This window comes from Vibrio sp. 10N.222.49.C12 (assembly GCF_041475025.1).
Classification (GTDB): Bacteria; Pseudomonadota; Gammaproteobacteria; order Enterobacterales; family Vibrionaceae; genus Vibrio; species Vibrio crassostreae_C.
The window spans coordinates 1-57,671 of record NZ_JBFRVF010000020.1; the positions used below are offsets into that span (position 1 = coordinate 1).

A 57,671-nucleotide genomic window follows, 5' to 3' on the forward strand; every position below is an offset into this window, starting at 1 on the left:
CTTAAGGTTCTGTCTATGAACGTTTAATAGTCATTTTTTAACTCCACTTCTTTATAGATAATATTGGTTCTGTTCCAATATATTTAAATTAATTCGTCGTTTTCTTATTACTGTATATCTAATAAAATAATTAAATTCTAATTACGGTAAATAAAAACGCCTGAACGATTATTTTTCACTTTTCCTTTTTGGTAAGTTAACTCACCATTTACAAATACACTTTCGATTCCCTCAGCAACTGACATAGGATTTTCAAATGTTGCTGTGTCTTTAATATTCTTTGGGTCAAATAAAACTAAATCGGCAAATGCGTCTTGGCGAATCTCACCTCTTCCCGCGAGGTTATAGCGCTTCGCAGACATTCCGGTCATTTTGTGAATCGCTTCTGGCAGCGCAAACAGTTTTTCCTCTCGGCAGTAATGACCTAAGACTTTCGGGAAGGTGCCCCACAATCTTGGATGTGGATGCGGGTCATTTGGTAAACCATCAGAACCAACCATGGTCAGCTTGTATTTCAATACGCGCTTTACGTCGTTCTCATCCATGCAGTGGTAAACCGCACCGGCTGGTTGAAGCGCTTTTGCTGCGTCCATCAGTGGTAGGTTCATCTCATCAGCAATCTGCTTAAGCGTTTTGCCTGCATGTTCAGGCTTTGCTTTAGACCAAGTGATGAAGATGTCGAAATCGTCTGTCACCTGTTTCAGATCTAATGTCGAAGAGCTCGCTGAGTATGGATAGCAGTCGCAAGACACATCTTGGTGCTCTGAAACCTTGTCCATCAAATCAAGCACTTCAACGGTTCTGCCCCAGTTACCTGCACCTGCACATTTAAGGTGAGAGATAACAACCGGTACTTTCGCGTATTGCCCAGTCTCAAACGCTTCTTCCATCGCGCTTAAGATCTCTTCGAATTCGGTACGCATATGCGTGGTATAGATGCCGTCATGGCTAGAAAGCACTTTCGCTAACTGCATCACTTCGTTGGCATTAGCTTGTTTCGCGCTGGCGTAAGCCAAGCCTGAACTCAAACCCAGTGCACCCTGCTCCATCGCTAAATCAAGGTTGGTTTGCATTACCGCGATTTCTTCTTCGCTTGCGGTGCGTTGTAGGTCGTCCATCACTTGGTTACGCAGTGTGGTGTGGCCAACTAACGCTGCTACGTTCACCGCTGGTTGCGCTTGCTCTACGGCTTGTGCATACGCGGCAAAGGTTGGGTATTTGAAATCAGCCTGCGCGCCTAATAGGTTCATTGGGTCTGGTGGATCGCCCGCCAAAACCGTTGGCGATGCGCTGATGCCACAGTTGCCAACAATTACGGTTGTCACGCCTTGGCTGATCTTTGGTAGGCAGTCTGGGTAACGAATTACATTGGTATCGTCGTGTGTGTGTACATCGATGAATCCAGGAGCCAATGCTAAGCCTGCTCCCTCAACCAACTGGCTACAATCTTCATGATCGACTTTGCCAATTTCGGCGATTTTTCCATCTCGGATTGCTACATCGGCACAAAACGATTGTTCGCCGGTGCCATCAAACACCTCTACATTTTTAATTATCGTATCGAACAACATTTCTCACTCTCTCAATCCACTCTGTTGATGGAGCTATATTAGAAATCCAGCCGATTATTTTCAGTGACAAAACACACATAATATTTTAATTTGTGTGATAGTTTCTATCACAAAACACATTACAGATATATTTAAACATTAAATAACAACCACTTAAATCATGTTAGGAATCAGCAATGAAAAACCCTGCACAAAAAGATGTTATAAAGTATCAAAAAGATAGTTTCATCTTGACTGAAAAAGGCCAAAAAGGGAGAGCAGTATCACAATCTGAGAACGGTGTTTATCGACTGGTTGATGAAGACATTTCGCTTCCGGTAGCAATTATCAAACAATCAGCGTTGACCAATAACCTGAATTGGATGCAATCATTCGCCGATCATCATCAGGTTAAATTGTCGCCACATGGCAAAACATCGATGACGCCTGATTTCTTCCGTCAACAGCTAGAAAATGGCGCTTGGGGAATTACCGTTGCGACACCTGCACAAGCAGAAATTGCAGCAATGGCAGGCGCAAAAAGAATCATCATGGCTAACCAATTGGTAGGTAAAACCAACATGGCGATCATCGAACAGCTTATTAGTGAGTTCGACGTTGATTTCTATTGCTGTGTGGATTCATCGGTAAACGTGCAGCAACTCAACCAATACTTCGCCAACAAAAAGCAGACGCTAAAAGCTCTAATCGAGTTTGGTGTTCCGGGTGGCCGTTGTGGTTGTCGTTCACCTCAAGAAGTTTTAGAACTGGCTCAAACCATTCAAGATACGCCTGCACTTTCGCTAGCGGGTATTGAGGTGTATGAGGGCGTGATTCATGGCGACAATGCCGAGCAAGACATTCGTACCTTCTTAAACCAAGCGCTGACCTCGGTCGAAAGCCTCGCATCAGACGGTTTAATTACCGGTCAACCTATCATCACTGGTGCAGGTTCGGCTTGGTATGACGTGGTTGCAGAATGTTTAGCGAACCTAACCGATTACTTGGCGATCATCCGCCCGGGTTGTTATGCCATTCACGACACAGGCATCTACCTAGACGCTCAAAGCAAAGTGTTGCAGCGTGCCCAAGTAAACCAAGGTTACGCGTGTGAATTGGGTGGAGATCTGGAATCGGCACTTGAGGTATGGGCGTATGTAATCTCTCGCCCAGAACCGACTAAACTAGTGGTTGGGCTAGGCAAGCGTGATGTGGCCTTTGATGCGGGTTTACCTATTGCCGAACGCGGCTATCGCAATGGCAAAGCTATCTCTGTGAAAGGGCTGACTGCGACCGCCGTGATGGATCAGCATACCTTTGTTGAAACGGACGGCTCTTCTGAGATTGAAGTGGGAGACATGATTGCCTTCTCAACCTCACACCCGTGTTTAACCTTCGATAAGTGGCGCTACATTGCCATCAGCGATGACGACCATCAGGTAACAAACTGGGTGAAAACCTGCTTCTAGTTCGATTTTTCAATAAGCTAGAATCAGCGAAGCAATAAGATATACTAACGGGGCTAAGGCTTAGTTTTTAATGGATTAGTGCTCATAAAAAGCTAAAGAGCTTGCTTCTTACGAGCTAGATTCTTAATAACTAGGTAATAACGATTAGCCCCATCAACAAAGGATCAGGATTCTTGAGTTTAGAAGTAGATATCATTTCACAGATAACGGAGCGTTTTCCCGCTCTTCGTGATGCAGAGAAAAAAGTCGCTAAGCTGATCATGGACGACATTGATTTTGCTGCCAATGCCAGCATCACAGAGCTTGCTGAAAGCGCTCAAGTGAGTGAAGCCACCATTACACGTTTTGCTAAAGCGATCGGTTGCAGCAACGTACGTGATATGAAGATTAAGTTGGCTCAGACGCTAACCGTTGGCCAGCGCTTTATCCTCGAACCGGTTGACCAAACGGGTTATCAAGGTATCTACGAATCGATCAAGCAAAGCCTAGACATCAACCGCACCTTGTTCAAAGAGCAAGACGTTGAAACCGCAGTCAGCTGGCTGCATAACGCCAGACAAATCATTGCTATCGGCATGGGTGGTGGTTCGACTATCGCCTCTCAAGAACTGCAACACCGACTGTTCCGATTGGGCTATCCAGTGGTGTCGTACAACGATGGCTTGATGTCACGTATGGTTGCTGCCACGGCAGATGCCAATGACGTGATGGTGATGATTTCAGCGACAGGCTTTACGCCAGTGATCACCGAAACCGCCGAATTAGCCAAGCAGTACGGACTTAAGATTATTGCGATTACGCCACAAGATACACCGCTAGCAAAAATTGCCGATATCTTGTTACCCATCAAGCATATGGAAACCGATTTCATCTACAAACCATCGGCTTCTCGTTACGCAATGTTGGCACTAGTAGATGTGCTTTCGATGGGAATCGCAGTCAATCACAAGAACCGTTCGCGCGACAAACTGCGTCGCTTGAAAGTTGCGCTCGATTCTTACCGAGGCGGTGGCGATAGACAGCCTCTCGGTGATTAACGAATCAAGGATAGAATGGACTTAAATTCTGGTGCGCGGCAGTCCTTTACCAGTTCATATAAGCTCATTTCCAATCCTGTGATTTGGATACCAGCATCCATTAATCGGCGGATTGCCAGATCCTTGTTGAGCGCCGTTCTTGAACTAATACAGTCGCCAACTACCTGAACATTGTACCCAAGTTCCAACAACCCCATTGTGGTTTGATAAACACAAATGTGAGCCTCAATACCACACACTAACCAAGTATCCACGTCCTTGGCTTGCACCGCCTCAACAAACTTAGGCTCATCACACGCGTTGAAAGTGAATTTGGGTATCGGCTTAGCATCACTCAATAGGTCATTCAGTTCGTCGACCGTAGCACCTAACTTTTGTGGGTTCTGCTCCAAGCTAATAATTGGCAACCCCAAAATCTGCGCTCCTTGAGCTAACTTTCCGCAATTAGCAATCAGCGTATCGCTCTCATCAACAAGGCGTGCGAGCTTGCCTTGTACGTCCACAACCACCAAACCTGTGTTTTGTTTCGTTAGCATGTTTATTCCTTGTTTTAAACAGCCTGACTCACTAAGCAACCTGATGTGTATTTTTTCTACTATGTAACGATTCAGCTTACAAAGCCATACAGTAATACATACAAGACTACGGAATAATACTCACCAACGGTCGAAAGGGCGCAAAATAAAAATTATTGATACTGGCATGACATTTAAGAGTGAGTAACAAAGATGAACAAGATAACGAAATCAGCATTAGCACTGGGTTTAATCAGCACAGTTTCTCTTCCAGCTTTGGCTGCAGGTACTGACGGCGGTGCGTACATTGGTGGCGGACTTAGTGTCTACCAAGATTCTGATACAGATGGTCAAGGTAGCTTAGATTCAGATGGCATGGGCTACAACCTATACGGTGGCTACCAGTTCAACCGTATCGTTGGTGTTGAACTTGGCTACAACGATTACGCAGACTACAAAAAAGGTACAGAAAAAATGTCTCCAACGTCTGTTTCTGTATCAGCAAACCTAGGTTACACGTTCGACAACACGATTCGTCCGTTCGTATTGGCTGGTTTAAGCTCTGTTGACCTACACGCAAATAAGAGCGCTGGTTACGATGATGACAGCGGTACCGGTTTCCACTTTGGTGTTGGTGTTGAATACACGCCAATCGAACATCTAACACTACGCCTAATCTCACAAGCAGACGCAGTGAGTGTTGAGAACGACTACGGCTTTAAGAAAGAAGACAAAACACTTGCCTTCAACAGCATTAGCTTCGGTGGTTCTTACAACTTCTAATGTGATTGAACCACATAGAATAAGCTGAACATACTAATTCACTTTGCTGTTCCACCTTGTCATGAAGGTCACTCAGTAAAGTGAATTTTTTGTTTCTACACGCACTATCGCGTCATTTCACTTTAGCCGGTTTATCGCTCACCATTACTTACTGAGCTTTATGCGTTGATATTAGAGCTTTCTTGGTAGCGAGACTAAAATAAAGGGATAAGAGACGCAGGAAAACAAGACCTATGAATCTACCAAGCTTTAACATGTCGATAAACAAGCTGCCTTTTGTGTTGGCCGTGTATTATCTGCTTGTCGTTAACTTGCCTATCTCACGCGAACTGTTCAATATTCTTAGTGCCTCACAAGCCGAAAGCATTGGGTTTATCATCTCGATCCCATTTTTCTTTCTCGCCGCATTCAACTTTATCTTTCAAGTATTCAACTGGCCGATATTCGCCAAAGCTTTTTTTATCTTGTTACTACTTACTTCCTCTTTAGTCAGCTACAGCATGTTCAACTACGGCATTTTTGTAGACTATGGAATGATAGAAAACGTCTTCGAAACCAACAGCGGAGAGGCTGCTAGCTACCTAAGCAGCTATTCTATTTTATGGTTTGTTCTGATGGGAGGAGTCCCGTCACTGCTGCTTTTATTTACGGATCTTGAAAAAGAATCTTGGAAAGATTTTGCTATTTGGAAGGCGATTGGATTGCTCTCTTCGTTGATTGTCATAGCGATTATTGCTGGACTGTTTTACAAAGATTATGTGTCGATTGGTCGTAATAACTCTCATCTTAAAAAGATGATCATTCCGACCGAATACGTAGCATCAACAGTCAAATACATCAATAACACCTACATCAAACAGCCCATCCCCTATCAAGAATTGGGATTAGATGCTCAACTCAAGCCACAAGCAAAAGCGGCAACCAAACCGACCTTATTGGTGTTTGTGCTTGGCGAAACCGCTCGCGTGTATAACTACCAATATTATGGCTATGAGAGAGAAACCAACGCTCATACCAAGCCTTATAACCCGATATTTTTCTCTGATGTTCAGTCGTGCGGTACAGCCACCGCAGTTTCAGTACCCTGCATGTTCTCGAACATGAATCGCAGCAACTATGATCGCGACAAAGCCTACAACCAAGATAACGTGGTCGACATTATGAACCGCGCGGGCATTCACTCTATTTGGAGAGAACATGATGGTGGGGATAAGGCGGTCGCACATCGAATCAAAGAGATGACGCTCATCGCCAAAGACAGCGACCCATTGTGTAATAACGACGTATGCTACGACACAGCGATGCTAGAGAACTTCGAACAAGATACGCAAGATCTCAAGCAAGATAGCATCATTTTCTATCACATTGCGGGATCTCACGGCCCAACGTACTTTGAGCGTTATCCAGAAGAACATAAGAAATTTACGCCTGACTGCGCTCGTGCAGATATCGAAAACTGTACCAAAGAGGAAGTGGTTAACACCTACGACAACACCATCTTGTATACGGATTTCTTTCTCTCACAGGCTATGCAAAAACTAGAGAAACTCACCGATAAGTACAACGTGGCGCTGATGTACATTTCCGATCATGGTGAATCTTTAGGGGAAAACGGCGTCTACTTACACGGCATGCCTTATTCATTGGCACCGAAAGAGCAAACCCATGTGCCTATGATCATGTGGATGTCTGATGGTTTCGCCGAGCAGAAAGGGATAAACCAAACCTGCTTGAGGAAAGCGGGCAAAGAACAGAGCTTCTCCCAAGACAACCTGTTTGACTCTTTACTCGGCCTAATGGATGTACAAACTAAAGAATACCGAGAGAACCAAGATATCTTCGCTGCGTGTCGCTAGTGCTTTTGCTTATGTAAACCATCGGAAAACTCGAGTTGCCTGAGCAAGCTCTCCGCAACCTCCCCTAAAAAGAAAAGACCTCGGTCTTTTCTTTTTTTTGTCGCTAACATGGAGCCAGAGTGCTAATTTATAACGACGAAACAATGAGCTACATTTAATAGAGACAATAATGGAAGAGTCCGTCGTACTCCAAAGACCAACATGTCTTATTAGACTTCATCTCACTCACATCGCTCATTGAACTTACCACGATTAAGCTCAGTTCAATACCGCGCCTGAATGGCGCCTAATATCAATGTTTACGTCATATCATTAAGGACAAATGAATGGACGCTTTCATAATTTCAAGCTGGCAATTTTCTGAGGGGGTGGCACATGAACACACCACCAGCCCAGCCTCATTCGAGCAATCAACTTGGTATCACTGCCAAAGAGATGCTGACGGTTTGAGAGAATGGCTCCACAGTAATACGGTTCCAAATGCCATCATCGATTCATTACTCACCGATGACACCCGCCCTCGGTTCGAACAATTTGGCCACGACTGTTTTTTGATGATTCTGCGAGGCATTAATCTAAACGAAGGTGCTAACCCTGACGACATGCTTAGCCTACGCATCTTATGGTACAAAGGCACTTTAATATCGACACGTAAAGTTCCTTCAAAAGCGGTCAGTAATCTGATATCTGATCTCAAACAAAACCAAGGCCCTACATCATTACCTGATGTGTTGTTGGGCATGATCCGTGGAATCAACCACAGCATTTCAACCTTCCTAGCACCCGTCGAACTATTAATTGACGAGTTAGAATCTACATCCAATATCGACATAAGATCCATTAACGCTCTACATTCAAGGCTACTCAGACTAAGGCGTTATTTGAAGCCACAGAAATACGTTTTTGAAGATTTAATGAGTGACCTACCTGCGCCATTGAGTAAGCACAACAGTCATATAAAGAACAGCCTTGATACCATCCTGAGAATTAACGAGTCTGTTGAGTTTTACATCGAACAAATTAATGTATTTTTAGCGAGCCTAAGTCAGCAACAAGCTGAAAAAATGAATAGAAATACGTACCTATTTTCTATCATTGCAGGTATTTTCCTCCCTGCTGGGTTTTTCACCGGTTTACTGGGTGTCAATATCGCTGGGATACCCGGAACAGATAACCCGATAGCATTTCCACTATTTTGCGTTGGGCTGCTCGTGGTCATAGCGGCAGAGGTCGTTATTTTGAAAAAATTGAGGTTTATTTAATGGTTGAGTTTTTGCAATCCAATATGTGGCTTAGACAAGTAGTTTTAGGTTTACTTCTTATCACTGTGTATTGGGTGATCAAACGCTTAGGTAAGAACTGGATAGAAACATTAGCGGAAAATAAGCGTGTCGAATTGAAGCGAAAGCAGTTCGTGATTAAGTGTTTCAATATTGTTCTGTTTCTACTCTTCATCGCTGTGTTTACGATTGTTCTTAACTTGGGTTTTGGTGATATTTCTCTGTTCTTGTCTTCGATATTTGCGGTGCTGGGTGTCGCTTTATTCGCGCAATGGTCGATTCTAAGTAACCTCACAGCCAGCGTACTAATATTTTTCGTCTTCCCTTATCGCATTGGCGACAGAGTAAGAGTCGCGGAGAAAGACGAAGACATCAGCGGTGTGATCATCGATATCACCATGTTCCATGTTATTCTTCGACACAGTTCGGGCAACATTATCACCTACCCTAATAACCTGATCCTACAAAAAGGCGTAATCAAAGTTTTGGTTGAACCGGAAGCAAAAAGTGAAGCAGGTGATACTGAGCTAACCAAAACTGAAAATTCAGAATCATAAGATTTACTGGTGCCTTAGATATCGGCAAGTCAAACAGATAGACACAGCGAACTGATTCGTAAGATATTAAAAGAGCTTAGTTCGACATGGATTGCAAAACTTGGCGATAAAGGACATTAGAGAGAAGCTTCAATAAGGTAAAAAGTCTAACACCCAATACTTACGCCAAACAAGGCGGATTAACCATAGATGTGTATGGTGGAGTGAGATCGGACTAACCCAACCTTGCTCTATAACGAACGCTCTGTTTATAACTTACACCTCTGCCTTTTGCGTCTCATTCGTAGCAAGTTTTATTGAGTTTAGAATTGCGACTAAATATACTGGGGACATCATCAGTCGGAGGGCAATAATGAATAATAAAAACAAACACATAGTTTTAATTCATGGTCTGTATATGCCTGCGTTGATCATGCAATATCTAGATAGAAATTTTAAGAAACGCGGCTTCACCACCCATAAGTTCGCCTACAACTCACTGCGCTTTCCTTCCGCAGCAAAACGCCTAAATCGCTTCGTGAATGCGCGCTTTGATGAACACGATAAGGTCTATTTCTTTGGTCACTCACTCGGCGGCTTGCTGATACGTCACTACTTTAAATTCTACCAACCCGACTTTGCAGACACCTGCATCATTACCGCGGGGACTCCACACAACGGCGCAACTATCGCTAAAACGTTGTCGAATCATGGTCTTGGCTTTATCTTTGGCTCGAGCAAGATGATCTTAAGTGATGGCTTGGGTGATTATGATATTGATGTGCCGATTGGCGTGATTACAGGCACCTACGACGCCGGAGTTGGACGTATTGTACTGGGGAAAAACCCGGGCGATGGCACAGTCACACTCGAAGACGCCAACCTGAGAGGAGCAACGGATACTTACGCCCTCAAACTCAACCACACGGCGCTTGTCTACTCCAAAGAAGTCGTAACACTATCGGCTCAGTTCATCGAACACAGAGCTTTTAAGGACGCTTCATAGCTTATTTCCATTAGCTTTTGCGCGTTGACTACTGTATCGAGCTCTGTTCTCTTATATGTGAAAGACAAAAACAAAAATACCACTCTGCGATAAGAGTGGTATTCAAAGATTCATTACTGAAAGTGAGTGCTTGTTATACTTTCTATACTTGTTACAAGCGATTTACTCGTGTTGGTAGGAACACCTCACCCAACATACATCGCACCGAACCACCGCCAATGTCTTCAATCGTTTTCACGTTAAATGGCAGCAGTTTTCCATGCGTCGAAAGCTGAGCTAACTGGGCTGGAGAAAACGCATCGTAAGCCGATTGAGACATCGCGATCACCTTGTCGCCATTCACGGTTTCAAGCTGCAGGATGTTGCCACAGAAACGGTTCATCTGATCAATTGAGATAGAGATAACCTGCTTATCTTTAGCAAGCGACTTCACCACAAAGCGGCGTTCAAACTCTGGGATCACTTCATCACAGATCACGCAGAAATTATCACCAATCGCCATCATCACATTGGTGTGATAAATCGGCTGACCAGACGGCAGTGCTGTTTGGAATGACACCACGCGAGAATAACCAATGCGCTTCGCATAATCTTCTAACACTTCGCGGTCACAACGCTGAGAAAGCGCAGCGTAGATGGTCTTATTGATATGGTCGATCACCATCACGCCAGTACTCTCTAGGTAAGAACCTTGAGCAATGTAAGATTCTAGAGACTCACTGTGGTTAACAATGCGACCAGATGCTTCAAGCGCTTCAATAAGGGCACTTGGCTTCACCTCATTTTGACGGTTTTCACACGCCATAGGGAACGTGAATAAGCTTCCATCACTACAGGTACTAAACCAGTTGTTTGGGAAAACAGCATCCGGCGTTTCAACGCCCAATTCTGGGTAATCAAACTCTACAACTTGCACACCTTCTTTACGCAACGAAGCGACCATAGCCTTAAATTCGGCCATCGTTTCTACCTTCACCTCAGCTTCGGTCAGATTCACTCTGTGCTGAAATTCGTTATCACGTGCTGTTTCTTCGTTAAATTTAAACTCTTTTGGCGGCACCATAACAACGCAATTGGCGTTTTGAACATTAGTAATATGAAGTGATTTTTTGTGTAGGTTTAACATTTCAACCGTCCCTATCTTTTATTTACTTCAGAATTGTAAACAACTTGTTACGATAAGATTCACTGAAAAGAATATTGATTTGAATATTTATCCCAAACAATTACTGCAGATCTTAGATTAATCGGTAATTTTTACTGCAAGATAACAGCACATCAGAAAGAACCAACTGTATGCATATTCGTTAAGTCACTTTATGGATAAATATTCCGATTCCATTTTCTCGCCCATCACGAGTTTTGATTACAATTTAATCCATTTAGCGTTAGGATTATCACCGTTGCATAACAATCAATTACGTTTGAAATCAGCTTAACTTTTCCTGTCTAATTCAATCTAAAATAAGCGTCATGAAAGACACTCTTTGGACCTTTCCTGCATCGCTTAGACAAAGTTTTAGTGTTTTAAAGCCAAGTGCCTAAATAGGCGCTAGAACAAAATCCATCGAATGATTTAATACTGATAAGAACCCATGGGCGCTTATATAATTTCAAACTAAGACAGTTAAATTTCAAATCAAGACTATAAAAACAAAGCTGCACCAACGATGCAGTCGCTTATAGATGCACTAGTTTATAAAGGGAAATCTATGTACAAGAAATTTGAAGGCTTTACTGAAGCCTTTCCAAAGGGAGAGCCGATACAACCTCCTACTGGCATACTGGCATTCTGCCGCCATTACACTCGAGGTTTTGAAAAACCGTTAATCTTGCTCGGCCTAATGAGCATGACCATCGCGATCATCGAAGTCGCGTTGTTCGGTTACATGGGCCAACTAGTTGATTGGCTATCAACCAGCAACCCAGACACTTTCTTAGCAGACAACGAATCGACATTGATGGGGCTCGGTATTCTGCTGTTGGTTGTGATGCCAATCTTGATCAGTGTTTACTCGCTATTGCTTCACCAAACTTTGCTGGGCAACTACCCAATGTCGATTCGTTGGTTAGCACACCGCTACCTTTTGAAGCAAAGCCTGTCCTTCTATCAAGATGACTTCGCCGGACGTGTCGCGACCAAAGTGATGCAAACCTCGCTTGCAGTGCGCGAAACTGTGACCAAGATGGTCGATGTGTTTGTCTACGTGACGGTTTACTTCACGGCGATGCTGTTCATGCTTGCTGAATCAGATTGGCGCTTGATGGCTCCGATGCTGATTTGGCTATTCGTTTACATCGGTATTCAACTGCACTTCGTGCCAAAGCTAAAAGACGTGTCTTCAGAGCAAGCGGATGCTCGTTCACTGATGACAGGTCGTATTGTTGATAGCTACACCAACATCGCGACGGTGAAATTGTTCTCACACAGTAAAAGAGAAACCGAATACGCCGAAGAAGGCATGGAAGGCTTCCTAGATACTGTGCACCGCCAAATGCGCTTGGTAACCGGCTTCAACATCTGCGTGGAATTCGCTAACTATCTATTGGTGTTCAGCATTGCGGGTATCTCTATCTACCTATGGCTAGATAGCGCAATCACCGTGGGTGCAATCGCGATTGCGGTCAGCTTGGCTCTGCGTATTAACGGCATGTCGAAATGGATCATGTGGGAAATTGGTGGTCTGTTTGAGAACCTTGGTACCGTGATTGACGGCATTAAAACTCTGTCTAAGCCTATTGCTATTGAAGACAAGAAAGACGCGAAGCCTCTGGAGGTTCCACAAGGCGGTATCAACTTCGACAATGTAAGCTTTAACTACGGTGAGAATAAGGGGGTGATCAACAACCTAAACCTCAACATCAAACCGGGTGAAAAAGTGGGTTTGGTTGGCCGTTCAGGTGCAGGTAAATCGACCCTAGTTAACTTACTACTGCGTTTCCACGATGTAGAAAGTGGTCGCATCCTGATTGATGACCAAGAGATCTCGAGCGTTACTCAAGATTCTCTGCGTAGCAACATAGGTATGGTGACCCAAGATACCTCACTGCTGCACCGTTCGATCAAAGACAACATTCTTTACGGTCGACCAGAGGCATCAGACGAAGAAGTATACGCGGCAACTAAACAAGCACACGCGCATGAGTTTATCGAAACGCTAACCGACCCGTTTGGCAACATTGGTTACGATGCTCAAGTAGGTGAACGTGGCGTTAAGCTTTCTGGTGGTCAGCGTCAACGTGTGGCTATCTCACGTGTTCTTCTAAAGAATGCTCCATTACTTGTTCTCGATGAAGCAACTTCTGCGCTCGATTCTGAGGTAGAGGCAGCGATTCAAGAGAGCTTGATTGAGCTAATGGAAGGCAAAACGGTTATTGCGATTGCACACCGCCTGTCGACCATTGCAGCGATGGATCGCCTGATCGTACTCGACCAAGGCAATATCGTTGAAGAAGGCACTCACCAAGAGCTGATTACACAAAATGGCATCTATGCTCAATTGTGGAATCACCAGACCGGTGGCTTTATTGCCGATGATCTTGAGCAAGCTACGAACGCTTAATTTTTGTGCTATTTTAAAAGTGCGATGTGATTCACACCAATTTGTTTATTAGCGGTAAATTACACATGGCAGAATGTTATGTCGTAATTATATAATGACATTAACACCAAAGACGCCTCGCTTGCGCGTTCTGGAATAAGGCTAGACTTCGGGGGGAGGCTAGCCTTTTTTATGCCTGCTATTTGGCGCTCTTTGCTACCTGTCCAATAAACTTCATCGATCCTTTTGTTTTTTTCTTGGCGTTTTTTTCTTAAAATGCGCGCAATATTCTTTCTAGAGATCAACCATGAACAAAAGTGTCTTAACTAACGTTATTGCGTTAGCACTGCTTGCTGGCGGCTATGCGACAGCAAACCAATACTTGCTTTACGCAGGCCTATTCGCCTTTTCTGGTGCCATCACCAACTGGCTTGCGATTCACATGTTGTTCGAGAAAGTACCCGGCCTATACGGTTCAGGCGTTATTCCAGCACGCTTTGAAGAGTTCAAGGCAGCCATCAAGCAACTGATGATGGAGCAATTCTTTACAGAAAGTAACATCGACCGCTTCCTAAGCAGCGAGATGACAGGAAAGTCGCTCAATCTAGAGCCTGTGATTCAGAAGATCGACTTTAACCCTGCATTCGACTCACTGGTGCATGTTATCGAGAACTCTCAGTTTGGCGGTATGTTGGCAATGTTTGGTGGCACAGAAGCACTAGAGCCAATGAAAGCGCCGTTTGTTGAGAAGATGCAAGAATCTGTGATTGAAATCAGCAAGAGTGATTCTGTAAAAAATGCCATCAAAGACGAGCTAGAATCGCCTGCGATGATGGATGAAATCAAAGAAAACATTGAGGCGATCATCGATCAGCGCTTGAATGAACTAACACCTAAGCTGGTTAAAGAAATGGTTCAGACCATGATCAAGAAACACCTTGGCTGGCTTGTGGTTTGGGGCGGTGTATTCGGTGGTGTGATTGGCTTAATCTCTGCGGCCATTACGCTTTAAGGCGAACAAATTTATCGGATTGCTCTTTATCTGACGCTCAACAAAAAATGGAAGCTTATTGCTTCCATTTTTTATATCTAAATCACGTTGGTAAGCGAAATTAGGCCACTATTTTAGAGTTGCCAACAACTCAGGGTTCACGCCGAAGCCCTTTTTATGCTCTTCAATCACCACTTCACTACGTGTCTGAATCACACCAGGCAAGGTGCCCAGCTTGGTGGCCATAAACGCTTGGTACGCCTTCATGTCTTTCACTCGAACCTTGATCATGGTGTCAAAGTCACCCGACAGTGAGTAGCACTCTTCCACCTCAGGCATCATTTCCACGGCTTGGGCAAATTTGTCGAAGATCGAAAAGCTAGTCTGATCGAGACGGATATGGATAAAGACTTGAACATCGAGTCCCAGCTTTTCTGAACAAAGCTCAGCATGATAGCCCGTGATGTAGCCCTCTTTCTCCAATCGCTTGAGTCTATCAGAGCAAGGTGACGTCGTAAGGTTGACCTGTTTTGCCAGTTCAACAACAGGTAAACGCCCTTTCATATGCAGAATTCTTAGTATCTCTTTATCGATACGATCGAGCTGATGCTGAGACATAACATTCCTTAAACATTCTAAATTCCGCTCAGTATATTCCATACCAAGTGCAATCGAAGAAAACCTCGCTCACACATTTAAAAACTAAATGCACGGATGATATTCACGCCAGATATAAACACATACAAATAGATAAGAACCCTTATAAATCAAACTCTGGTTATTAACAAATTATTATAGAAATGACCCGATTAACAAATAAGTTGAGCCGGAAACGAAAGAAAGGATATAGGCCAAAGTGAATAATATAATTATCAAAGAGAAAGGATGACTCTATTATGAAAACGCAAGAACTCGCATATAAACCTTACGGTATTGGTTCATGGACACACGTAACGGTATCAAAAGATGTTGCTCAGGCACTAGCAAATGAATACTCAAACTATGGATGGGAAGTGAAGATTGATGGCAATGCCATTGAAGCTGAGCTTGCACTCAAGGCTGCTTAGAAACACAAAAACCTCCTAGCACGGAGGTTTTTTGAATCAAGTTAGTAAGCACTTACTATGAGTTAGGCTAGGCCAACTTGGGGAACAGCACTTCCAGTTTCGCAACGACAATTGCACGTGCGGCAGAAGTGCTGAGTTTCCATATCGTAGTACAGGTTTCCACTAAATAGTTTTGACGTCCATTGCATCATACGGCCAGAAGCTGTCTCGGGCTCTGATTCACAACGTTTCATTATAGACTTATGTAGTGTTGTTTTTTTACATCCTTTGCAATAGAGATCAGGCATACCTTTGTCCTATAGGTCTTTAGTGGTTACTGACAATTGACACATCATGTCCAATTCGGTTCCACAATTCACCGAGCTAATGAAAAAAGTGAGCGCCAAGTTCAAAAAATAGCCATTTTTCTGTTTTATTTTTTGACATCACTCGCCATTGAGTAAGTTGATCTTTCCCTTCTCACGCAAGATCCTACCGCTTCGATTTACATTGTAAACCCCCATTTCAATATCAGAAAACCTCGAATAAACTTAATTTGAAATAAGACAAAGGTCGTACTCACATAAAAAAATAGAGCCACCGAAGTGACTCTATTGTTTTTAGCTCATGTTCTTTGCTAATTCACATCTGTTTTACAATGTAAATTAGTCTAGCTCAACGAGATTCTTCTCGAACTCAGCGTGTTGCTTCTTAACTTCGTCTTCAGGCTCGCCAGTAATTAGGCTCACGATAACGATAGAAAGCGTCGATAGGATGATTCCCGGTACGATTTCGTACACATCGAACCAACCGCCCGTGAACTGCTTCCAAAGAACAATCGTAACACCACCAACCACGATACCCGCTAGAGCGCCGTTACGGTTCATACGAGACCAGTATAGGCTCAACACGATAGCTGGACCAAATGCAGCACCGAAACCAGCCCATGCATAAGATACAAGGCCAAGAACTGAACTGTCTGGCGTCATCGCTAGCACAAGTGCAATCAAAGAGATTAGGATAACCGCGAAGCGGCCTACACGAACAATCTCTTCAGACGTCGCATCTTTCTTAAGTACTTGCTTATACAGATCTTCTGCTAGTGCAGATGAAGATACAAGTAGCTGTGAATCCGCAGTACTCATGATTGCCGCTAGGATTGCAGCAAGTAAGATACCTGCGATTACTGGGTGGAACATCGCGTTCACAAGAAGCATGAAGATCTTCTCGCCATCGTCTAGCTTAGGCGCGCCAGAGTTAGTCACGTAGATTAGACCAACCAGACCTACTAGCATTGCACCAACCATAGACAGAGCAGACCATACCACCGCGATACGACGCGCTGTTGTTAGGTCTTTGTTGCTACGTGTTGCTTTGAAACGAGCAAGGATGTGTGGCTGACCGAAGTAACCTAGACCCCATGCCGCTAGCGAGATGATCGCGATAGCAGAAAGTGGCTCACCTTTCACATCATTCCATAGCGTGAGAAGCTCTGGGTTGATGTTGTGAAGATCAGTCGATAGCTGACCAAGACCACCGTTCATCGCTGCGATTGGTACAATCAATAGCGCAGCAGACATCAGCAGACCTTGAACCAAATCCGTCCAAGATACCGCAAGGAAACCACCAAATAGCGTGTAAGAAACCACACATACTGTACCGATGATTACCGCTGTTGTGTAATCTAGGCCGAATACTGTTTCAAACAATTTACCACCTGCTACCAAGCCAGAACTTGTGTAGAAAAGGAAGAATAAAAGGATAAAGAAAGCAGAAATTGTTTGGATCAGCTTAGAATTATCATTGAAACGACGAGATAGGAACTCAGGTAGCGTCAGTGACTCTGTTGTAATGCTGTAAGTACGCAGACGCTTAGCACTGATTAACCAGTTCGCCCAAGTACCAACTAGCAGGCCACCAGCAAGCCAGAATGCTTCAAAACCAGCAGCATAAGCGTAACCCGGTAGACCAAGTAGTAGCCAACCACTCATGTCTGATGCACCAGCAGAAAGTGCAGCAGGCCATGGGCCTAGCGAACGACCACCTAGGAAGTAGTCTGTCGAGCTAGAAGTACGTTTGTAAGCGATAACACCGATTGCCAGCATCATAATTAGATACGCAATGAACGTCGTCGTTATTGCAAAACTGTTTTCTATCATTTGATAGTCCTCATTTGTAAAAAGCCTTCCATGCCTAATTCAATGCAAGACACTCACCGTAAAGGCAAGCGAGTGCATTGAGTTAGGTATTGAGGCTCCAAGGCACTATGAGTTAAATCCAAAAATGGAGAAACCAAAAAATGGAAACAACCAAAGGAGCTTAGAGCCAATTTTACTGAAGGTTAGTGAGCTTCGCTTCCAAGTTCGAGCAAGGTCGCGTTACCGCCCACGGCTGTTATATTTATAGTTCGCGTACGCTCGGTAATGAAACGCAGCGATAGGTGTGGATCGTGAGCAACATGCATTGCTGTCAGATCCGTTTCAGCTACTAAACTGACGATGGCTCCGTCACGCTTAGCAAGTTGTAAATTGATAGCTTGAGCCGTTTGTGAGTTACCTACGTAACCTGCGCTACGTACATCGCAAGACAGCAGCTGTTGAGCCGCGTCGTACGAAGCAACCTGCACCAAGTTCGTCGGTAAATTCGCTTGTTTCGCTGCATCAGCGATCAAGGTGTTGAATTGCACGTCATCACTGCACAATTGCACGCTGTTACCCGCTAATAGTGCTGCGGTAATCATCGCGGTTGCTGTTTGCAGTGCTGGTTCTTTGTCTTGGCAATCATCAACAATCACCAAAGCCACACCACGTCCTGCAGCATACAGCTCGTTTGTTTCACCAGTCGGGCCAGCCATTAGGTGCTGCTCAGAAAGCAGCGCAGAGGCCTGCTCTAGGTGATAAGTTGCCACTGCCGCCAAAGACGTAGATTGGCTTTCGATCTCTGATTTGAATGCAAGTACCTGAGCACTCTTATGATCAAAATCGGTAAGATTCCATTGTTCCCACGCCAAGAAAGCATCAGAAAAACCTGTCACTTGATGAACCATGATACTGCTCCTTATGCCTTGTCTTGTGATTGAGAGAAATGAACATCAGTAAAGCGGTATAGGTAGTGAGGACCACCCGCTTTAGGGCCAGTACCAGACAAGCCTTGACCACCAAATGGTTGTACACCAACAACAGCGCCGACCTGGTCACGGTTGATGTAACAGTTACCCACACGAACGTGTTTTTCGATCCAACGGTAAGTTGTCTCGTTACGGCTGTGGATGCCCATGGTTAAGCCAAAACCGGTTTGGTTAATTTGGTCTACCACTTGCGCCAGTTCACTCGCTTTGAAGCGTACGATATGCAGCACAGGGCCAAACTGTTCTTCTTTCAAGCAGCTGATGTCATCGATTTCAAACGCACTTGGTGGAACAAAGTCACCATGTTCACAATCCGTACCTAGAGAAAGTTGAGCCACCTTCTTCTGGGTATTGGTCATGTTTTCTAAGTGTGCCAACAACTTCTGTTTCGCGTTTTGGTCGATAACAGGGCCGACATCGGTTTTATGAAGATGTGGAATGCCAACACTCAGCTCGTCCATTGCACCGTGAATCAATGCAATTACACGGTCTGCAATGTCTTCTTGGATGTAAAGCACACGCAGTGCAGAACAACGTTGACCTGCTGAAGCGAATGCCGAACGAATAACATCACGGACTACCTGTTCAGGCAGTGCGGTACTGTCGACGATCATCGCATTCTGACCACCGGTTTCCGCGATAAACGGAACAGGCTTAGCGTTACGACTCGCCAATGACACATTGATACGTTGTGCTGTTGGTGTTGACCCCGTAAAGGCAACGCCCGCAATTGCATCATGGCTTGTTAGTGCACTGCCGATCTCAGCGCCACGACCCGGTAGTAACTGAATGGTGCCAGCAGGGAAACCCGCTTCATTCATCAGTTCCACTGCGCGAGCTGCAATCAAGCTTGTTTGCTCGGCAGGCTTAGCCACAACCGTGTTACCCGCAACCAAAGCTGCTGTAATTTGGCCAAGGAAGATAGCTAGAGGGAAGTTCCAAGGGCTAATACAAACGAACACGCCACGACCTTGTCGAGAAGCAATTCGTGTTTGGCCATCAAAACCTTTTAGTTCGAAACCTTGTAGGTTATCCGCTTGTTTTGCGTAGTAACGACAGAAGTCGACCGCTTCACGCACTTCATCAATGCTGTCGTGAATTGTCTTACCCGCTTCTTGATGACAAATTGCCACCAGCTCAGCGAGGTTGTCTTCCATCAGGTCAGCCAACTTATCAAGCGCTGCCGCTTTGGTTTCAACTGAAGTTGCGTTCCAATCAGCAAATGCTGCATCAGCGCCAGTGATCGCTGCGGAAACATGATCAAGGTTTGCAAAAGCCACCTGACCCACATTAATTCGACGATCATAAGGTGCTGTTACTTGTTCAACATTCTGATCAGCCTTGATCATGCTTTCGGCAAGAGATTCGCCGTTGATCACAGGTCCAGCAGTCCATTGATTGTTTAAGAAGCCTTTTACTTGCTCTTCAAACTGATGCGCTTCACTTTCAATATCAATGTTCACACCGTATGAATTTTTACGCTCAGGGAATACCGCTGGCGGCAGAGGAATCTTAGTGTTGTGCAATGTATCGAATGCCAGAAGCATATCGACTGGGTGTTGAGTCAGCTCTGCCACAGGGCAACGAGCATCAACCAGACGGTGTACAAACGAGCTGTTTGCGCCGTTTTCTAGCAAGCGACGTACTAGGTATGGCAGCAGATCTTTATGGCTACCAACCGGTGCGTAAATACGTACCGACTGTTGGTAAGCTTCCATTGCATGGTTGTAAAGTGAATCACCCATGCCGTGTAAGCGTTGGAATTCAAAGTCTTTATGGTCGGTCATTACGGCAATAGCAGAAACCGTGTGAGCATTGTGGCTTGCAAACTGCGGGAAGATATTGCCACGAACGCTTGGGCTCAGTAGGTAACGCGCACACGCAAGGTAAGCTACGTCTGTCGCTTCTTTACGTGTGTAAACTGGGTAATCAGTAAAGCCCGCTTGTTGTGACCATTTGATTTCGCTGTCCCAGTACGCGCCTTTCACTAGGCGAAGCGGGATCAAATCACCCTGCTCTTTTGCTAGGCGGTTTAGCCAAACTAGAACCGGTAACGCACGCTTTGAATACGCTTGAATAACCAGACCAAACTTGCCCCAGCCTTTCACTAGCTCGCTGCGATACAGTTTTTCGAATAACTTAAGCGAAAGCTCTAGGCGATCCGCTTCTTCTGCATCAATCGTGATCGCAACATCAAGCTCAATCGCACGGCGCAGTAACTGCTCTAGCGTGTCGCATAGCTCAGTCAGTACGCGGTCTTCGTTCGCCACTTCGTAACGAGGATGAAGTGCAGAAAGCTTGATAGACACAGATGGCGCTGGGCTAGATTTTGAAGAGACCTTCGATTGTGGAGAAACATAGTTGTCTCGACCTACGGCTTCAATCGCCATTAGGTAATCTTTAAAGTACTTATTTGCGTCAGCTGTGGTCAGTGCTGCTTCACCTAGCATGTCGTATGAGTAGGTAAAGCCTTTGTCGCGCATCGACTTACCGTTCTTTTGCGCTTCAGCAATGCTGCGGCCAAGAACAAATTGGTGACCCATCACTTTCATCGCTTGGTGCATCGCTTTACGAATTACCGGCTCAGAAAGCTTGTTCACTAAACGGTTAACCGCTTGTCCAGCACTCTGCTCGTTCGATGAAAGTCCAACCACCTTGCCTGTTAGCATTAAGCCCCAAGTTGAAGCGTTAACAAAAACCGAATCAGAATTCTTTAGGTGAGACTTCCAATCCGCAACGCTTAGCTTGTCGCGAATCAGTGCATCAGCCGTTGCTGAATCAGGAATACGCATCAAGGCTTCCGCCAGACACATCAGCAAGATGCCCTCTTGAGTATCTAAGCTGTATTCAAGCAACAGTGCATCGATCATCTGGATAGAAGTCTTATCCGCACGGATAGCTTCGATCAAAGAAGTCGTTTTGTCTGTGATTTGCTGCTTTTCAGACTCAGAAGGGGTAGCTAGTGGCAGAAGTTGCTCTAGCCATTGGGTTTCATCCACCATATATAATGGTGAGATAAGCGACCATAGATCATCAAGCGACTGCTCGTTGAATTCTGGCTTTAACACATCAGTAGCTGTAAACATGCGTTTTCCTTAATCTCACACCCGGAATTAGCCCGGGATCTCTACAATGGCTGCAGTGTATTTAGAGTATATAAGGATTACTTGTCAAAAACTCCGAGTTTTTTGCTAAAAACTCGCTTTATTAACAAAACAAACACAAGGTCACATATGAAACTTTAAAATAATATGCCGTTTTGTTTCACTATTTAACAGAAATTTTCTTTTTGTATTGGGATGGAGACATGCCTTGAAGGCGTGAAAAGGTGTGAGTAAAAGAGGATTGACCGGAGAAACCAGCCAGTTCTGCGACCTGACCAAGGCTAAGGTTACCCTGTTCAATTAAACGGCGAGAACGATCGATACGCTTACCAAGAACATACTGGTGAGGGGTAATGCCCATTTGCTCTTTGAACAGCATATGGAACTGGCTTTCGCCCAAGAACACGCTGCCCGCAAGCTGAGCGACAGAGATCTTATTCGCGAGGTGTTGCTCGATGTAGCGATCCAGTGCTTCAAGATCAAAACGCGAGTCTTTAATTGAGGTTTCAAATGCCGATATGTGCCTTTGCATCAGAGCGATCACCGTGTCATTGCAGGCACGGCTTAACAATAGATCATCCGGGCTCGCCTGCATTTCTTGCACCAACATATGGATAAGCTTTTGAATTTGCGCGTCTAATTGGAAGTAGACGTTCGATGATTCTAACTGGTTAATCTTCTCTAACATTAGAGGGTCATCATCGGTTGGCACAGGCATATTGAGCACTAGGATATCCGACTGACCAACCACCCCACCGAAAGCATGATCAGAGCTCGCTGTTACCACACAACCTTGACCCGGCCCGATAAGATTACCTTTACCGCAAACTTCAAATTCCGCCTGACCATTTAAACCAATCACGACTTGCGAATAGTGGTGATCGTGACAATCCATATGCGAAGGCAAAGTAATGATCTCCGCAGGGCGAGGGCCAGTAAGGCCTAGCGGGGACAAGTCTAGGTTTGGAAAGGGTAAAGGTTTTGGCATGACAGCAAAGTACTCAGATCGACATAGTGAGAATAATACTCTGAAATCTGCACAAGATGAATTTGTAAATGATCATGAGAGTCATTTCCTCACCATAAACAGAAGATCATTACCGCGATCATTTTGATCATGCCTCCGGAAAGATGATCAAGAGCGTACAAACTACGGGCATTGTAAAACCAATCGTTCCGGCGAATTTAGGGGCTTCACAAGCAATCACACGAACACGAACACGAACACGAACACGAACACGAAAAACATTTTACAGGCTTCTACGACATGGTGGGTAATGTATGGGAATGGACAACCGTTCAGAAAGGCCTAGCAAAAGGTGGCGCGTGGAGCTTCTCTCCTGAAGAAGCAAAAGTGTTTAACGAACTGTACGTACCGCCTTCAACGGCAGCGAACTATCTAGGATTCCGAGTAGTACGAGAGCTGTAGGCTCCCAATCACAGGCTCAGAATCCCAAATATTTACTCTAGGTTCTCAATTATCACATTGAGCAGCATTTATAGGGGAATTCCCCCCTTATGCATAAGCACTCCTAGGAGTAGATTCGTCGATAGAGTAGTAAGTCACTCTGGGTATCAAATTGATGCCTCAGTTTAATTTACCTGACCCTCGTAAATTAGACTGAAAATCTTCTACATGTCGACAAGGCATATCTTGTCTTTAGCCAGCCCCTCTTCAGGCTGGCTTTTTTTTTTGCCTGATTATCACCCTTTATGCCCATCGATTCTCCGTGATTGACACAGTTAGTCAGCAGTCCGTTTAACTGTCAGTCCCCCCCTTATTTTTCGTACTCTAATTGCCATTGCAGCGCTATAAGAAACTGATATTATTGCAACATCGCAACACACGAGATAAAACCTTGCCAGATCCACTCAACTCCATACATCGTTCTTTATTCGAACAACTTCCAGGCTGCTGGGGCTGCAAAGATACTGACTCGGTCTTCGTGTACGCCAACCTTGCTTACAACCAATTGATTGGCTTAAAACCCAATGAGACTTGTACTGGCTTGACCGACTTCGACATGCCCAGTCAAACCACCGAGTGCGCACAAGATTTCAGAGCTCAAGACAAACATGTGATGGATACACGCAGTACCCTTAAGATTCTCGATATTCACCCCTATCCAGACGGACGCTGGCACGCCCATATCTTTACTAAAACACCATGGCTTGATGACGACGACAACGTCCAAGGCACCATCTTCTATGGCCAAGAGCTTACCGATACCGCGATCTTAGAGGTCGGTCATTGGGTTTGTCAGGCCACAGGAACAAAAGGCGATCAGGCATCGCTTGCGGGGTCAGAGCCGCGCGTGTCTAAGCTGCAAAAGCGGCTGACTTCGAGAGAATCAGAGGTGCTGTTCTTACTGCTTTTCGGCAAGAAACCACAGTACATCGCGTCGACGTTAAACATTTCAATCAAAACGGTCGAAGGTCATGTCGCTAGATTGAAACAGAAGTTTGATGCACGCAGTAAAAGCCAATTGATTGAGTATGCGTTGGATTCAGGATTGGGCTCAGTGATCCCAGAAACTCTGCTCAAAAAACAGATCTCTGTTGTTCTTCACAGTGACTGATTGACTGTTCAGCTGAAAATGCAGACAAAAAAATGCCGTTGATTTGATCAGTCTAATCAACGGCATTTTTGGATCTGTTAAGCAGCTAAGCGATCAAGCAGCCTAAGGCGCTAGGCGATCAATATCCCAACTGTTGTCTTGGCGTGAGAACAAGAAACGGTCGTGCAAGCGGTGTTCACCACCCTGCCAGAACTCAATACTATCCACACGAACTCGGAAGCCACCCCAGAAAGAAGGCACAGGAATCTCGCCTTTGGCAAACTTCTGTTTAAGCTCTAGATACTTACCTTCTAAAATTCCACGCGCTGAGATGCGGCTACTCTGCTTACTTGCAATCGCGGCCAATTGGCTCTCTTTTGGACGTGACGAGAAGTACTTCATATTTTCCATAGCCGTCAGCTTTTCAGCCGTGCCCGTAATATGAACTTGTCGCTCAAGTGGATGCCAAGGAAAGTGCAAACTGATTTTGCTGTTGTGCTCAAGCTGGTGCGCTTTACGGCTACCTAGGTTGGTGTAAAAAACGAAACCGCCTTTATCCACATTCTTCAGCAGAACAATGCGTTGGAATGGCTGACCATTTTCATCAACCGTAGCAACTGTCATGGCAGTAGGGTCCGTCAACTTCGCTTCAATGGCTTGCTCTAGCCATAAATTGAATTGCTCAATCGGGTCTGCGGCCAAGTCTTTACGTCTCAATCCACCCTTAGCGTATTCGCGACGAATATCTGTCAGTTCCATTTGCTTGCTCCTTTAAATTTTTTTGTGATTTTGCGCCGTAATCCTTTGAAACACAAGTCTAAGCCATGGTTTTGTCTCACAGAAGGTGCTCTGTGTTAACAAGATCTCGGTACTCTCTCCATCATATTGATAATCTTTATACAAACCGATGACAAGCTGAGATCCGAGTGACCAAAATACTGCCTAACCTAATGACACCCTTTGTTTTATTCTCATTGTTATTGGGAGCTGCAGGGCTGACCGCAACCCACTTTATGGCAGTGCAATTCCAAGAAAAAATCGTCACTCAGCAACTCGATGAAGCAGCGAATAAAGCCAATCTACAAATCGACTCTGAATTGGATAAATTCAAACAGATCCCGGATTTACTCAGCCATGACCCGCGCTTGCTCTCTTATTTTGACTCATCACCACGAGCAGACAAAATTTCCGCTGCGCAGCTCAATCAATTACTATTTGAATGGTCGAATCAAAGCCAAGCCGACACCATCTATATTCACGACCCGAGCGGTACTGTGGTCGCTTCCAGTAATTACCAAAAGCCTCGTACCTTTGTAGGTGAGAACTTCTCGTTTCGTCCCTACTTTGCTTCTGCCATTCAAGGTAACAACACACAATATGTCGCGCTAGGCGCTCGCTCGAACGTACGAGGTTATTTTCTGTCTTCACCTCTGTATATCGACAAGGAAGTTGTTGGCGTTATCACGGTAAAAGTGAGCTTAGAAAATCTCGAAAACATCCTGACCAGCGACGATTTTGAGATCGTAGTACTCGACTCTAACCAAGTGGTCTTTCTATCAAGCCAAGCTCCGTGGCTTTACCATTCATTGTTGCCATTAACGCAGCAACAACAAACGGATATCGCACTTCAACGCCAATACGGTCAAAGCGAAATTTCGATCATCGAAGCCTTTCGTTCTTCAAGCTCTCAGTCAGAAGCGAGCAATACCAATCAATCTAGCAACCTTCAATCCAATGAAATTCGAAAAGAGCTCACCGCCAACCAGTTATTCAAGCTTGGTGCTTTTAATCTTTACCCTGCAACGGTCAGCAACAACCAGTACCAAGTTGTCGCACTAAAAGAGACCAGAGCTGAACTTATTAAAATCTTTCAGATCGATGTCATCTTCGTGGTGATTTACAGCTTGGTGATGCTCATCGCTTGGTCGTGGCGCCAGACTTATCTCGCGAAAGTGGCGTTGACCCGACTCAACCAAAACCTAGAACAAACCGTAGATAAACGTACCCACTACTTGAAGCAATCCAATCAACAGCTGCAACAAACCCTTTTTCAATACCAAGAGTCGCAATCCAAGTTGAAACAGACAGAGCAAGAGCTGACACAAACCGCGAAATTAGCGGTACTCGGTGAGCTGTCAGCCAGCATTAACCACGAAATCAACCAACCGCTTGCAGCACTGCGAACCTACAGTGAAAACAGCTTAAAGCTACTGGAAATGGAACGAACCGATTTAGTGAAAAGCAATCTTGAGAAAATGATTGGCCTCAACAACACCATTACCGACATCATCGCGCGACTCAAAGTCTTTACTCGCAAGGTCACCAAACAAGAACATCATGTGGCGAACCTGCATCAAGCGGTCAATAACGCCACTAGCATTCTCAGTGCGCTGATGATCAAGCAAGGCATTACGCTAAGGCTAAGCACGGTGCCAGATGACATCAATATTGCGATTCATCCAACCGAACTCGAACAAGTACTAGTGAACCTGATTCACAACGCGATTCAAGCGCTGCAACAACAAGTTCTTGAACAGAAAATCTTGCAGGAGCAACAAAACCTGGAAAGCGTTGACCAACAGGCTAGCCCACAGATAGGCATCGAATGGCAACTTCATCACAACTCTTGTCAGCTGATCATTTGGGATAACGGAATTGGCATGCCAGATGACAAACTAGAACAGCTGTTCGACCCGTTTTTCACCACCAAACCGGAAGGTTTAGGGCTAGGGCTTTCAATATCGAAACGGATTATTGAAGCGTATCACGGCACGATCAGCGCGAACCGATTAGAGCCTTCAGGCATGGTATTCTCGCTAAGCATCCCGTTATATAACGATAAGGGCTAACACGCCGTTGTTATCGCTGATTAGAAAACGAATCTCACATACTGCTAAGGACTCGACTTTTGCACTCTATGCCTAAACTCTATTTTGTCGACGATGAACCCGCCATTCGAGACTCCGTAGAACAAGCCATGCTCATTGAAGGCATCGATATCGTCTGCTTTCCCAATGCTATTGAGGCATTAAAGAAAATAGATACCACGCAAGCCGGAATTGTCATCACCGATATTCACATGCCAGTGATGGATGGCATTCAATTAACGCAAAAATTACTGAGCCAAAACCCTCATTTTCAGGTCATCGTACTTACCGGACATGGTGACGTGCAAACCGCGGTATCCGCAATGAAAGCCGGCGCTTACGATTTTCTGGAAAAGCCATTTGTGGTCGATGCCCTACTCACTGCCGTTAAAAAAGCCGCAGATAAACTCGCACTGGTTGAAGAGAACAACCTATTGCGCAAAGAGTTGGCAATGCAAAATCAGGTTGGCCCAAAACTGATTGGTCAATCTCCATCAATGCAGGCATTGCGCCGAGAATTGATCACCCTAGATACCAAAACTAACCCACTTCTATTGTTTGTTGGTGATTTAGGGACGGGGAAAAGGGTCACTGCACAATACACCCATGATTTACACAGTCATCAAACCGCGGAGCTTTGCCCTGTCGCGGCGTTTAATTTGCCACGCAGTGACGAAGCGACATTCCATCAGTTTGTTTTGCAACTGTTCTTAAAGCATCAAGGTGGAACACTCTATATCCATGAAACAGAAGCGTTAACTTCGCAGCAATGGCTATGGTTAGCCGCTCTAAAACCCACTCTACTTCATGAAAACTCATGCAAGACCAATGCAACTTGTATCATTATCGCAACTACAGTAGTTCCTACTACAATTACAGGTGAACTACGCCGGTTTAATTTACTACCCTTGGCGCAAAGAACGGAAGATATTGGCTCTTTATTCAAACACTTTGCTCGTGGTGCGGCCAGTCGCTATCAGCTGCCGCCACCCGTGATTACAGAAAAAGAGATTCAGCGACTCATTGCAACGCATTGGACGGAGAACATTCGTCAGCTTCGCCAACATGCTGAACTCAGAGTGCTGACTCAAATTAAGCAGCCGTCGCTCGACAGCGATACTGATGAGCAAAATGAACTCGATATGAGCATTGAAGAGCAACAACAGTCGTTAAACCAACGCACCGATAGCTTTGAACAAATTATCTTGATTGAGGCGCTACATCGCCATCAAGGTCGTTTAAAAGAGGTACAACAAGAGCTGCAGGTGTCGCGAAAAACACTGTATGACAAACTAAGAAAGCACCAACTCGATAAAACAGATTTCAAGAACCGATAAGTCTTAAAAAATATATAAATTCAAAGATTTAAATGAGCAAAATCTTAACATTTATCAAAAGTAAGAATACACTCAATAGGCTTGCACTTTTATTTAGCGAACAAGGACTGTTATGAGTCAGAAAAATTTCAGCAAATTGAACGAGACCGAGCTTGAGTATGTCGATGATAAAACAGCGGCACTACTCCTCAATACGCCCACCAGTGCGCGAATTATGTTGTGGGTGATCGTTCTGTTTTTTATTGCTGCTATTGGGTGGTCTGCATGGGCAGAGATCGACAAAGTTACCGTTGGCCAAGGCAAAGTGATCCCCTCCTCTCAGATCCAAGTGGTACAAAACCTTGAAGGTGGCTTGGTTAAAGAAATCTTAGTTAAAGAAGGCCAACGCGTTCAAAAAGGTCAACAACTGCTGTTAATCGATGACACACGATTCCGTTCTGACTTCCGCGAGCGTGAACAACAAGTCGCGAACTTGACCGCCAACGTGTTAATGCTTTCCGCTTCCCTGACCAGTGTTGTCATCAATGAAGAATTCTCTGAAAAAGAATGGAAGAAAAGTGTCACTCTCGATTATGGCAAGCTTGCGTTCCCACCTAAATTCTATGAACTTCAACCTCAACTGGTTAATCGTCAAAAAGCAGAATACCGTCAAGATCTCAATAATCTGAGAAACCAGCTTTCCGTTTTTGATCAACAAGTTGAACAGAAACAGCAAGACCTAGTTGAGATTAAAGCGCGTGTTCGAAACCTAAAACAGAGCTACCAGTTTGCTCGCCAAGAACTGGATATCACCAAACCTCTCGCCGATGAAGGGGTGGTACCACGAATTGAATTACTTAAACTGCAAAGACAAGTGAACGACACTCGCCGAGAAATGACTTCGAGCGAGCTAAAAATTCCTCTTTTACGCTCAGCAATCAAAGAATCCATGCTCAGCCGTATTGACGCCGCACTGAACTTCCGCTCCGAGCAACAAGAAAAACTCAATCAAGCCCAAGACAAGCTCTCTGCAATGACCGAATCTGCCGTTGGCCTAGAAGACAGAGTAAACCGTACCGTGGTGGTTTCTCCTGTAACAGGCACCGTTAAAACATTGGGTATTAATACTGTCGGCGGGGTTATCCAACCGGGTATGGACATCGTTGAGATTGTACCAACAGAAGACTCTCTATTGGTTGAAGCGAAAATCGCCCCGCAAGATATCGCGTTCCTACGCCCAGAATTGACTGCCATCGTTAAATTCAGTGCTTATGACTTCACTAAGTACGGTGGTCTAGAAGGCGTGTTAGAGCACATCAGTGCCGATACCACTCAAGATGAAGAAGGCAATAGCTTCTATATCGTGCGCGTGCGCACCGAAAAACACAATTTTGGACAGAACGAAGAGTTGCCAATCATTCCAGGTATGACCGCCTCTGTCGATATCATCACGGGTAAAAGAACCGTGCTTGAGTACATGTTGAAGCCACTATTAAGCGCTCAAAACAATGCACTAAAAGAGTAAGGACGTTTGATGTTTGATAACGCCTTTCAATACACAGCAAATAGACAAGAGCAGAGGCTATGAAGTCTCGGATTTCGCTATTGCTGCTGGTCCTCACCTCTTTCACCTCTGTGGCGCTCAACAAGAGCGACCAACGGTGGATAGATGCAGTGACCAAAACCTACGGCGATAGAGCCGGAAAGCGAGTGGCGACATGGCGCTCAAATATGACGTCATACGACGGATTAAGTGAAAAAGAGAAGCTCAGGTCAGTAAACCAGTTCTTCAACCAGATGTACTTTGTCGATGACAACATACTGTGGGGAAAGAATGACTACTGGGCAACACCACTGGAATTTTTAGGCAGCAACGCCGGTGATTGTGAAGACTTCACAATCGCAAAATACTTCTCTTTGCTTGAACTGGGCGTCCCAGATAAGAAATTACGATTAGTGTACGTAAAAGCACTGGAACTAAACCAGTTCCACATGGTGTTAGCTTACTACTCAACACCGAGTGCAGAGCCATTAATTTTGGACAACTTAAACCCTGAAATTAAACGCGGTTCCAAACGCCCAGATCTACGACCAATTTACAGTTTTAACGGTAAAAACCTTTGGTTGATCAAGTCGGCAGCAGGCAGCGGCAAATTGGCAGGGAAATCTTCAAGATTGAGCTTATGGAACGACTTACGTTCACGTGAGCGCTCTCTAAAATTAAACAAACCCATTATCAATTACGATGAGTAGGTACAATGACTTTATATAAACAGCTTGTGGTCGGGATGGTTGCAGTGTTCATACTGCTGATGACGTCAGTTTTTATGATCGAATTCAATACCACCCGTGGATACTTAGAGGAGCAGCAACGCTCTGAGGTAAGTAATACCATTAATACTGTTGGACTGGCTCTCGCCCCTTACCTAGAAGAAAAGGACAAGGTGGCAGTGGAGTCTGTTATCAACGCCCTGTTTGATGGCAGTTCTTACTCAGTCGTTCGATTGATCTTTCTCGATAGCGGTGAAGACATTCTCCGCTCATACCCTGTAAAGCCAACTGGCGTACCAGAGTGGTTTACCAACCTAAACCTGTTCGAGCCTGTTCATGACCGCCGCGTGATCACCAGTGGCTGGATGCAATTGGCCGAGGTCGAGATCGTAAGCCACCCAGGCCCTGCCTACGATCAACTTTGGCAAGCATTCATCCGCTTACTGAGCATATTTGGCACGATCTTCTTGCTCGGTTTGGTGTCTATCTCTTGGATCCTTAAGCGCGCTTTACGCCCGCTCTCGTTGATCATTACCAAGATGGATCAGATCGCCAAGAATCAGTTTGGCGAACCTCTGGCTCGTCCAAAGACAAAAGATCTCACCTTGGTTGTCGATGGTATCAACCACATGTCGACTCAAGTTGAACTGGCATTTAAAAACCAAGCGAAAGAAGCTCAGAAGTTACGTGAAAGAGCATATATCGACCCTGTATCTCAGCTAGGTAACCGTGCTTACTACATGTCTCAGTTAACTCAATGGTTAGAGGAGTCGAGCTTAGGTGGTTTAGCGGTACTTAAAGCGGAGTTTATCAGTGAAGAGTACGATGAAAAGGGCTATCAAGAAGGTGATGCCTTGGTTCATCAACTGGCTGAACAGCTGCAAGCTTCAATTTCATCTCCAGATATCACCATCGCTCGTATTTCTAGTGACGAGTTCGGTTTCATCATGCCAAACATTGATGAGAGCGAACTGAAACTTGTCGCGAGCAGCATCGTAAACTGTATCCAGAGCCTAGGTTCAGACCCAACAGGCACTGCGAATCCACATATTGCTCTTGGTGTGACCTACAGCAACAAGCGTAAAACCAGTACTGAAATCATGTCGCTGGTGGATAACGCACTCTCAAGTGCCAAGGCGAATCGAGAACTTGCTTACGGCTACGTAACCGCAGACGATCACGGCGCAGTGATGGGCAAACAACAATGGCGTATGTTGGTTGAAGAAGCGATCATCAACGACCTCATTACCTTCCGTTTGCAGGCTGCAAACAATGCCTTTGGTAAAACGTATCACCAAGAGGTGTTCTCTGCGATTGAAAAAGATGGCGTGCGTTACGGTGCTAACCAGTATCTATACGCGCTAGAACAGCTTGAAATGAGCCACATTCTCGACCAATACGTTATTGAGAAGATGGTTGAAAAGCTCAATGCAAAAGAAGTAACCAGCCCAGTCGCTATTAATCTCTCGCCAAGCAGTATATCTCAACCAAGCTTCATCCGTTGGATCGGTAAGACGCTTGAACAGAATGCTTCAATCGCTCACCTGTTGCACTTTGAGATTCCAGAAAACTGCTTCATCAACGTTCCGCACTACACGGCACTTTTGTGTAACACCATTCGCAACGCTGAAGCGGTGTTTGGTGTCGATAACTACGGACGTAACTTCCAATCACTGGATTACATCAACGAATACCGTCCAAGCTATGTGAAGCTAGATTACCTGTTCACACATAACCTTGATGACGAAAAACAGAAGTTTACCTTAACGTCGATCTCTAGAACCGCTCACAACCTAGGCGTCACCACCATCGCGTCTCGAATAGAAACTCAGACTCAGCTAGATATTCTGTCTGATAACTACGTAGAAGTGTTCCAAGGCTTCATTGTTGATAAATAGTTGTAAGGGTTATATCACATGCAAGATCCACTATTGAACTCACTGATCTACGTTAGCCGGTATTACGGGTTAGCTAACTCGCCCGAAGCGTTGATCAATGGGCTACCACTATCCGATGGAAAGCTAACCCCTTTCCTATTCCCACGCTCTGCTGAACGAGCAGGATTAGTGGCAAAAGAAAACCGTTCCGACTTAGAAAAGATTCCTCACCTGATACTGCCTGCGGTCTTACTACTTAAACAAGGTGAGGCGTGCGTTCTCAACAGTATCGATTTAGAGAAGCAAGAAGCGGAAATCATTACTGCGGAAAGCGGAATGGTGCCAATCATCATTCCTGTCGAAGAGCTGAAAGAACAATTCATCGGCCGCTACTTCTTGGTAAAGAAACAGTTCCGTTATGATGAACGTTCACCAGAAGTTCTAAAAACACGTAAAGGGCATTGGTTTTGGAGCACGATTTGGGAATCTAAAAACATCTACCGAGATGTGTTGATTGCCTCCATTCTTATCAACATCTTCGCGATTGCCGCGCCGATGTTTACACGCTTGGTGTACGACAAGGTAGTTCCCAACCTCGCCTTTGAAACTTTGTGGGTGCTGGCAAGTGGTATCTTTGTCGTGTTCCTATTCGATTTGCTGCTCAAATTGATGCGCAGCTACTTCATTGACGTTGCCGGTAAGAAATCCGATATTCTCATTTCCTCCAAACTGTTCAGTAAAGTACTGGGGATTCGTATGGAAGCGAAGCCTGCTTCTGTCGGTGCTTTCGCTAAAAACTTGCAAGAGTTCGAATCCATTCGTGAATTCTTTACCTCTGCAACCATTGGCTCGTTAATCGACCTCCCCTTCGCACTGATGTTCTTAGCGCTAATTTGGTTAATGGCTGGAAACCTTGTGTTTGTTCCCGTTGCTGGCGTGGTCATTTTGATCGTCTATGCATTGCTAATCCAAGGTCCACTGCGCCGTACCATTGAGGAAGGCTCTCGTCTTGCTTCGCAGAAGTACGCGAACTTAATCGAGAGTTTGGCAGGGTTAGAGACGGTTAAGCTGTTCAGTGCGCAAAGCCAATTCCAATTCCGTTGGGAAGAAGCCGTTGCTCACATGGCGAATTGGAATATCAAAAGTCGACGCATCACTGACAGCATCCAAAACACCGCCGGCTTTGTTCAGCAAAGTACTAACGTTGGTATGATCATCTTTGGCGTGTATCTAATTGCAGAAGGTGAACTTACGATGGGTGGCTTGATCGCTGCAACCATGTTGAGCGGCCGAGCGATTGGCCCGCTTGTTCAGCTGTCTTTGCTTTCGACTCGTTACAACCAAGCAAAGTCATCAATGACTCTGATTGAGCAAGTGATGTCGATGCCTGATGAACAAGAAGAAGGTAAACGCTACATTCACCGTCCGATTATTCAGGGCCATATCGCGCTAGATAAAGTGACGTTCCACTACCCAGATTCACCAGTGGCTTCAATTAGAGACTTAACCCTCAATATTAGTCCTGGTGAGAAAGTAGCAATCATTGGTCGTATTGGTTCAGGTAAAACCACACTAGAACGTCTGATTATGGGCCTGTACAAGCCCACAGAAGGCCATGTACGTATTGATGATACGGATATGGAGCAACTGCATCATGTCGACGTACGACGCAATATAGGTTGTGTTCCGCAAGACAGTAACCTGTTCTACGGTTCAGTAAGAGACAACATTACTTTAGGTCGTCCTTTGGTGGATGACCGTGACGTGATGGATGCAGCAAACCGTGCAGGGGTAACCGCGTTTACTCAACAAGATCCTGCAGGTTTGGAACGCCAAGTGGGTGAAGGTGGTGCCTTGCTGTCTGGTGGACAACGTCAGTCAATTGCCATTGCTAGAGCCTTCCTTGGCCGTCCGCCAGTGTTGTTGATGGATGAGCCGACCAGTGCTATGGATAACCGTTCAGAGATGCACATCAAACACCAACTTAACCAATTGCTACCAAGCGAGACGTTAATTCTGATTACACACAAAACGTCGATGTTGGACATTGTCGATCGAGTGATCGTAATGGAGAAAGGCTGCATCATTGCAGATGGTCCAAAAGCACAGGTTCTTTCAGACCTTAAACAAGGCCGAGTGAGAGCCGTTAGTTAGAGCGCTCAAATCACCTAAATAAATCATTATCAGTAGAAACCCAAAGGGGAGCATCAGCTCCCCTTTTTCGATTTGTCAGTATCGGCACCTTAACCATACGTAACTTTGTGTTCAGCACAAAAGTCTACAAAGCAATATCCTCTTGCTCCATCTTGAATGAACATTGGATCTCGTATTGGTTGAATGAGAAAACACTTCCACCATGGGTTCGCTTGGTTGTGACTGTCTCATCACCAAATTGAATCGTCACTCGGGTATACACTTTTTCGTGTACCTCTACAGTGCATTCAGCAAGGTTGGTTGCAAACTCCGCTTCGAGTGTATCTAGCTGCGACTTTGTGTTTTCTATTGCGAGGTTATTCTTCTCACGTTGCTGCTCTATTTCTAGGGCTTGCTCTTCGCTTCTCTCTGCTTTCGGGCGCTTCTTAAATTCTAACTCTTGGCGAATCACACCCATGGTTTGCTCTTGAGTGTATTTATAAGTTTCCTTCAGCTCAGCTATCTTTTGGCGGTAACCATCGTAGCGCGCAAAACCATGTACCTTAGTTGCGGTGTCTCCCTCAACACCTAAGAAGACACATTCTACTTTTCCGCCAACTTTGGCTTCACCACCGCTTAGCGTGCCGTGTTTTTTCAAGCTGTCCATCACGATAAGGTTGTTACCACAGCGAATGTCATTACTCATACTGTGCACACCAAGTCGAAGGTCGTTGGCCGTTTGTAGCTCGGCATTCTGTGCGTAGCTTGCTGTGATAGAGCCTTTGCTAAATACCTTACAACTTTTTGGCTCACCCTCTTTGGTCGTATGGCCGATAATGCCTTTGGCGACTTTGATATCGCCCTGGGCTTGAACTTCGGCCGATTCGATAAAGCCACCAACCGTAACACTTCCGGTCGCCTTGACGATCATCCCCGGCTCGATGTTACCAGAGACAAAGACATTACCTTTAAATTTAACGTGCCCAGTTGAGACATCGACGTTGCTGACACATAAGGCGTCATCCACTTCGATGGTTCGGTCTTTAATGATGGGCAATCCAGGGTGTGAGGCGAGTAGTAAATTGGGATCTTCAGGGGAGATGTAAGTGCCCTTTCCAGGCTTGATTAAACTGTCTTGTCCAGGAAGCGGTGGGATAATTCGGCCTTGAACGGTAAAGCCAGCGATACCTTTGGTAGCGGGGGTACGTTTCATTAAGTGATCATTTTGACCAACGGTAATGGTTTGTCCCAAGTCTCGCATATCAATCTTGCCTTCGTCTTTGCTGCGAGGCTTCAAGACTTGGCGAGTAATATCTTCAACCAAAGCGGCAAACTTAGCATCCTTACCTTTTACTGGTTGTGTCCCTTTAGCGACGGGCTGAGTAAACTTTTCCCCGGGCTTAAGTTTGCTACTCATCATCAGAACTTTTCTGAGCGCTAACTTATTTATTCCTTTTGTTATTTGAGCTAGAGATAAGCACTGAATGATGTCGCTACCACGCAGTGGGTGTCCATTGTAGGGACCAGTGACCACGAGGCTCGCCAACATCTCATCATCAGACAGTTCGACCGCAACAGTGGCATTTCGAACTTCGGCAATCAAGATTCCTTCATAAGCTTCACCCTTACCTTCTTTAGCAAGAGTAACGAAACGCAACACCTCTTCTTCGAAAAGAAAATAGTTTGATGCATTCAAAGCTTCCAAGGTTGGTGGCAGCGTCTTGTTATCAAAGCTTGCGTCAACCACAGTCCCGGTTGGCAGACATGCCATTACTTGTTGCTTGTCTTCCGACAATGTAACGATGTTATCCCACATTCGAATTGAGTATCCCTAATGACTCAGTTGTTATTCAGTCTATATAATTCATTCTGCGCTGAGTATCACATTATTAGAATAATCAGCGTCACATCACTTACTTTCGATTCTGCAAACATGACTCATAAATAAGACTTACACATTTTATGATCTGCTTCGCCTTTACAAATACATAGGAAAATTTTTTCAGAATATTTCGTGCGATTGAATGTTGATTCGATGTAGGGCTAGATAGTAAAGGCGAATAGCTTTAGAAGATTAAAGGCTGTAGTGGAGAGATGAAACAGAAGTGATGTAACAGATAATCAGGGTAAAAACGGATTTGAATATGGAGCTTTAGTTTACAGTGTAAATCCAAGATTCTAATTTACACTGTAAATCTAATTTGTAGCGGTCAGTCTATTTAAATGATGGCTAGCCTATTTACATTGTAAATTTGCTAGCAAAACATCGACATCTTTACGAAACTGAATCTCTGCTTGTTTACGACCAACAAGATTAAACTGTTCAACACAAGTCCCCCACTCTTTCTGCTGAACAACCTTTGCGATGAGTAAGTCAGAAATACCTATGTTTCGATCGTTACTGAGTAGAATCAAGTTCAGTACGCTGAAGCTGATCGCATCATAACTGTTGCCACCGTTCACGTAATTTCTAACTAACTGAGTTTCAAACTCACTAACGGTGTGAACACTCTTTGGCAGCAGAGCTCGCACCATATCGGTTTCAAGTGAAACCAAAGAACCTGAAACAAGAAAACAGTAGCTACGCTCGAAGTGATTTTGAACTTGGTTTATCCAGCCTTGAGAGTTTGAGTTAAGCGCCTTAACCATCAGAACCGAGTGACAGCCACTGGCCTGATCTCGCTGGTGGCCGATGTGCACAGCTTCAAATTCACTACCACGCCAAAAAGAAATCAATTCGCTGGTCGCGCCAAAACTTGTCGCCAGATAATCTGCTTGGCTGGTTTGCTGTGATAACTGAGCCAACATCCAACGGCCAATACCCAAACCTTGATGACGCGCTGAAACAGCAATGCGCATCACTCGAAGGCAACGACTGCTCGCCGCATGAGTACAGCCAAGTTGGTTTGCCAGTAATACTGGAGCAAGGTGACCTTGAGGCCTGCGTTTTCCAAGTTGAATTTGAGTAATCAACTCGCTGTCCAAACCACCCTCTTCCGTCACCAACATACAACCTAAACATTCACCTTGCTGCCAAGCGGCGTATAAACGGATTGCTGGATTGTTGAGAAACTGCATTAAGTCATTTGGCGAGGTCTGATAGTGCGCATCCACGAGAAGAGAAAAACATTGTTGTAGCTGCTCAGGATTAGCCAAGCATTCTGCTTTTGATAACTCGACTAAGTTTAATTTTTTGATTGCGTCAGCAGAAAAGCCTTCGATTTCATCAACCGCCGATTCAGTGACTGATGCGTCATTACCAAGTAGGAAGCAATCAAACAACCAAGCTTCTAGCGGATCGTTGCTATTCCAACGAATCGGTTGTTCGAGCTTAAAGCCTTTCCACCCCGGACGATGCTCAGAAAGCCAAGACTCAAACTTAATACCGAACCCTCGCCCACTGCCTTCGTAACCATGTACCGTGGTTGAAAAGACCATACGGTGATAGATGTCGACCATGGATTTAAGCATCGGAATTGGAATTGCAGCTGCTTCGTCAACCAATAACAGATCGCAATCAGGCTTAGATTTAAGTAATTCATCTGTTGCGACGAATCTTAAACTGCCACCTTGATGACGAATGTGAGTAGCGTTTACCACTTCGCAAGATTCCAACCCTTGGCTAGCATGGGAAAATACCGGCTCTACCGCTTTCACTGAAGGTGCGGTAACAACAATATTAAACCCGTGACGCTCAACTAACAGCTGCGCAGCGGCAATACCCAATGTCGAACTTTTACCACGCCCTCTATCCGCAGTGAGAATCAAAGGACGTTTACGGTGTCCAGACACCACTTTTTTGACTAATTCAACAGCCGTGTTTTGCTGTTCAAATTTATCCAATCCGTTTTGGGCGCTTTGCATCTGAGGAAGAACGTGAGTTGCTTGAACTACATCGCAGGCTTCATTGTGTTGTGAAACAGACATCAGTTTATCGAAATGACGTTTTAACCAACGTTGGCCAAAGCTTTCACTATCTTCAGAGGCATTAACTTTTGGCGGCAACACCAACAACAACCCACCACCAACTAACGAACCCAACGCGGCACTAAAACCATTCGCATCGAACTGCTCTCTAAAATCACAAACAAGAACTTGGCACTCACGACCAAGCAGTTGTTGGCCTTTTTTTACTGGAGCATGAATCACACCTTCAAATGGCGTACCGCCAACCTGGAAGATGCTCGGAGTGTTTGAATCTTGAAGGAAGGTAAAAACAGCAGAGTTTTGCCAATCAAAATCGCCATCAAAGACCACGCCGTAACGGTGATCGTTATGCTGAGCAATATTAGAAAGTGTATGTAGAAAAGTGTTGGTTGGGTTTGTCATAGTTAGCGTCCAGATTCATCTAAACACAGTTTATCACAGCCAAATAAAAAGCCGCATAAAGCGGCTTTAGAGGAGTAATGAAAAGTCGTCGACTTAGTCGAGCTTCGATTGTACGAAGGCGAGGATTTCTTCCATTGTTGCGTCATCAACTTTCTTAAGGTTCAACGCCAAGTTTGAACCCTTGCGGCTGTATGATACGCGGCCCTTAATAAGCTCAACTTTTGGAGAAGCTTTCTTCGCTGGCGCTGGCGCCAATTCAAGAATCCAACCTTCCAATGTTTCGGTCACGTCTTTGGTTAGACGAGTTACGCCTTGAGCTTCGCTACGCTGCCATACGAAACCTTCAGAAGCATCACACTTAGTAAGCAGTGTTTGCTGCTGTTCACTCGTCAATCCACCAAACTGCTTGTGCAGTTTAACAATAGTTGGACGACCAAGGTCGCTCACATTTGGGTAAGCTTGTAGCAATTCAAGTGGTAGAGCAGCTGCTTTCAATGCACCACTCACTAAAGCTTCACTGCACTGGAACATTTTAGCCAGTGCTTTCTGATCTTCAGCTTCGCCTTTATCCAGCTTCGCTTGCATCTCTTTGCCCTTCTCGTAAAGAGAAAGCGGTTTATGAGCGTTAGCTACGTCTGATAGGAACTTAGCGTGTTCGCCGTTAATGTTTTCAGCAACATAGATTAGGAACTCTTTGTCAGCCAAAATACATGACATACGACGACGGCTACCATCAAGAACTTCAATCTTACCGTCTTTGTTCTTACGACCAACTGCTGGGTATTGCTGACCACGTTCTTTCAATGTTGTAAGAACATCAGAAAGCGCATGCTCGTTTAAGAAAGATTGCTCACGAGCGTTCTCTTCAAAAACAACCGTTCGAGTAGCCACTTCAGCCGCAGGAATTCGAACCAATTCAAATGAAACCAAATCTTCGCCAGCAACAGAAAGCTCAATCACTTGAGCCTGCTCTTTTGCCGCTGTTTGCGCTTCTTGTGGTGTTGCTACGCGACGTTTGTTTGCTTTACCAAATAGCTTTGCATTTAAGTCAGATGTTTTAATTGCCATTGTTGTTATCCCTGATTAAGTGAAGGCCAGTTGCTATGTAATACGCGCTCTAATTCTAGAGCACTTTTTTGTACTGCGTCTTGAGCAACAGCTAGAGTTTTCTTACCGCCCTCAAAGTCGCTCACCGTTAGATCGAAAACCGTGCTGTAAGTGTCGGCACAGGTTTCAAAAGCACGGCTTCTTGGAATGGTTGCCATCATTACTTGGTCATTCAACAGGTAGTTCATTTCAGTCAGAACTGACACCTGTTTCTTGTTGTCGTCTTCAAACATGGTTGGCATTAGACGAACAAATTCGAGCCCTTTCCAGTCATCCGGGAACATTTCGTAAACCGTTGGTAAGTGCTGGAAGAAGTTAACCGTTGAAGCCCAATCCAAACGCTTAGCTGCACATGGAATCAGAAGTGCGTTCGACGCGTACATTGCATTCCATACTAGAGGGTCAACGTGCGGGCCGGTATCAATCATAATCACATCGAAGTCATCGGCGATTTTGTCGATAAGCTTCTCTTTTAACAGACGAACAATATCAAGTGACTGATCTTGTGAAAGGCTTTGCCACGCTTCAGCGTTAAACATCGCATCTTCTGGGAAAGCAGAAATTGTCTTCAGGTTTGGATACTGAGTTGGCAATAGTACGTTCTTACGAAGAAACTCTAGATCGACATCTTGGCCTTCAGGCACGTTGTCCAACATGATATCGACGGCAGAATAGATGCTGTCGTGCTCTGCCCCACTAATTTGTGGATTTAGGAACAGACGCAAAGAGCCCTGTGGGTCCAAGTCAATCAGACAGATACGGTAGCGCTTATCCAAATTCAGAGACAAACAAGCGGCTAAGTGAACTGCTGTCATTGATTTACCCGTACCACCCTTCTGGTTTTGTACGTTGATAATCCATGGCTTATTGTCAGCGTGCTGCTTACGTTCGTGGAACTTCGGCACTTCTGCCGCGTCCATCAACATGTGAGCTTCTGTCAATGAAATCGAGTAATGATTAGCGTTGTTCTTTGTGAACTGATGACCATCAGCTTCAAGTTTAGTGATCGCTTCATCGAGCTTACGACGCGTTAAACCAGAACGAGTCTCCATCATAGCTTTAGACATTGGAGGGAAATGTTCATCACTTCGCTCTTCCAAAATAATCTCAATTCGGTCAGCCTGAACTTGTTGAGTTTGTTCGGCTAGCTGATAGAGCTTATCAATCGTTTGTTCTCTTTTCATTGCCAGTTTCCGTAATGATTAACTAAGTACAAATTGTACAGCGATTAACAACAAACACAACAAAAACATGAACATACATTTATGAGTAAAATCACATAAAATAGACCGCGTTTTTACAATTTGGTGAAACATCGCCTTAGACAAACACAAAAATGACTGTTTCTATCATGTATAACCATGCTATTTCTAGTCTACATTTAAAATGTTACAGCATCACTTATTTACAATGTAAATGGAATTTCAACGAAAAACCTTCGGAACGATTGAAATACAACCGTAGATTACGGTTGGTGTGATTTGCATTCGAATTTATAGATTTTCAATCCAATAAAAATTAAAAAACACTCAATGACCAAAAAATTCAAAACAGAAGAGAAGATGGGGTGTCAAAAAACAACAGAGGATTGGAACTTAACCGGAAGAATGATCATGGAGCACATTCAGTGTAAGATAATTGATAACGCCAAATTATGAAGCATGATCAAGGCGTAAACTGAGCAATATTGATCCGAGCAACTGCAGATTGGAAATGATCAACCTCCGGAAAAATGATCAAGTAAACATAGTTCCGGAAGCATGTAATTTATGAACTAAGTTACGGACAAATGCTTTTGGAATGGGGATTCAACGCCTATAAGGGCTCAATGATTGAAAATTCAATCGACACAGACCAAGAATACACAAACATGACAATTTCATGATCATGCTTCCTAATTAAGACCCACCCGCTCTAAATACATCAAAGCAATCCATTTCCAGCGGATACAGACTAAATTTTGCACTCAATAGGGTAGGAACGATAAAAAAGTATGCTCTCTTGATCATTGTTCCGATAGATTGGCCACCACAAGTGTCCACTTAGACAAGTCAAAAGCGACTTAGAAACCGATGTTGAATTCCGATCTGTGGATAAGCTGTATAAGTATAATGATCATGCTTTCGAACCAATAATGATCATGCTTACAATGACTTAATGATCATCGTTCTGATGTTCTGTGATCATGCTTTCTTAAGTTTAATGATCATAGTTTCGGAACCTTTATGATCATGCATTCCAAGGTGATTTATTTTAATGCTTTAAATTCAGCCACTTATAAGCAAAGTTACGTCCAGATCATTAGATCACTTAATCATTTAAGATCATATTAATCAAAAAGATCAGTTATTTAAAAGCCAATAAATTCTCTTTATTTATGATCATTCTTTCTTTATCATTCAGGAACTATAGTGAAATTACGGTTAGTGTGATACGGATCAAAAATGAAACCAGAAGAGAAATTGTTAATTAAGGCACGAAGCCACAAAGATGGTCATTTATTTGAGGTATCTGAAACAGCCGTTGAATGGATAGAACAATATCAACACTTCAAAGGTGTCACCAAAAGCATAGTTGAGCTTCTTAACCTAATTTCACTTCGTGGGTTTAGCAGTAAAGACGGGTACGTCTCCACCACTGAGATTATTGAATCAACCGATGGTCAAGTCACTCGCGCAGCCTTACAGCAAAGGCTGAGAGCTGCAGTTAATATCGGATTGTTCAAACAAATCCCCGTTCGCTTTGAAGAAGGCCTTGCTGGTAAAACCATGTTGCATCGCTTTGTGAACCCAAACCAATTGATATCGGTGCTGGGTGCCACCAGCTTAGTGACAGAAAGCGTGAAGCAAAACGAAAAGCAAAAGCGCTCTAAAGCCCTAGCTCAAACCAAAGTAAACAAGCGCTTACTGAATGAACATGGGTTGAATACCCCACCAACGATGAAAGATGAAGCGGATCAATTCATTGTTTCGCCAACCAATTGGGCGGGGATTATTGATCAAGCGTTAGCGCCACCTAGAACTCGTAAGAGCTACCAGAAATCCATGGTTTCGATCTCTGGCACTCGAGCTGTGATCGAGACAAGATCTTCTAAAAATATCATGACCGTTGACGATCTGATGACGTTATTCGCGTTATTCACTCTCACCGTTCAATATCATGATCATCACCAAGATGATTACCATCTAGACGCGAAACACACGCCAAACAAAACACCACTCTACATCACTGATATTTTGTCTTTACGTGGCAAGAAAGACAGCGGCCCTGCACGTGATTCTATCCGCGACAGTATTGATCGTATCGAATTCACGGATTTCCAACTGCACGAGCTTACAGGCCGTTGGCTTAGTGAGAACATGCCAGAAGGCTTTAAGAGTGATCGTTTCCGATTCTTAGCTAGAACCATTACCGCATCGGAAGAAGCGCCTACAGAAGGCTCTGACGGCGAAATTCGCATTAAACCGAACCTATACATCCTGGTTTGGGAGCCTTCGTTCTACGAAGAGCTGCTGACGCGTGACTATTTCTTCCTATTTCCGCCAGAAATCCTGAAGCAACATACCTTGGTCTTCCAAATGTATTCGTACTTTAGAAGCCGCATGGCACGTCGCCATTCAGATAGCATGTTGCTCAGTGAGCTCAACCAGAAATTGGCGCGTAACATCGATTGGCGTCGTTTCTCGATGGATCTGATCCGCGAGCTCAGAAAATTGGGTGAAGTCGGGGATCAAGAAGATACCTTCCTGGTTAATCTATGGGGTTATCACTTGACGATCACCGCGTTGATCGAAAAAGGGAAAACGACCGATTATCAGGTAGATATCAAATGTAATGTGGAAGAAGTATTACGTTACTCAAGAGCGCGTACCACTAACGCAGGTAAGCGTAATATGGCACCAACGCTGCCGAACCCACTTCGTAACGAAATGGTGTCTAAGCAGAAACTGGAAGAGCTGTCTGAGATTATCGACGGTGAGTTTGAACCCATTCAGCGTAAAGCCCCGTCGCCAAGAGGCAAATTGGGACGTCGAGTTAAGCAGCGTAAACACTCTGTTGAGATCAACGCTGACGAGATCATGATTACTCTCTCTAAATATACCTCTGCAGAGGCTCTAGAACGCAGCATAACGGCTTTATCTGCTATGACAGGGCACTCACATGCCTCAATCAAAGAAGAGTGCTCAGAGCTCATTGAGAAGCTTGATTGGTTGAGAGTAGGGGAGGACGTTATCCCATACGAAACACTGAGTCGCTTGATTGAGCTATATAACGACCGAGATAGCACCAGCAATCGACATCTGTCCATTGAACGTTTGATCTCTGGTTTAGCGGTGCGTCGTAAAGTGTGTAAACAAGTTCATGAAGGTCATTTAGACGAAAACGTGTTCCTTGCGCTCGATGAAATGGCGATTGGCCACTAGTCATTATCCTATCGCGATAAGCCTGTTTTACCGTCGCTGAATGGATAGTTTTGAACACATTAGGTGCTGATTAAAAACGCACCTAACGCTGACAAAGTGATGACAAAGTAGGGCATCTAGTTGATTATGATTTATCCCGAATAGACAACCTTTGTCCTTTCTTGTGATTAATAGATTGGCTCATATTTTGTTACATCATACTGAATAGATTTTTGCGAGTTCCCAAGGGACTCGCTTTTTTTTGCCTAAAATTCAGTCAATCATTAAAATTCAATAGCTTACAGAGTTAAACGCCGAAGCATGATCAAGGCTCGATCATGCTTTCTACGGATCTAGCTCTGGTGAGATTCTGATTTGATGCTTGATCGAGAAGGGCTTGATCAGTGGAGATGGCGTTGAATAATGCCTTGATCATCGTTTCGGAGATGGGTTGCCATAAAGCGTACATGCGACTCGATCAATTTTTCAGACTCTGCTTTCCAACGTGGTTCTTGCTGTTGGTTCGTAAACTCCAAAGCCAATACACACAAGTGTTGTAGCCGCTGTGTACACCACTCTTGCAATCCTGCTTCTGATTTTGGGTCACATGACACCGCTTGCAGCTTACTGTAGGCAAACATTAGGTATTGGTAGGCTTTATCTTGATGGCTTGAGCTGCTGGCCTCCTGCGAAGCCAACTCCGGATTCGATGAATCCGCGAGGTGGCGATAGAAAGTAAAGATTCTCAGGCATCCGTCTAGCCAACATGCGATACCTTTGCTCTGCTCATCTGTGATCAATGGCCCCCAGAGCGCATCTGGAGGCGTTAAGATCAAAGGTTCTAATCGGTCCACTTGATCATGCTTTCGGTCTTTGTACCAATCTCCGATCCGCTCTAACCAAGTGTCTAGTTCATTCATGCAACGTTATCCCACTGTTTTACAAAGTGATTATCAGAAACTTGTTTGATTTCATGCTGTATTTCACTGCTCTGCTCTCGAATACGATCAGCGTCTATTGAATAGTTTGGCTCATTTTTGACGAGTTCGCCAAATGGCAGATCGGGATCTGGTACCGCAGAGATCAACAACTTAGTGTACGGGTGTTGTGGATTGGTCAAGATCGACTGGGTTGATCCCCACTCGACGATCTGCCCTTTGTACATCACCGCCGTCTCTTCAGCGATGTAATGTGCCGTGGCGAGGTCGTGGGTTATGTACAAAAAGCCTATGCCTAACTCTTGCTTCATTTTTTGCATCAAGTTCAACACGCCAAGTCGAATCGAAACGTCCAACATCGAGGTGGGTTCGTCAGCAAGAATAACCTCAGCGTCAACGGCCAGTGCTCTGGCTAGGTTAACCCTCTGTCTTTGGCCCCCACTGAGCTCGTGCGGGTATTTGGCGAGCGTTTCGATGGGTAACTCCACCAGCGTTAATAACTCTTTGAGGCGCTCTGTGAGAGCCTGTTTAGTGGCTACCTGTTTATGGATCTTAAGTGGGCGCGTTAAATGGTGATCAATAGTGTGAGTGGGATTGAGTGAACCAAAGGGGTCTTGAAACACCATTTGCACACGGCTGCGATAATCCAAGATATCTTTACGGCTTTTCAGAGTAGAGATGTCTCTGCCTTTGAACAGTATCTCTCCCTCTGTCGCAGGGTAAACCTTGGTCATCAATCGTGCGCAGGTGCTTTTCCCGCAGCCTGATTCTCCGGCTAATCCGAGAATCTCGCCTTAGCCTATGTGAAAGCTAACGGATTTGATTGCATTGAAAGAGGGGAAAATGAGAGTTGGATCAAACCACATTTCTTATGGGGAATCTTTTAAATATAATTGCAGAAAATGGCTTTGGCAAAGTTTAAATGAGGCATTTATTAATTAGCTTTGTGAAGCGTCGGAATCATCACACTTCAGTACAGAATTTCTTAACAAGCGAAAAAGCATTTGCTACAGATTACCTGTCCATTACATGGTGCTTTTCGGAGGAAAACATGTCCATTAATTCTATCAACCATGATGAAATGACAAATATTGCAAACAAGTGGGATGCTGAAGAAGAAGAAGTATCTTTCAAACCAGAAAAGAAAATGAAGTCTGCTGAAGCTCGTCGTCGTATCGAGACTCTAAGAGAAATTAGAGAAAGCGGTTTGAGTCTGGAAGAAGCGAGGGAGCTAGGTCTTATTCACTAATAATCCCCATTGCATTTAGAAGGGTGGCACAACGCCACCCTTTGATTTATAAGTGTTTTTTCATGTTTCCTATCCAGATTTAATCAACTCCTTGATTCTTTGGCTCACTGTTCTGTTTAGCCTAACCCTTTTGATATTACGCTTTTCAGATGAAAAACACGCACATGGCATACTCTTGAACTAAGTTGTTTGACAGTCATATTCAACGCCACTAATTTTAAAGTTAAAGCAAAAATATGCGATGTCGTTGGTAAGGAGAAGGCTATGTCTAATTCTGTGGCTCAAGCTAAAGAAGTGCTGTTTTACGAACCCGAAGATCCGAACGGATACCTGTCAAATTTTGCCGCTTGTCCTATCAAGGTAGGTGATCAAGTTTGGGCAACCAGCGAACATTATTATCAAGCGTTGAAGTTTGCCTCCGAAGCGCTACGTAATACCATTTTGGAAGCCAGTACACCTGCTGAAGCGTTCTCTTTAAGTCGTGACTACGAAGACCAAGTTCGCGAAGATTGGTATGACATTCGTGTTGAAGTGATGCAGTTCATCGTCACCGAGAAGTTCAGACAGAATCCACAGTTTGCGCTGTTTCTTACCAATACCGGAGATTCGGTGATCAAAGAACATTCGCACAAAGACCACTTCTGGGGCGATGGCGGCGATGGAACCGGCGAGAACCATTTGGGTAAGATTCTGATGGCAGTGCGTCACCAGCTTCGCACTCAGCAACTGCATTTAATTGCTTCGCACTGATTCGTCGATTCAGATAGCGGCATGCTTATCATTACTCCCTAGACGCATTTAAAAGGCCGCCCTGCTATCTAGTATGAAGCAGGGCGGCCTTTTCGGTTTTAGAGAGTCAGGCATCAACGAGAGTTAACGTACGTGACTAAGCTATCCGTTGATAAGTTCTACGTTACGCTGGTGCTATAAGTAACTCTGTACGATGTCGTCAAGCTGTCCATCGTCTTTCATTTGGTCTAGGCGTTGGTTGATGAAGCTTTGCAGCTTAGGATCCATCTCAGGGTCAAACGCCAAATGGATAGGGTAGTTATTGATGACAGAACCAAACTCATGCATCTGGTAATCATCAATACTCAGTTTTTGCTCGTTTAGGTTGTATTTGATTCGTGATTCCATTTCCACAAACACGGTGTCGCCAGGTGCTCGGTTCAGGACACGAAACGCAGCAGTGTAATCTTTTACTCGAATCTCGTTGAGCTTGCCCTGTTGGATATAAGGTTCCAAGTTCGGATACTCAAATCCTTTCAGCAATACCACGGCTTTCCCATCGAGATCATCGATTGTATTGAACTCAAATGGCTTTTTACCGCTGCTGAGTAATACGTGTTTTACATTGTAAATCGGGTCTTCAGATAGGTTCGCAGATTGAATATTCCCCCAACTAGGGCTGCCATAGGTAACCCAGTTTGGATTCTCTCTCGCATCGAGCTTGTCGATCATTCGATTAAAAGGGTAGGTGTGGTAGTTGATCTCATATTGGCTGTCATCAAACACGGCTTCCACAATATCTGAAACAATTCCTCTGTGAGATGACCCGTCAGTTTCGATTTGAAAAGGTTGCGCTTGGCTCGCAATAATGTAGTAGTGAAGAGGTTCGCTTGCAGAAGCATAACTGCTTGAAAACAAACTGACTATGGATGCAACGATAAGATGTTTTTTCATAACCTTCCCTAGTTATTTGATGAATGACTACTATTATACTAGTTGAGTAATTGTAGTTTGCTAGGATAACAATAATGGTAATTTGTGTATGGTGACAAAAGGAAAACGCTACGTTGGACTCTCCCGACAGTTGATCGGGATGATAATAGCGATCAGTACCTTATTCACAGTTATAGTGACAGGTCTCGGGTTGTATGTAGAGTACCAAAGTCGAGTTTCTTTTATCAGCTCTCAGATCGAGCAGGTCAAGGCTGGCTACCTTTCTGGTTTAACGGCAAGTTTGTGGGTTGAAGATCGAGAGCAATTGTTTGTGCAAGCCGAAGGCATCTCTCGCCTCCCTTCGGTCAGTTACCTTCTTATCGAAAGTCCCGATGAAAAAATTCTAGAGTTAGGTCAAAAGACCGAAGGCCAATCTTATTCTCAGTCTTGGGAAATGGTGCACCAGATGGGCGGCACAGACTTCCCGTTGGCGACGCTCACGGTGCAATCAGACTTGAGCATGATCCTAGATGACTTTGAAGAACGAGTGTTATTGTTGCTCGCCTTCGAAGCCGTTAAAATCTTCTTGTTGTCTCTCGTATGTTTAACCATCGTCTATCGTCTTGTCGTAAAACGTTTGATGACTATGTCTTCCCAAATCAACCAACAACAGGTCGAAGACAACAAACCGCGCTTTATAACGCCAACTCACTCTACTTACAAAGATGAGATATCGACTCTAGAGAGTAGCTATAACCGATCGGTAGAACGTATTCGTCAACAATATCAAGAGCTGGAAAAAGCCAAAGACATTGCTGAGGTGGCCAACCGCAATAAAAGTGAATTCCTTGCTAATATGAGTCACGAAATCCGTACACCAATGAATGGGATTATCGGGTTGTCGTCTTTGCTCTCTGAAATGGATATGCCGAAAGAGCAAAAAGAGTACATCAACATGCTCAACACCTCTTCGCTTACGTTGCTCGACTTAATCAACGACATTCTCGATTACTCGAAGATCGAAGCGGGGCGACTAGAGCTTCAGCAAGAGCCGATGAAAATGATGGGCATTGCGGCCGACGTTGAATCAACCTTTCGAGTGAAAGCCGAACAGAAAGGGCTTCGATTCCAATTAGCGATCGACCCTAAGATCCCAACCATGGTGATTGGCGACGGTACACAACTAAGACAAGTCCTAAATAACTTAGTAGGTAACGCGATTAAATTTACCGAGCATGGCCACGTCACGCTCTCGCTTCGTTTGGAAGAGGTGGTTGAGCCTGAGCAAAAACTCAGAGTGAGGTTCGAGGTTGTCGACAGCGGTATCGGTATTGCAGAAGACAAACAGAAATCGGTGTTCGATAAGTTTCAACAAGCCGACGGCAGTACCACACGTATTTATGGAGGCACAGGGCTTGGTCTAACAATATGCGAGAAGATAGTGACATTGATGGGCAGCAAGCTTGAACTCACCAGTGTTGAAGGTAAAGGCAGTACTTTCTATTTTACGGCTGACTTTGACCCGTGTTTAGAAGCCGATGAAAGCAATATCGATTTCAATAAGGTTTCGGTTCTGCTTGTGGATGATAGCCAGCTGAACATGCGTATAACGTCTACACAGCTTCAATCCTTTGGCGTTAAGTCTGAGTGCTGTGAAACGGCAAACCAAGCGTTAGAGTTGGTTTCAGAGTCTGTGGCTCAGTCATCACCTTATGATCTCGTTCTGATAGACAAAGTAATGCCGTCCGTTGATGGCTTTCAACTGGCGAGAAGCTTAGTTGAACGCTTTGGTAGCGAGTGTCCCAAGTTAGTGATGATCTCTGCTGACCCTAGAAAGCAAGATGAAGCTCGTGCTAAACAAGTCGGTTTTGTTGCCTACATTGCGCGTCCTTACCAAGATAATCAGCTTAAATGGACCATCAGTGAGGTACTCGCGAGAGCAGCTGATACTTCAGTCTTTACCTATCCGAACAGAGGAGAGGTTGCGTTTAAAGACAATGAACCTGTGCCGTTAAGTAAACCTGCAGCGGTTGTTAAAGATGCTCCCATTGTCTCTGTAAACGCCACACCAGCCGATAAACAAGCTCCAATTCAAGCAGAGTCAAAACCTGTCGCAGTTGCCGGAGAATTTAGTGGTACAGTTTTAGTTGTTGAAGACTCGCGAGTAAACCAACAAGTCGCCAAGATGATGCTCAAGAAGCTTGGCTTTGAGGTTGATATTGCCGACAACGGTGAAATTGGTGTCGAGAAATTCAAAGTCAACGAATACGAGATGATTTTTATGGATTGTCAGATGCCGGTTCTCGATGGCTTCGAAGCGACCAAGCAGATCCGAGCGCTCGAAGAAGGGGCTGCAAAGCATATTCCAATCATTGCGCTGACGGCCAACGTCGTGCAGCGAGACAAGCATTTGTGCTTCGATGTAGGCATGGATGAGTTTTTACCTAAACCGGTTAACCAAGGCAAACTGAGAGAGATCGTAGCGAGTTTCTTGTCGAAAGAGACGGAATCAAACAAAGAACATGAGCAGCAAATTGTTTAGTTGAGTATCTCTAATCTTACTTTCATTAAAAGAGTAATGAGGCGAATTAGACATAGTCTTTTATGCCGTTGGTTATATTTGAAGTATCGTGTGAAAGAAATGATAAAGGTGGCCTGAAAAGACCACCTTTTTTGTATGTGTCGGTTTGAACTTAATCTCTATCGATTGCGAACGCAGACCATGCTTGACGTGTCGGCATCACTTCGACTCGGTTAATGTTGATGTGATCTGGCAAGGTTGCGATATAAAACATCTGCTCGGCAATATCCTCTGCTGACAACGGTGTAGTGCCTTGGTAAAGGTTGTCTGAAGCCGTCTGGTTACCTTTAGTTCTTACAAGAGTAAATTCCGTTTCTGCAATACCAGGGGAGAGGTCAGTCACTCGTACCCCTGTGCCTTGTAAGTCACAACGTAGGTTGTAACTGAACTGCTTTACGAACGCTTTGCTGGCACCATACACATGGCTTCCTGGGTAAGGCCACTGTCCGGCGATTGACCCAACATTGATGATTGAGCTTCCTGCGCCTTTTTTAATTAACGTAGGCAACAGCGCATGAGTAACATTAATCAAGCCTGTGACATTGGTATCGATCATAGTGTGCCAGTCTTTCAAGTCCACATCAGGCGCGCCTTCTGGTGCCAAAGCTAACCCAGCATTATTGACCAATGCGGTAATCGATGAAAATTCAGCGGGTAATGAATCAATGGCTTGTTTTACGGCGTCTGCGTCTCGAACGTCGAGTTGAATTACATGCACAGGCACCGTTAATTCTTCCTTTAGGTCGAGTAGCCTTTCGATTCGACGACCAGACAGCACTAACGACCAGTTATCTTCTGCGAAACGTTTTGCTGCCGCTTTGCCGAAACCAGAGGTTGCCCCTGTAATGAACGCTATCTTATCCATAAATACATCCTTCTAATTTGAAATTAACATAAGTAGTGCCATGCCGATCAAAATCGGCGCGGTCGTTGTTTTTGCAGACAAGTTCGGTACTGATAGATACAGTTTTTGCCCCAGTACATTGCCAATCAAAGCTGCCGGTAATAGCCATAAACCTGTGATGAACGATTCTTGGTTAAATGCGCCAATCCATATGAAGCCGATCAGTGAAATCGCTGAACTCAGCAGAAAAAACACAATCGCGGTGGCTCTCTGTTCACTGGTTTTAATGGTCAGGTTCATCAAATACGTCACTAATGGCGGACCTCCTGAAGAAGCGGTGGTCATGCTAAACCCCGAAATGGCTCCCGCCCAAAACGCGTGTCGTTGGTGCAACCAAGTGAGGCGTAAGTCCAAAATAATCAGCGTGCTAGCGACCAAAGACATCATCGCGATAAAGGCCTTCAAGCCTGATTCCGATATCGTGCTAATGAAATACAGCGAGAAAGGCACCGCAACCAACATGCCAATACACAGCGGCGCAATAAGCCGGATATTGATGGTGGTTTTACTTCGCTTGAGCAGAGGAAAGGCACTTAAAAAGTCCAACAAGATAGCGATGGTTACCGCTTGCAATGGTGGAACAATAAAGCTGAGGGAAAGCGCTACGATAATCGCAAACCCAAATCCTGAATAGCCTCGAACTACTCCTGCAAACAGAATCAATGTCATCGCTAATCCTAATTCCACTCTTGCTCACCTCTTTGCTTTTGATATTGCTGCTGCGTTAATTAGCGTTCGATGAGACCTGTCTCGTCTGCCTTTCAATCTATTCACACCTAAGAGTTTTGAATAGAGCCAGATCGACGATTGGATTGGGTCAGGCTGTTTGTTGGATCGGGGATGAGACTTGGGCTGATGTACTGGCCCAATGTTTTGTTGAAACTGACACTATGATCTCCGCCCTGTTTGGGATGAAGATTATTCCATCCGATAGCGCAGCCTTTTCAATGTCGTGTTTTGTGTCTTTCATTCTCGAAGACGAGCCAAGCACGAGCGGCTGTGAATCTAGTGTTGTTAATGGAGACGATGAAATGGAAGTATCAACAGAACAGCTTGTGAACCAAGATATTATCGACCTCGACAAGAGCGTATTTCATTCTTGGTCGATTCAAGAAGCAGCTGAGCCTATCGCCATTGCGGGTGGGCAAGGATGCAAAATGTGGGACTACGAAGGTAAAGAATACCTTGATTTTAGTAGCCAACTGGTTAACACCAACATTGGTCATCAGCATCCACAAGTGATCAAAGCGATTAAAGATCAGGCTGATTCATTAGTGACCGTTGCCCCTGCGACCGCCAACCTCACTCGTGGTTTGGCGGCTAAGCGTATCTTGTCGAAAGCGCCAAGCTCGTTTAAGAAGGTGTTCTTTACCAATGCAGGGGCAGATGCCAACGAAAATGCGATTCGCATGGCGCGACAATTCACAGGGCGCGACAAGGTGCTATCTGCTTACCGTTCTTACCATGGCAATACAGGTACTGCTATTGCTGCGACGGGGGATTTTCGTCGAATTCCAAACGAGTATAGCCGTGGGCACGTTCACTTCTTCAATCCATTTCTCTATCGAAGCGAATTCAACGCGGCGACTGAGGCAGAAGAGAGTGAGCGTGCCCTGCAGCATTTAGAGCGAGTGATTGAATGCGAAGGACCAACGGCGATTGCGGCGATTATCCTAGAGACGATTCCGGGAACGGCTGGTTTTCTCATTCCGCCCAAAGATTACCTTATCGGCGTGCGTGAGCTGGCAACCAAACATGGCATTCAGTTGATATTCGATGAAGTCATGGTCGGCTTTGGCCGCACGGGTAAGTGGTTTGCGTTTGAGCACTTTAATGTAGTGCCGGATCTGATTACTTTCGCGAAAGGGGTGAACTCGGGTTATGTGCCGGCTGGTGGCGTGGTGGTCAGCGAACCGATCGTTGAGTACTTTAAGTCAAACTTCTTTATGGGCGGCTTAACGTACTCTGGTCACCCTTTGGCGATGGCTTCTATCGTTGCAACGCTCGATGTGATGGAGCAAGAGGGCATTGTCACACACGCTGATAACGTCGGTAACAGCGTTTTAGGGCCGCTTCTACTGAGCCTTCAAGAGTTGCACCCTATGATTGGTGATGTGCGCGGCAAAGGGATGTTCTGGGCTGTAGAGCTGGTGGAAGATCGTGAAAGTAAAACACCTTTGAGCAATGAAAAAATGGGGCAATTGAAAGCGCAATTGACCAAGCGAGGCCTGTTGACCTTCATTGTGAATAACCGCATTCACGTTGCGCCACCTTTGGTTATTCAGCCAAGCGAGATAAAGAAAGGCGTTAAGATCATTGATGAAGTGTTGTTTGAACTTGCTTCTTAATTCTTCAATAAGATAGCCAGCACAGCAACCAAGGCACTTTGACAAAGAATTCCCCGTTCTTTTCAAAGTGCTTATTTTTCCTGAGTGCTTGGCTTTTGAGTGTCTAGCTTCCAATTGGTTAGGTATAGTCGAAAAAGAGCATCGATTGATGCTCTTTTTTACGTCATTGTCTTGAATAACAACGTCTACATAACCCTTTGTGATGCTAGCTCTTCATTACCTCTGACAGCTCTTTGATACCGGGTGCGATCAGATCTTTGTCGATGGCGTGAAAGCCCAATCGAAAATAGGAATTGGGGTCATATTCTGACAATGCTTCACAACCCGATTCCGTTTCGGTATTCGTCATAAAGTGTGAATAGCCTGTCTCAATCAATATGCCCTTTTGGGCGGCTCGTGAAGCTAAACGCTGGCTATTGATGTGGCTGGGCGTTTGTAGCCACAGAGAGTTGGCCTGCTCGCTTTGAGCCAGTCGCTTGCAGTCAGGTAAGTACTTCAAGACAGCATCGTTGATCAGCTTCCAGCGCTGGCGAGTGTTTTCTCTAAAGCGCCTCACAAAGCTGTCGTAGTAGCCTTGTTCAATAAAGTGCGCTACTTCCATCTGAACACGGCTTGGCGCATGTCGGTACATCAAGCGACGCAGTATTCTAAGGTCGTAGATTAACTCTTCAGGTGCCACGATGTAGCCTAACCTCAAGCCGGGTGCCAGTAGCTTAGAGAAGCTGCTGACGTAGATGACTCTCCCTTCCTTGTCATTGGCTTTTAGCGCGGGTTTAGGATTCCACTCCACGTTGCACTCGGCGTCATAGTCATCTTCGATAATTACCGCGTCATTGGCTTTGGCCATTTCAAGTAACTGAGTTCGACGCTCATCACTCATGGTGACGCCGGTTGGAGCTTGATGGCTAGGCGTGACATAGAAGTGATCACACAGTGAAGAGTGCTCATTGAATCTCAATCCTTGTTCATCCACTTGATGCGGGTGTAACTGCGCGCCAGAGAGATTGAAGATGTGATTCGCTTCTTTGTAGCCGGGGTTCTCGACTCCGACTCGACTCTGATGGTTCATGAGCAAAGTCGAAATCAAATACAGCGCATTCTGCGAACCTAAGGTTATGAGGATCTCATCACTTTGGGCATGAATACCGCGCTGTGGGAGCACCCTTGTGCGTATCTGTTCGACCAGCATGTCGACGTCTTTATCGACCTTGTCGCAAAGCCAGCGGTGATCATGTGGGTCTGAGGTGACCTTTCTTGTCGCTTCTCGCCATTGAGCTAATGGGAAGTCATTGATAGAGGGTTGGCCAAAAATAAATGGGTATTGGTAACAACTCCAATGCGAGGGTTTGACGATGCGTGGGTATTGGCCCAATTGCAGCTTAACGCGTTTGCTCCAATCCGGTGCATTGTCGCTGTCGGCTGATTCAAAATGATCCAAACTCGCGTCGATAGTATCACTCGGGTTTTCATACTTTTCTGAAAGGTAATAACCACTGCGAGGCTTACTGATGAGGTAGCCATCGTCGAGCAAACTGTCGTACACCAACGAGACAGTATTGCGTGAAACACCCAATTGGCTAGACAGCTTACGACAAGACGGAAGCGCTTGTTCAGCCGGAAAAATACCATTCAATATCGCCGTCACCAAATAGCTACGTACTTGTTCTTGCAGGCTTCTTTTGGAATCAAACTCGATGAAACAATTGTGATTTATCGCCATGAGATACAGTCCTTATTCTCAGTGAACCTCAGTCCAATTTGTATAAAAGAGCAAGAAATGCGCCAGAGTTCATATTGATGTTTTAAGAGTGTGTTTTGCTCTCTCAACCCCGAAAATTACGTTGTCCCAAACTAGAAAATCGTTCTGTCCCAACCTGAAAATTAAATTGGCTCTACGTCTCCGATGCATTCCGTTCATAAAGTAAAGGCAGGCAAATAATCTCGATAAGGAAAGCGTATGAAACAGGGAATGACGATGAAGGCATGGGTTTCAACAGCGGCAGCGACAGTTGTACTGGGTTGTTTTGGAGTCGCACAAGCATCGGAGCTTGCAGCCATCGAAAAGCAAGGCTTCATGAAAGTGGCGACAGAAGACAACTACTCTCCATTCAACTATATCGACCGCGGTAAGCCTGCGGGGATTAACAAAGATTTGCTTGATGAGTTACGTGAATATTCGAAGTTCGATATCGAACAAGAGATCTTACCTTGGACAGGACTACTCGCTTCGGTATCTGCGGGTCAATATGATGTGGCGTTAACTGGCGCGATCATTACCGATGCTCGCTTGAAGGCCTTTGATTTCACTCCACCTATCGCTTCAGCGCAGCATTACTTCTTAACCAGAGCTGACGCGGAAGATATTAATACGGTAGTCGATTTAGATGGAAAAACAGTGGGCTTACAAGCGGGCAGTGCTTTGCTAGAAAGGCTTCCAGAGCTCGAAGTGATGCTCGAAGCACAAGGCAAATCTTTGGGTAAAGTGGTGCAGTATCAATCCTACCCAGAAGCGTATTCCGACTTGGCAATCGGCCGAATAGACTATGTGATCAACAGTGTGGTTTCAGTTAACGAGGTAGTGAAATCCAAGTCAAAGGTATTCAAAAAAGGCGAAGCAGTCTCTGGCCCAGGTTTCGTTAGCTGGCCAGTTCCTAAAGATAATCCTGAGCTTTTGGCTTACCTAACGGAATTCTTCCTACACCTTGAGCAAACAGGAAAAATGGCAGAGTTGCAGAAGAAGTGGTTCGGTGAATCGTTCGACCAACTCCCTTCAGAAGCCATCACTTCGGTTGAGCAGTATCACAAGCTAACAGCCGTTCAATAGATGAATAAGCATGCGCCGACACAAACAGTTAGCGGCTGTTTGTGTCCATGCCAATGGGTTCAAAGCGGTTTAACCCATGAGTCTTTGGCGCACAATCTATCGAAAGAAGTCGCTGATCAAAGAGGTCGTTTATGGATTATTACGCTTGGGAACAGTTGCTACAGGGCTCGTGGGCAACGGCATGGATATCGGCAGTATCGATTGTATTAGGTGTCGTCATCGGCCTAATGATTGCCTTAGTTAGAATGATGAAAATCCCGTTTGTGGATCAAATGTTGGGTATCTATGTCAGCTGGGCACGAGCAACGCCTTTGGTGACACTGGCTCTGTTTATTTTCCTTTCTTTTCCGTCATTTGGCATCAATTTAGATAAACACGTTTCTGCTATTTTAGCTCTCACACTCAATACATCGGCATTCAATGCAGAGATTTGGCGCAATGCCTTTCTTAACTTTTCAAAAG

General features: G+C 44.9%; 42 protein-coding genes and 3 pseudogenes (1 of these 45 running past the window's edge). 26 read left to right on the plus strand and 19 right to left on the minus strand.

What is annotated here, in order from left to right; all coding sequences use genetic code 11:
* Window positions 1–137 precede the first annotated feature (137 nt).
* On the minus strand, window positions 138–1,571 hold the full coding sequence (locus AB4583_RS06275) for an amidohydrolase family protein (RefSeq protein WP_372116803.1): 1,434 nt from the start codon (window positions 1,569–1,571) through the stop codon (window positions 138–140).
* Window positions 1,572–1,747: 176 nt separating this feature from the next.
* On the opposite strand from AB4583_RS06275, the gene AB4583_RS06280 reads away from it, so the two are divergent.
* Together AB4583_RS06280 and AB4583_RS06285 are read left to right on the plus strand one after the other, a co-directional pair.
* Entirely contained in the window at window positions 1,748–3,019 is a 1,272-nt protein-coding gene (locus AB4583_RS06280; RefSeq protein WP_372116805.1) for an amino acid deaminase, read from the plus strand.
* A 173-nt stretch (window positions 3,020–3,192) separates the two neighbouring features.
* Entirely contained in the window at window positions 3,193–4,056 is an 864-nt protein-coding gene (locus tag AB4583_RS06285) for a MurR/RpiR family transcriptional regulator (RefSeq protein ID WP_017062019.1), read from the plus strand.
* Here AB4583_RS06285 and AB4583_RS06290 read toward each other — a convergent pair.
* Window positions 4,053–4,592, minus strand: coding sequence for a hydrolase (locus tag AB4583_RS06290; RefSeq protein WP_372116807.1), 540 nt, complete (start codon window positions 4,590–4,592; stop codon window positions 4,053–4,055). The two genes, AB4583_RS06285 and AB4583_RS06290, sit on opposite strands and share 4 nt — an antisense overlap.
* A 192-nt stretch (window positions 4,593–4,784) precedes the next feature.
* Here AB4583_RS06290 and AB4583_RS06295 point away from each other — a divergent pair, with 192 nt between their 5' ends.
* The 6 genes and pseudogenes from AB4583_RS06295 to AB4583_RS06320 all read left to right on the plus strand — a co-directional run bounded on the left by AB4583_RS06295 (window position 4,785) and on the right by AB4583_RS06320 (window position 10,032).
* The gene (locus tag AB4583_RS06295; RefSeq protein ID WP_372116809.1) at window positions 4,785–5,354 is read left to right on the plus strand and encodes a porin family protein; all 570 of its coding nucleotides are present in this window, start codon (window positions 4,785–4,787) and stop codon (window positions 5,352–5,354) included.
* A gap of 233 nt (window positions 5,355–5,587) precedes the next feature.
* Window positions 5,588–7,210 (plus strand): phosphoethanolamine transferase, encoded by a 1,623-nt coding sequence (locus tag AB4583_RS06300; protein WP_017070156.1) that lies wholly within the window; start codon window positions 5,588–5,590, stop codon window positions 7,208–7,210.
* Between the two features lie 326 nt (window positions 7,211–7,536).
* Window positions 7,537–8,472: a CorA family divalent cation transporter gene (locus tag AB4583_RS06305; RefSeq protein WP_017062015.1), complete on the plus strand. Its 936-nt coding sequence runs from the start codon at window positions 7,537–7,539 to the stop codon at window positions 8,470–8,472.
* Window positions 8,472–9,047 carry a mechanosensitive ion channel family protein gene (locus AB4583_RS06310; RefSeq protein WP_017070158.1) on the plus strand — a complete coding sequence of 192 codons (576 nt, stop codon included), beginning with the start codon at window positions 8,472–8,474 and terminating at the stop codon, window positions 9,045–9,047. Before AB4583_RS06305 ends, AB4583_RS06310 begins: the two co-directional genes overlap by 1 nt.
* Before the next feature lie 18 nt (window positions 9,048–9,065).
* Window positions 9,066–9,265, plus strand: a pseudogene (locus tag AB4583_RS06315) (AraC family transcriptional regulator); the annotation flags it as partial.
* Window positions 9,266–9,399: 134 nt separating this feature from the next.
* A complete protein-coding gene (locus tag AB4583_RS06320; protein ID WP_017070159.1) occupies window positions 9,400–10,032 on the plus strand; it encodes a triacylglycerol lipase in 633 nt (210 codons plus the stop codon).
* Window positions 10,033–10,183: 151 nt separating this feature from the next.
* On the opposite strand, the gene AB4583_RS06325 is transcribed toward AB4583_RS06320, so the two are convergent.
* Entirely contained in the window at window positions 10,184–11,158 is a 975-nt protein-coding gene (locus AB4583_RS06325) for an arginine deiminase-related protein (protein ID WP_372116811.1), read from the minus strand.
* A 586-nt stretch (window positions 11,159–11,744) separates the two neighbouring features.
* Between AB4583_RS06325 and AB4583_RS06330 the strand changes: the two genes are divergently transcribed.
* Together AB4583_RS06330 and AB4583_RS06335 are read left to right on the plus strand one after the other, a co-directional pair.
* On the plus strand, window positions 11,745–13,595 hold the full coding sequence (locus AB4583_RS06330; RefSeq protein ID WP_017065156.1) for an ABC transporter ATP-binding protein: 1,851 nt from the start codon (window positions 11,745–11,747) through the stop codon (window positions 13,593–13,595).
* Window positions 13,596–13,881: 286 nt separating this feature from the next.
* A complete protein-coding gene (locus AB4583_RS06335) occupies window positions 13,882–14,586 on the plus strand; it encodes a hypothetical protein (protein WP_017065155.1) in 705 nt (234 codons plus the stop codon).
* A 108-nt stretch (window positions 14,587–14,694) separates the two neighbouring features.
* On the opposite strand, the gene AB4583_RS06340 is transcribed toward AB4583_RS06335, so the two are convergent.
* Window positions 14,695–15,183 carry an Lrp/AsnC family transcriptional regulator gene (locus AB4583_RS06340; protein ID WP_004732526.1) on the minus strand — a complete coding sequence of 163 codons (489 nt, stop codon included), beginning with the start codon at window positions 15,181–15,183 and terminating at the stop codon, window positions 14,695–14,697.
* A 278-nt stretch (window positions 15,184–15,461) separates the two neighbouring features.
* Between AB4583_RS06340 and AB4583_RS06345 the strand changes: the two genes are divergently transcribed.
* A complete protein-coding gene (locus AB4583_RS06345) occupies window positions 15,462–15,632 on the plus strand; it encodes a hypothetical protein (protein ID WP_017070161.1) in 171 nt (56 codons plus the stop codon).
* A gap of 644 nt (window positions 15,633–16,276) precedes the next feature.
* Here the strand turns inward: AB4583_RS06345 and putP are convergent.
* The 4 genes from putP to AB4583_RS06365 all read right to left on the minus strand — a co-directional run bounded on the left by putP (window position 16,277) and on the right by AB4583_RS06365 (window position 22,830).
* Window positions 16,277–17,767 carry a sodium/proline symporter PutP gene (gene putP / locus AB4583_RS06350; protein WP_029235685.1) on the minus strand — a complete coding sequence of 497 codons (1,491 nt, stop codon included), beginning with the start codon at window positions 17,765–17,767 and terminating at the stop codon, window positions 16,277–16,279.
* Between the two features lie 185 nt (window positions 17,768–17,952).
* A complete protein-coding gene (locus AB4583_RS06355) occupies window positions 17,953–18,657 on the minus strand; it encodes a hypothetical protein (RefSeq protein WP_004736898.1) in 705 nt (234 codons plus the stop codon).
* An 11-nt stretch (window positions 18,658–18,668) separates the two neighbouring features.
* A complete protein-coding gene (gene putA / locus AB4583_RS06360) occupies window positions 18,669–21,824 on the minus strand; it encodes a bifunctional proline dehydrogenase/L-glutamate gamma-semialdehyde dehydrogenase PutA (RefSeq protein WP_372116814.1) in 3,156 nt (1,051 codons plus the stop codon).
* A 181-nt stretch (window positions 21,825–22,005) separates the two neighbouring features.
* Window positions 22,006–22,830 (minus strand): AraC family transcriptional regulator, encoded by an 825-nt coding sequence (locus tag AB4583_RS06365; protein ID WP_017061200.1) that lies wholly within the window; start codon window positions 22,828–22,830, stop codon window positions 22,006–22,008.
* Between the two features lie 261 nt (window positions 22,831–23,091).
* Between AB4583_RS06365 and AB4583_RS06370 the strand changes: the two are divergent.
* A pseudogene (locus tag AB4583_RS06370) lies at window positions 23,092–23,271 on the plus strand (SUMF1/EgtB/PvdO family nonheme iron enzyme); the annotation flags it as partial.
* Between the two features lie 367 nt (window positions 23,272–23,638).
* Window positions 23,639–24,421 carry a helix-turn-helix transcriptional regulator gene (locus AB4583_RS06375; protein ID WP_032546410.1) on the plus strand — a complete coding sequence of 261 codons (783 nt, stop codon included), beginning with the start codon at window positions 23,639–23,641 and terminating at the stop codon, window positions 24,419–24,421.
* 102 nt (window positions 24,422–24,523) lie between these two features.
* Here AB4583_RS06375 and pdxH read toward each other — a convergent pair whose 3' ends face one another.
* Complete coding sequence (gene pdxH / locus AB4583_RS06380) at window positions 24,524–25,159, minus strand: pyridoxamine 5'-phosphate oxidase (RefSeq protein WP_017070164.1); 636 nt, start codon at window positions 25,157–25,159, stop codon at window positions 24,524–24,526.
* A gap of 167 nt (window positions 25,160–25,326) precedes the next feature.
* Here pdxH and AB4583_RS06385 point away from each other — a divergent pair, with 167 nt between their 5' ends.
* The 6 genes from AB4583_RS06385 to AB4583_RS06410 all read left to right on the plus strand — a co-directional run bounded on the left by AB4583_RS06385 (window position 25,327) and on the right by AB4583_RS06410 (window position 34,885).
* A complete protein-coding gene (locus tag AB4583_RS06385) occupies window positions 25,327–27,249 on the plus strand; it encodes an ATP-binding protein (RefSeq protein WP_372116817.1) in 1,923 nt (640 codons plus the stop codon).
* A 68-nt stretch (window positions 27,250–27,317) separates the two neighbouring features.
* Window positions 27,318–28,604 carry a sigma-54 dependent transcriptional regulator gene (locus AB4583_RS06390; RefSeq protein ID WP_017061205.1) on the plus strand — a complete coding sequence of 429 codons (1,287 nt, stop codon included), beginning with the start codon at window positions 27,318–27,320 and terminating at the stop codon, window positions 28,602–28,604.
* A gap of 112 nt (window positions 28,605–28,716) precedes the next feature.
* Window positions 28,717–30,108, plus strand: coding sequence for an HlyD family type I secretion periplasmic adaptor subunit (locus AB4583_RS06395; protein WP_017061206.1), 1,392 nt, complete (start codon window positions 28,717–28,719; stop codon window positions 30,106–30,108).
* Between the two features lie 59 nt (window positions 30,109–30,167).
* Window positions 30,168–30,836, plus strand: coding sequence for a transglutaminase-like cysteine peptidase (locus AB4583_RS06400; protein ID WP_019823329.1), 669 nt, complete (start codon window positions 30,168–30,170; stop codon window positions 30,834–30,836).
* 5 nt (window positions 30,837–30,841) lie between these two features.
* On the plus strand, window positions 30,842–32,752 hold the full coding sequence (locus AB4583_RS06405; protein WP_017061208.1) for a LapD/MoxY N-terminal periplasmic domain-containing protein: 1,911 nt from the start codon (window positions 30,842–30,844) through the stop codon (window positions 32,750–32,752).
* A gap of 18 nt (window positions 32,753–32,770) precedes the next feature.
* The gene (locus tag AB4583_RS06410; RefSeq protein WP_017061209.1) at window positions 32,771–34,885 is read left to right on the plus strand and encodes a type I secretion system permease/ATPase; all 2,115 of its coding nucleotides are present in this window, start codon (window positions 32,771–32,773) and stop codon (window positions 34,883–34,885) included.
* A 124-nt stretch (window positions 34,886–35,009) separates the two neighbouring features.
* Here the strand turns inward: AB4583_RS06410 and AB4583_RS06415 are convergent, their stop codons facing one another.
* The 4 genes from AB4583_RS06415 to AB4583_RS06430 form a co-directional block, all read right to left on the minus strand.
* Window positions 35,010–36,680 (minus strand): DUF342 domain-containing protein, encoded by a 1,671-nt coding sequence (locus AB4583_RS06415; RefSeq protein WP_372116819.1) that lies wholly within the window; start codon window positions 36,678–36,680, stop codon window positions 35,010–35,012.
* 419 nt (window positions 36,681–37,099) lie between these two features.
* Window positions 37,100–39,193, minus strand: a complete 2,094-nt coding sequence (locus AB4583_RS06420) for a GNAT family N-acetyltransferase (RefSeq protein WP_372116820.1) — start codon at window positions 39,191–39,193, stop codon at window positions 37,100–37,102.
* A gap of 93 nt (window positions 39,194–39,286) precedes the next feature.
* Complete coding sequence (locus AB4583_RS06425) at window positions 39,287–40,261, minus strand: ParB/RepB/Spo0J family partition protein (protein ID WP_017061212.1); 975 nt, start codon at window positions 40,259–40,261, stop codon at window positions 39,287–39,289.
* Window positions 40,262–40,266: 5 nt separating this feature from the next.
* Window positions 40,267–41,484: a ParA family protein gene (locus AB4583_RS06430; RefSeq protein WP_017061213.1), complete on the minus strand. Its 1,218-nt coding sequence runs from the start codon at window positions 41,482–41,484 to the stop codon at window positions 40,267–40,269.
* Between the two features lie 1,260 nt (window positions 41,485–42,744).
* Here AB4583_RS06430 and AB4583_RS06435 point away from each other — a divergent pair.
* Window positions 42,745–44,724: a replication initiator protein RctB domain-containing protein gene (locus tag AB4583_RS06435; protein WP_017071247.1), complete on the plus strand. Its 1,980-nt coding sequence runs from the start codon at window positions 42,745–42,747 to the stop codon at window positions 44,722–44,724.
* 380 nt (window positions 44,725–45,104) lie between these two features.
* Here AB4583_RS06435 and AB4583_RS06440 read toward each other — a convergent pair whose 3' ends face one another.
* Window positions 45,105–45,623, minus strand: coding sequence for a transcriptional regulator (locus AB4583_RS06440; protein ID WP_372109915.1), 519 nt, complete (start codon window positions 45,621–45,623; stop codon window positions 45,105–45,107).
* Window positions 45,620–46,507, minus strand: a pseudogene (locus AB4583_RS06445) (ABC transporter ATP-binding protein). Before AB4583_RS06445 ends, AB4583_RS06440 begins: the two are co-directional and overlap by 4 nt.
* A gap of 185 nt (window positions 46,508–46,692) precedes the next feature.
* Between AB4583_RS06445 and AB4583_RS06450 the strand changes: the two are divergent.
* Together AB4583_RS06450 and AB4583_RS06455 are read left to right on the plus strand one after the other, a co-directional pair.
* Entirely contained in the window at window positions 46,693–46,890 is a 198-nt protein-coding gene (locus AB4583_RS06450) for a hypothetical protein (protein ID WP_017070170.1), read from the plus strand.
* A 189-nt stretch (window positions 46,891–47,079) separates the two neighbouring features.
* The gene (locus AB4583_RS06455) at window positions 47,080–47,640 is read left to right on the plus strand and encodes an NADAR family protein (protein WP_032546412.1); all 561 of its coding nucleotides are present in this window, start codon (window positions 47,080–47,082) and stop codon (window positions 47,638–47,640) included.
* Window positions 47,641–47,814: 174 nt separating this feature from the next.
* Here AB4583_RS06455 and AB4583_RS06460 read toward each other — a convergent pair whose 3' ends face one another.
* The gene (locus AB4583_RS06460; RefSeq protein WP_136974558.1) at window positions 47,815–48,573 is read right to left on the minus strand and encodes an ABC transporter substrate-binding protein; all 759 of its coding nucleotides are present in this window, start codon (window positions 48,571–48,573) and stop codon (window positions 47,815–47,817) included.
* Window positions 48,574–48,661: 88 nt separating this feature from the next.
* Between AB4583_RS06460 and AB4583_RS06465 the strand changes: the two genes are divergently transcribed.
* Window positions 48,662–51,094, plus strand: coding sequence for a response regulator (locus tag AB4583_RS06465; RefSeq protein WP_372116823.1), 2,433 nt, complete (start codon window positions 48,662–48,664; stop codon window positions 51,092–51,094).
* A gap of 151 nt (window positions 51,095–51,245) precedes the next feature.
* Here the strand turns inward: AB4583_RS06465 and AB4583_RS06470 are convergent, their stop codons facing one another.
* Together AB4583_RS06470 and AB4583_RS06475 are read right to left on the minus strand one after the other, a co-directional pair.
* A complete protein-coding gene (locus AB4583_RS06470) occupies window positions 51,246–51,998 on the minus strand; it encodes an SDR family NAD(P)-dependent oxidoreductase (protein ID WP_372116825.1) in 753 nt (250 codons plus the stop codon).
* 12 nt (window positions 51,999–52,010) lie between these two features.
* Entirely contained in the window at window positions 52,011–52,706 is a 696-nt protein-coding gene (locus AB4583_RS06475; protein WP_017066352.1) for a sulfite exporter TauE/SafE family protein, read from the minus strand.
* Window positions 52,707–53,068: 362 nt separating this feature from the next.
* Here AB4583_RS06475 and AB4583_RS06480 point away from each other — a divergent pair, with 362 nt between their 5' ends.
* Window positions 53,069–54,385: an aspartate aminotransferase family protein gene (locus AB4583_RS06480; protein ID WP_017065135.1), complete on the plus strand. Its 1,317-nt coding sequence runs from the start codon at window positions 53,069–53,071 to the stop codon at window positions 54,383–54,385.
* 205 nt (window positions 54,386–54,590) lie between these two features.
* Here AB4583_RS06480 and AB4583_RS06485 read toward each other — a convergent pair whose 3' ends face one another.
* The gene (locus AB4583_RS06485) at window positions 54,591–56,105 is read right to left on the minus strand and encodes a PLP-dependent aminotransferase family protein (RefSeq protein WP_372051396.1); all 1,515 of its coding nucleotides are present in this window, start codon (window positions 56,103–56,105) and stop codon (window positions 54,591–54,593) included.
* Between the two features lie 237 nt (window positions 56,106–56,342).
* Between AB4583_RS06485 and AB4583_RS06490 the strand changes: the two genes are divergently transcribed.
* Both AB4583_RS06490 and AB4583_RS06495 read left to right on the plus strand, forming a co-directional pair.
* Entirely contained in the window at window positions 56,343–57,209 is an 867-nt protein-coding gene (locus AB4583_RS06490; protein ID WP_372116827.1) for a transporter substrate-binding domain-containing protein, read from the plus strand.
* Between the two features lie 131 nt (window positions 57,210–57,340).
* Window positions 57,341–57,671 carry the 5' portion of an amino acid ABC transporter permease gene (locus AB4583_RS06495; protein WP_372116829.1) on the plus strand. Its footprint extends 311 nt past the window's final position, so 331 of the gene's 642 nt are visible here — the first part of the coding sequence; its start codon is at window positions 57,341–57,343; its stop codon lies off the right edge, out of view.

Bases quoted from the DNA above. Each gene is read 5' to 3' on its own strand.
- AB4583_RS06275 (WP_372116803.1), bottom strand. From the start codon at position 1,571: ATGTTGTTCGATACGATAATTAAAAATGTAGAGGTGTTTGATGGCACC.
- AB4583_RS06280 (WP_372116805.1), top strand. From the start codon at position 1,748: ATGAAAAACCCTGCACAAAAAGATGTTATAAAGTATCAAAAAGATAGT.
- AB4583_RS06290 (WP_372116807.1), bottom strand. From the start codon at position 4,592: ATGCTAACGAAACAAAACACAGGTTTGGTGGTTGTGGACGTACAAGGC.
- AB4583_RS06295 (WP_372116809.1), top strand. From the start codon at position 4,785: ATGAACAAGATAACGAAATCAGCATTAGCACTGGGTTTAATCAGCACA.
- AB4583_RS06300 (WP_017070156.1), top strand. From the start codon at position 5,588: ATGAATCTACCAAGCTTTAACATGTCGATAAACAAGCTGCCTTTTGTG.
- AB4583_RS06305 (WP_017062015.1), top strand. From the start codon at position 7,537: ATGGACGCTTTCATAATTTCAAGCTGGCAATTTTCTGAGGGGGTGGCA.
- AB4583_RS06310 (WP_017070158.1), top strand. From the start codon at position 8,472: ATGGTTGAGTTTTTGCAATCCAATATGTGGCTTAGACAAGTAGTTTTA.
- AB4583_RS06320 (WP_017070159.1), top strand. From the start codon at position 9,400: ATGAATAATAAAAACAAACACATAGTTTTAATTCATGGTCTGTATATG.
- AB4583_RS06325 (WP_372116811.1), bottom strand. From the start codon at position 11,158: ATGTTAAACCTACACAAAAAATCACTTCATATTACTAATGTTCAAAAC.
- AB4583_RS06330 (WP_017065156.1), top strand. From the start codon at position 11,745: ATGTACAAGAAATTTGAAGGCTTTACTGAAGCCTTTCCAAAGGGAGAG.
- AB4583_RS06335 (WP_017065155.1), top strand. From the start codon at position 13,882: ATGAACAAAAGTGTCTTAACTAACGTTATTGCGTTAGCACTGCTTGCT.
- AB4583_RS06340 (WP_004732526.1), bottom strand. From the start codon at position 15,183: ATGTCTCAGCATCAGCTCGATCGTATCGATAAAGAGATACTAAGAATT.
- AB4583_RS06345 (WP_017070161.1), top strand. From the start codon at position 15,462: ATGAAAACGCAAGAACTCGCATATAAACCTTACGGTATTGGTTCATGG.
- AB4583_RS06355 (WP_004736898.1), bottom strand. From the start codon at position 18,657: ATGGTTCATCAAGTGACAGGTTTTTCTGATGCTTTCTTGGCGTGGGAA.
- putA (WP_372116814.1), bottom strand. From the start codon at position 21,824: ATGTTTACAGCTACTGATGTGTTAAAGCCAGAATTCAACGAGCAGTCG.
- AB4583_RS06365 (WP_017061200.1), bottom strand. From the start codon at position 22,830: ATGCCAAAACCTTTACCCTTTCCAAACCTAGACTTGTCCCCGCTAGGC.
- pdxH (WP_017070164.1), bottom strand. From the start codon at position 25,159: ATGGAACTGACAGATATTCGTCGCGAATACGCTAAGGGTGGATTGAGA.
- AB4583_RS06390 (WP_017061205.1), top strand. From the start codon at position 27,318: ATGCCTAAACTCTATTTTGTCGACGATGAACCCGCCATTCGAGACTCC.
- AB4583_RS06395 (WP_017061206.1), top strand. From the start codon at position 28,717: ATGAGTCAGAAAAATTTCAGCAAATTGAACGAGACCGAGCTTGAGTAT.
- AB4583_RS06400 (WP_019823329.1), top strand. From the start codon at position 30,168: ATGAAGTCTCGGATTTCGCTATTGCTGCTGGTCCTCACCTCTTTCACC.
- AB4583_RS06405 (WP_017061208.1), top strand. From the start codon at position 30,842: ATGACTTTATATAAACAGCTTGTGGTCGGGATGGTTGCAGTGTTCATA.
- AB4583_RS06410 (WP_017061209.1), top strand. From the start codon at position 32,771: ATGCAAGATCCACTATTGAACTCACTGATCTACGTTAGCCGGTATTAC.
- AB4583_RS06415 (WP_372116819.1), bottom strand. From the start codon at position 36,680: ATGTGGGATAACATCGTTACATTGTCGGAAGACAAGCAACAAGTAATG.
- AB4583_RS06420 (WP_372116820.1), bottom strand. From the start codon at position 39,193: ATGACAAACCCAACCAACACTTTTCTACATACACTTTCTAATATTGCT.
- AB4583_RS06425 (WP_017061212.1), bottom strand. From the start codon at position 40,261: ATGGCAATTAAAACATCTGACTTAAATGCAAAGCTATTTGGTAAAGCA.
- AB4583_RS06430 (WP_017061213.1), bottom strand. From the start codon at position 41,484: ATGAAAAGAGAACAAACGATTGATAAGCTCTATCAGCTAGCCGAACAA.
- AB4583_RS06435 (WP_017071247.1), top strand. From the start codon at position 42,745: ATGAAACCAGAAGAGAAATTGTTAATTAAGGCACGAAGCCACAAAGAT.
- AB4583_RS06440 (WP_372109915.1), bottom strand. From the start codon at position 45,623: ATGAATGAACTAGACACTTGGTTAGAGCGGATCGGAGATTGGTACAAA.
- AB4583_RS06450 (WP_017070170.1), top strand. From the start codon at position 46,693: ATGTCCATTAATTCTATCAACCATGATGAAATGACAAATATTGCAAAC.
- AB4583_RS06460 (WP_136974558.1), bottom strand. From the start codon at position 48,573: ATGAAAAAACATCTTATCGTTGCATCCATAGTCAGTTTGTTTTCAAGC.
- AB4583_RS06465 (WP_372116823.1), top strand. From the start codon at position 48,662: ATGGTGACAAAAGGAAAACGCTACGTTGGACTCTCCCGACAGTTGATC.
- AB4583_RS06470 (WP_372116825.1), bottom strand. From the start codon at position 51,998: ATGGATAAGATAGCGTTCATTACAGGGGCAACCTCTGGTTTCGGCAAA.
- AB4583_RS06475 (WP_017066352.1), bottom strand. From the start codon at position 52,706: ATGACATTGATTCTGTTTGCAGGAGTAGTTCGAGGCTATTCAGGATTT.
- AB4583_RS06480 (WP_017065135.1), top strand. From the start codon at position 53,069: ATGGAAGTATCAACAGAACAGCTTGTGAACCAAGATATTATCGACCTC.
- AB4583_RS06485 (WP_372051396.1), bottom strand. From the start codon at position 56,105: ATGGCGATAAATCACAATTGTTTCATCGAGTTTGATTCCAAAAGAAGC.
- AB4583_RS06490 (WP_372116827.1), top strand. From the start codon at position 56,343: ATGAAACAGGGAATGACGATGAAGGCATGGGTTTCAACAGCGGCAGCG.